At 70.6% G+C, this 57,671-nt stretch carries 45 protein-coding genes and 6 pseudogenes (1 of these 51 running past the window's edge); 25 read left to right on the plus strand and 26 right to left on the minus strand.

Annotation, left to right across the window (positions count from 1 at the left end):
* Nucleotides 1-85: 85 nt before the first annotated feature.
* A complete protein-coding gene (locus BT364_RS41390; RefSeq protein WP_177328069.1) occupies nt 86-421 on the plus strand; it encodes a transposase in 336 nt (111 codons plus the stop codon).
* 614 nt (nt 422-1,035) lie between these two features.
* Here BT364_RS41390 and BT364_RS44560 read toward each other — a convergent pair.
* Nucleotides 1,036-1,194: pseudogene (locus BT364_RS44560) on the minus strand (IS701 family transposase); the annotation flags it as partial.
* A gap of 629 nt (nt 1,195-1,823) precedes the next feature.
* On the opposite strand from BT364_RS44560, the pseudogene BT364_RS42640 reads away from it, so the two are divergent.
* Together BT364_RS42640 and BT364_RS08935 are read left to right on the plus strand one after the other, a co-directional pair.
* A pseudogene (locus BT364_RS42640) lies at nt 1,824-2,154 on the plus strand (hypothetical protein); the annotation flags it as partial.
* A gap of 182 nt (nt 2,155-2,336) precedes the next feature.
* Entirely contained in the window at nt 2,337-3,563 is a 1,227-nt protein-coding gene (locus BT364_RS08935) for an IS701 family transposase (protein WP_072484598.1), read from the plus strand.
* 537 nt (nt 3,564-4,100) lie between these two features.
* Here the strand turns inward: BT364_RS08935 and BT364_RS08940 are convergent.
* From BT364_RS08940 to BT364_RS08955, 4 genes and pseudogenes are all read right to left on the minus strand, one after another.
* On the minus strand, nt 4,101-5,177 hold the full coding sequence (locus BT364_RS08940; protein ID WP_072484599.1) for an ABC transporter ATP-binding protein: 1,077 nt from the start codon (nt 5,175-5,177) through the stop codon (nt 4,101-4,103).
* Nucleotides 5,178-5,208: 31 nt separating this feature from the next.
* On the minus strand, nt 5,209-6,069 hold the full coding sequence (gene modB, locus BT364_RS08945) for a molybdate ABC transporter permease subunit (RefSeq protein WP_072484600.1): 861 nt from the start codon (nt 6,067-6,069) through the stop codon (nt 5,209-5,211).
* Nucleotides 6,066-6,896, minus strand: a complete 831-nt coding sequence (gene modA / locus BT364_RS08950; RefSeq protein ID WP_072484601.1) for a molybdate ABC transporter substrate-binding protein — start codon at nt 6,894-6,896, stop codon at nt 6,066-6,068. The genes modB and modA overlap by 4 nt, the downstream gene beginning before the upstream one ends.
* Nucleotides 6,897-6,933: 37 nt before the next feature.
* Nucleotides 6,934-7,321, minus strand: a pseudogene (locus tag BT364_RS08955) (TOBE domain-containing protein).
* A 138-nt stretch (nt 7,322-7,459) separates the two neighbouring features.
* On the opposite strand from BT364_RS08955, the gene BT364_RS08960 reads away from it, so the two are divergent.
* Together BT364_RS08960 and BT364_RS08965 are read left to right on the plus strand one after the other, a co-directional pair.
* Nucleotides 7,460-7,930, plus strand: a complete 471-nt coding sequence (locus tag BT364_RS08960; RefSeq protein WP_072484602.1) for a molybdopterin-dependent oxidoreductase — start codon at nt 7,460-7,462, stop codon at nt 7,928-7,930.
* A gap of 114 nt (nt 7,931-8,044) precedes the next feature.
* A complete protein-coding gene (locus tag BT364_RS08965; protein ID WP_072484896.1) occupies nt 8,045-8,734 on the plus strand; it encodes a M24 family metallopeptidase in 690 nt (229 codons plus the stop codon).
* A 26-nt stretch (nt 8,735-8,760) separates the two neighbouring features.
* On the opposite strand, the gene BT364_RS08970 is transcribed toward BT364_RS08965, so the two are convergent.
* Complete coding sequence (locus tag BT364_RS08970) at nt 8,761-9,156, minus strand: TOBE domain-containing protein (RefSeq protein WP_072484603.1); 396 nt, start codon at nt 9,154-9,156, stop codon at nt 8,761-8,763.
* Nucleotides 9,157-9,266: 110 nt separating this feature from the next.
* On the opposite strand from BT364_RS08970, the gene BT364_RS08975 reads away from it, so the two are divergent.
* Nucleotides 9,267-10,049: an HAD hydrolase family protein gene (locus tag BT364_RS08975; RefSeq protein WP_107408200.1), complete on the plus strand. Its 783-nt coding sequence runs from the start codon at nt 9,267-9,269 to the stop codon at nt 10,047-10,049.
* Nucleotides 10,050-10,101: 52 nt separating this feature from the next.
* On the opposite strand, the pseudogene BT364_RS08980 reads toward BT364_RS08975, so the two are convergent.
* The 5 genes and pseudogenes from BT364_RS08980 to BT364_RS09000 all read right to left on the minus strand — a co-directional run.
* Nucleotides 10,102-10,431, minus strand: a pseudogene (locus BT364_RS08980) (substrate-binding domain-containing protein); the annotation flags it as partial.
* A 545-nt stretch (nt 10,432-10,976) separates the two neighbouring features.
* Nucleotides 10,977-11,141, minus strand: a pseudogene (locus BT364_RS42645) (NAD(P)-binding domain-containing protein); the annotation flags it as partial.
* 112 nt (nt 11,142-11,253) lie between these two features.
* Entirely contained in the window at nt 11,254-11,901 is a 648-nt protein-coding gene (locus BT364_RS08990; RefSeq protein WP_072484606.1) for a TetR/AcrR family transcriptional regulator, read from the minus strand.
* A 170-nt stretch (nt 11,902-12,071) separates the two neighbouring features.
* Nucleotides 12,072-12,539, minus strand: a pseudogene (locus tag BT364_RS08995) (hypothetical protein); the annotation flags it as partial.
* Nucleotides 12,540-12,587: 48 nt separating this feature from the next.
* Nucleotides 12,588-12,794, minus strand: coding sequence for a hypothetical protein (locus tag BT364_RS09000; RefSeq protein ID WP_143166465.1), 207 nt, complete (start codon nt 12,792-12,794; stop codon nt 12,588-12,590).
* A 1,086-nt stretch (nt 12,795-13,880) separates the two neighbouring features.
* Between BT364_RS09000 and BT364_RS09005 the strand changes: the two genes are divergently transcribed.
* Nucleotides 13,881-15,785 carry an ATP-binding SpoIIE family protein phosphatase gene (locus tag BT364_RS09005; protein WP_079179395.1) on the plus strand — a complete coding sequence of 635 codons (1,905 nt, stop codon included), beginning with the start codon at nt 13,881-13,883 and terminating at the stop codon, nt 15,783-15,785.
* A gap of 20 nt (nt 15,786-15,805) precedes the next feature.
* On the opposite strand, the gene BT364_RS09010 is transcribed toward BT364_RS09005, so the two are convergent.
* The 3 genes from BT364_RS09010 to BT364_RS09020 all read right to left on the minus strand — a co-directional run bounded on the left by BT364_RS09010 (nt 15,806) and on the right by BT364_RS09020 (nt 20,780).
* Nucleotides 15,806-17,143: an MFS transporter gene (locus BT364_RS09010; RefSeq protein WP_072484609.1), complete on the minus strand. Its 1,338-nt coding sequence runs from the start codon at nt 17,141-17,143 to the stop codon at nt 15,806-15,808.
* A gap of 117 nt (nt 17,144-17,260) precedes the next feature.
* The gene (locus tag BT364_RS09015; RefSeq protein ID WP_072484610.1) at nt 17,261-18,544 is read right to left on the minus strand and encodes a 2-oxo acid dehydrogenase subunit E2; all 1,284 of its coding nucleotides are present in this window, start codon (nt 18,542-18,544) and stop codon (nt 17,261-17,263) included.
* A gap of 37 nt (nt 18,545-18,581) precedes the next feature.
* Complete coding sequence (locus BT364_RS09020) at nt 18,582-20,780, minus strand: alpha-ketoacid dehydrogenase subunit alpha/beta (protein WP_072484611.1); 2,199 nt, start codon at nt 20,778-20,780, stop codon at nt 18,582-18,584.
* A 138-nt stretch (nt 20,781-20,918) separates the two neighbouring features.
* Here BT364_RS09020 and BT364_RS09025 point away from each other — a divergent pair, with 138 nt between their 5' ends.
* From BT364_RS09025 to htpG, 5 genes are all read left to right on the plus strand, one after another.
* Nucleotides 20,919-21,473, plus strand: a complete 555-nt coding sequence (locus BT364_RS09025; protein ID WP_072484612.1) for a VOC family protein — start codon at nt 20,919-20,921, stop codon at nt 21,471-21,473.
* A 32-nt stretch (nt 21,474-21,505) separates the two neighbouring features.
* Nucleotides 21,506-22,237 carry a GntR family transcriptional regulator gene (locus BT364_RS09030; RefSeq protein ID WP_072484613.1) on the plus strand — a complete coding sequence of 244 codons (732 nt, stop codon included), beginning with the start codon at nt 21,506-21,508 and terminating at the stop codon, nt 22,235-22,237.
* Entirely contained in the window at nt 22,212-22,976 is a 765-nt protein-coding gene (locus BT364_RS09035) for an SDR family NAD(P)-dependent oxidoreductase (protein ID WP_072484614.1), read from the plus strand. Before BT364_RS09030 ends, BT364_RS09035 begins: the two co-directional genes overlap by 26 nt.
* A gap of 57 nt (nt 22,977-23,033) precedes the next feature.
* On the plus strand, nt 23,034-23,837 hold the full coding sequence (locus tag BT364_RS09040) for an SDR family NAD(P)-dependent oxidoreductase (RefSeq protein WP_072484615.1): 804 nt from the start codon (nt 23,034-23,036) through the stop codon (nt 23,835-23,837).
* Nucleotides 23,838-23,931: 94 nt separating this feature from the next.
* Complete coding sequence (htpG, locus tag BT364_RS09045; RefSeq protein WP_072484616.1) at nt 23,932-25,863, plus strand: molecular chaperone HtpG; 1,932 nt, start codon at nt 23,932-23,934, stop codon at nt 25,861-25,863.
* 302 nt (nt 25,864-26,165) lie between these two features.
* Here the strand turns inward: htpG and BT364_RS09050 are convergent, their stop codons facing one another.
* Nucleotides 26,166-26,588 carry an arsenate reductase ArsC gene (locus tag BT364_RS09050; RefSeq protein WP_072484617.1) on the minus strand — a complete coding sequence of 141 codons (423 nt, stop codon included), beginning with the start codon at nt 26,586-26,588 and terminating at the stop codon, nt 26,166-26,168.
* A gap of 93 nt (nt 26,589-26,681) precedes the next feature.
* Between BT364_RS09050 and BT364_RS09055 the strand changes: the two genes are divergently transcribed.
* From BT364_RS09055 to BT364_RS09065, 3 genes are read left to right on the plus strand one after another with little or no spacing between them, the layout of a single operon-like run.
* Nucleotides 26,682-26,990, plus strand: coding sequence for an ArsR/SmtB family transcription factor (locus tag BT364_RS09055; protein WP_072484618.1), 309 nt, complete (start codon nt 26,682-26,684; stop codon nt 26,988-26,990).
* The gene (gene arsB / locus BT364_RS09060) at nt 26,987-28,108 is read left to right on the plus strand and encodes an ACR3 family arsenite efflux transporter (RefSeq protein WP_072484619.1); all 1,122 of its coding nucleotides are present in this window, start codon (nt 26,987-26,989) and stop codon (nt 28,106-28,108) included. Before BT364_RS09055 ends, arsB begins: the two co-directional genes overlap by 4 nt.
* Before the next feature lies 1 nt (nt 28,109).
* Nucleotides 28,110-28,418, plus strand: coding sequence for a hypothetical protein (locus BT364_RS09065; RefSeq protein WP_072484620.1), 309 nt, complete (start codon nt 28,110-28,112; stop codon nt 28,416-28,418).
* Between the two features lie 43 nt (nt 28,419-28,461).
* Here BT364_RS09065 and BT364_RS09070 read toward each other — a convergent pair whose 3' ends face one another.
* The 3 genes from BT364_RS09070 to BT364_RS09080 all read right to left on the minus strand — a co-directional run bounded on the left by BT364_RS09070 (nt 28,462) and on the right by BT364_RS09080 (nt 32,042).
* Nucleotides 28,462-28,995, minus strand: coding sequence for an Lrp/AsnC family transcriptional regulator (locus tag BT364_RS09070; protein ID WP_072484621.1), 534 nt, complete (start codon nt 28,993-28,995; stop codon nt 28,462-28,464).
* 81 nt (nt 28,996-29,076) lie between these two features.
* Nucleotides 29,077-30,492: an NAD(P)/FAD-dependent oxidoreductase gene (locus BT364_RS09075; protein ID WP_079179364.1), complete on the minus strand. Its 1,416-nt coding sequence runs from the start codon at nt 30,490-30,492 to the stop codon at nt 29,077-29,079.
* 101 nt (nt 30,493-30,593) lie between these two features.
* Nucleotides 30,594-32,042 carry an aldehyde dehydrogenase family protein gene (locus tag BT364_RS09080; RefSeq protein ID WP_072484622.1) on the minus strand — a complete coding sequence of 483 codons (1,449 nt, stop codon included), beginning with the start codon at nt 32,040-32,042 and terminating at the stop codon, nt 30,594-30,596.
* Between the two features lie 245 nt (nt 32,043-32,287).
* On the opposite strand from BT364_RS09080, the gene BT364_RS09085 reads away from it, so the two are divergent.
* From BT364_RS09085 to BT364_RS09095, 3 genes are all read left to right on the plus strand, one after another.
* On the plus strand, nt 32,288-33,691 hold the full coding sequence (locus BT364_RS09085; RefSeq protein ID WP_072484623.1) for an APC family permease: 1,404 nt from the start codon (nt 32,288-32,290) through the stop codon (nt 33,689-33,691).
* A gap of 91 nt (nt 33,692-33,782) precedes the next feature.
* On the plus strand, nt 33,783-34,928 hold the full coding sequence (locus BT364_RS09090) for a glycosyltransferase (protein ID WP_072484624.1): 1,146 nt from the start codon (nt 33,783-33,785) through the stop codon (nt 34,926-34,928).
* Nucleotides 34,929-35,025: 97 nt separating this feature from the next.
* On the plus strand, nt 35,026-36,231 hold the full coding sequence (locus BT364_RS09095) for an FUSC family protein (RefSeq protein WP_072484625.1): 1,206 nt from the start codon (nt 35,026-35,028) through the stop codon (nt 36,229-36,231).
* Nucleotides 36,232-36,275: 44 nt separating this feature from the next.
* Here the strand turns inward: BT364_RS09095 and BT364_RS09100 are convergent, their stop codons facing one another.
* Together BT364_RS09100 and BT364_RS09105 are read right to left on the minus strand one after the other, a co-directional pair.
* Nucleotides 36,276-37,415: a PP2C family protein-serine/threonine phosphatase gene (locus tag BT364_RS09100; protein ID WP_072484626.1), complete on the minus strand. Its 1,140-nt coding sequence runs from the start codon at nt 37,413-37,415 to the stop codon at nt 36,276-36,278.
* 161 nt (nt 37,416-37,576) lie between these two features.
* Nucleotides 37,577-39,388, minus strand: coding sequence for a hypothetical protein (locus BT364_RS09105; protein ID WP_072484627.1), 1,812 nt, complete (start codon nt 39,386-39,388; stop codon nt 37,577-37,579).
* A gap of 230 nt (nt 39,389-39,618) precedes the next feature.
* On the opposite strand from BT364_RS09105, the gene BT364_RS09110 reads away from it, so the two are divergent.
* The 7 genes from BT364_RS09110 (at nt 39,619) to BT364_RS09140 (ending at nt 48,551) form a co-directional block, all read left to right on the plus strand.
* Nucleotides 39,619-41,001 carry an extracellular solute-binding protein gene (locus BT364_RS09110; RefSeq protein WP_072484628.1) on the plus strand — a complete coding sequence of 461 codons (1,383 nt, stop codon included), beginning with the start codon at nt 39,619-39,621 and terminating at the stop codon, nt 40,999-41,001.
* A gap of 73 nt (nt 41,002-41,074) precedes the next feature.
* Complete coding sequence (locus tag BT364_RS09115) at nt 41,075-42,106, plus strand: carbohydrate ABC transporter permease (protein WP_072484629.1); 1,032 nt, start codon at nt 41,075-41,077, stop codon at nt 42,104-42,106.
* On the plus strand, nt 42,106-43,032 hold the full coding sequence (locus tag BT364_RS09120) for a carbohydrate ABC transporter permease (protein ID WP_072484630.1): 927 nt from the start codon (nt 42,106-42,108) through the stop codon (nt 43,030-43,032). The genes BT364_RS09115 and BT364_RS09120 overlap by 1 nt, the downstream gene beginning before the upstream one ends.
* Before the next feature lie 223 nt (nt 43,033-43,255).
* Entirely contained in the window at nt 43,256-45,997 is a 2,742-nt protein-coding gene (locus BT364_RS09125) for a hypothetical protein (RefSeq protein WP_072484631.1), read from the plus strand.
* Between the two features lie 115 nt (nt 45,998-46,112).
* A complete protein-coding gene (locus BT364_RS09130; RefSeq protein WP_072484632.1) occupies nt 46,113-47,087 on the plus strand; it encodes an acetylxylan esterase in 975 nt (324 codons plus the stop codon).
* Nucleotides 47,088-47,202: 115 nt separating this feature from the next.
* Nucleotides 47,203-47,913 carry a hypothetical protein gene (locus BT364_RS09135; protein WP_143166466.1) on the plus strand — a complete coding sequence of 237 codons (711 nt, stop codon included), beginning with the start codon at nt 47,203-47,205 and terminating at the stop codon, nt 47,911-47,913.
* A complete protein-coding gene (locus tag BT364_RS09140; protein ID WP_079179367.1) occupies nt 47,910-48,551 on the plus strand; it encodes a hypothetical protein in 642 nt (213 codons plus the stop codon). The genes BT364_RS09135 and BT364_RS09140 overlap by 4 nt, the downstream gene beginning before the upstream one ends.
* A 34-nt stretch (nt 48,552-48,585) precedes the next feature.
* On the opposite strand, the gene BT364_RS09145 is transcribed toward BT364_RS09140, so the two are convergent.
* From BT364_RS09145 to BT364_RS09170, 6 genes are all read right to left on the minus strand, one after another.
* On the minus strand, nt 48,586-50,292 hold the full coding sequence (locus tag BT364_RS09145) for a serine/threonine-protein kinase (protein WP_177328070.1): 1,707 nt from the start codon (nt 50,290-50,292) through the stop codon (nt 48,586-48,588).
* Nucleotides 50,293-50,553: 261 nt separating this feature from the next.
* Nucleotides 50,554-53,565, minus strand: a complete 3,012-nt coding sequence (locus BT364_RS09150; RefSeq protein ID WP_072484633.1) for an alpha-mannosidase — start codon at nt 53,563-53,565, stop codon at nt 50,554-50,556.
* A 46-nt stretch (nt 53,566-53,611) separates the two neighbouring features.
* Entirely contained in the window at nt 53,612-54,361 is a 750-nt protein-coding gene (locus tag BT364_RS09155) for a polysaccharide deacetylase family protein (protein ID WP_072484634.1), read from the minus strand.
* Entirely contained in the window at nt 54,358-55,461 is a 1,104-nt protein-coding gene (locus BT364_RS09160) for a Gfo/Idh/MocA family protein (RefSeq protein ID WP_371268441.1), read from the minus strand. The genes BT364_RS09155 and BT364_RS09160 overlap by 4 nt, the downstream gene beginning before the upstream one ends.
* A 106-nt stretch (nt 55,462-55,567) precedes the next feature.
* Nucleotides 55,568-57,202, minus strand: a complete 1,635-nt coding sequence (locus BT364_RS09165) for an FAD-dependent oxidoreductase (protein ID WP_072484636.1) — start codon at nt 57,200-57,202, stop codon at nt 55,568-55,570.
* 14 nt (nt 57,203-57,216) lie between these two features.
* Nucleotides 57,217-57,671 carry the final stretch of a LacI family DNA-binding transcriptional regulator gene (locus BT364_RS09170; protein ID WP_072484637.1) on the minus strand. 718 nt of this gene lie beyond the right edge of the window, so the window shows 455 of its 1,173 coding nt (coding positions 719-1,173); its start codon lies off the right edge, out of view; the stop codon is at nt 57,217-57,219.

Consider the following 57,671-nt stretch of genomic DNA (forward strand, 5'->3'; position numbering starts at 1 on the left):
CGGGGTGGACGGCGATGGTGAACCTTCCCCTTGATCGTGGACACCTGGAGACTGGGACGTGAGAGCCCAGAGGAAGCAGTGCCAGGTGGGAAGCAAGTACACGAAGCGGTACTCGGAGGAGTACAAGCGGGACGCGATCGAACTCGTGCGGTCGTCGGGACGGACGGTGACCGAGGTTGCCCGGGAGCTCGGGGTCAGTTCGGAGTCACTGCGGGGCTGGGTGAAGAAGGCCCGCGCTGCCCAGGACACCGGATCGGGACCTGGTTCCGTGCGAGCGGGGCGGGCCGCCGGCGATCGGGACGAGGAGCTGAAGCGGCTGCGGAAGCTGACCGCCGAGCAGGCGAAGACGATCGAGATCCTGAGAAAAGCGACTGCCTTCGTGCGTCCTGAACGGAAAGGGGCTGCCGGTGTAGGTCGGTAGCAACTGGATGATGCTGTACAGATGGTGAGGGTTTTGGCCCCTCGTTGTGTCCTGAACGTCAAAGGCAACTTTGTGCAGGCAGAGCTGCTAATGCGGTGCTGTGTGAGAGATGAAGGCGTGGCCCTTCGAAGTCGCCCTGCGGGGGGAGGCTTCAAACCGCCTCATGCTGCGTTGGGTTGAAGACCGTCGTGGTGAGCGATGAGGAAAAGGCGTCGTGAGAGGCGTCAGGTGGGGATCAGAGAGACGAGCGCAAGCGAATCGTTGCTGAAGTGTCGTTACAAATCAAACCGACATCGAAACCGAAGTACCGAAGGATCTTCGGGATGAGCCTGGCGGGTGCCCGTTTATTGGCCAGGTGGTGTCCGGCATGCAGACGACGTGAATCTGATCTGCTGCTTTCACATGGAACAGGAGAAGGCGTGCCCCGACACGGTCTGCCCAGTCGGGTTGGACAAGAGGGAGCGTCCCAAGTGACTGAAACCACAAGGGACTGAGTACCGGCGCGGGGCGCGCTGGCGGACCGGTTCGTAGTAGTGACGAAGCCCTTGTAATGGGGGTGGAACGAAGGGGCCGGGCCATTCGTGACTGTGTGCATTTGATCAACCGGACGTTCTCCAGCAGTTCTTGCGCGGGAGGTCCGATAGGAGTCCGAGCACCAACCGCTTAACTCGCCGCCGGGGTTCCACGCGCGCGAAACGACCCGCGATCCGGTGCATCAGGCCCTCGAATGCGTCCTGCCATCGGGCCGGGTCTACGCTGTGACCTGCGGCCACCGCTTGATCGTTCGTTGTCTTCACAAACCACGAGGATCACCGGTGGCCGTAACCATCTCGTCCCCGGTTCGCATGGCGGGACCGCGCGAGCCGCTGCTGCCGGGAGGAGAGGCTGCGGCTCCGATACCGGCGGCGCTGTCAGCGCCATCTGAGCTTGGCCGGTCTGGAGCCGAATCTCCGGGGTGGTGGGCTTGAGTCAGTCTGTATCCTCATCTCAGTTTGGGGGGAGGCGTACGGGTTGAGCGGGAACTCTGACAGAAGCCGCAGATGGCGAAAGCCACACCTCTGGCTGTTGCTTTCGGTTGCATCGTGCGTCGGGGGGTTCGTCATCTGGTGCTGGGGAGTGTTCTCTGGCGGCCTGGACGCACAAGAGACCTGCGAGATTTTGCGCGGCCAGGTCTACGACGACGGCTACAGGGAAGAGCACTGGCGCGAGCCTTCCCGCGTTTTCCCTCTGCATAACAAGTGCAATGCCTCATACGACCTCGTTGCAGCTTGGATCAACCCCACGCTCGTCTGCCTTGCAGTCACGGCCGTAGGTTGTCTGATCGCGGCTGCTGTGCTGGCTGCCGCGCGTTTCAGGTTGCGAAAGCGGAACACAATGACCTGAGTTGTCGGTGGGTGATCAGGCAGCACTTCCTCAGCGAGAGGTGCGAGTAGGTCTCACAGCAGGGCCCTCAGTTGTCGTCCACTACCCCTCCTGGACCCGCTGGGTCACCCTCGCGATGCTCGCCCACGCCTTCCTCGCAGTGGTCCGCGCCGACGAACACGCCCGCCATCCTGCGCGGGCCGACATGGTTTCCGCTGTCCTGTAACGAGATCCAGCGCCTGTTCATCACTGTCGCCGTCCAGCCACTCCACGACACGGCCCACCGACTCCGATGGTCCGACTGGCTACGCCGCCATCAGAAGCGATCACGCACCAGCCATTACCGGCGACAAGCCGCATCCCAGACATGAAGATCACGATCTACAGCTGGAGTACTAATACTCCAGCCGGACTTCTTCATTAGCGCTGGTCAACGGCTTGGGCGTGGAGAGTGTAGCGGGCTGGGACGGGGGTGGGGCGGTCTTTGCGGGGTCGTCCCACGAACGTGTGGCCGCGTTGCTTGTAGTGGCAACGTTCCGGGCAGCCCGCTCGCATGAGTGATACACCAACGGACCTGTGGGAAAAGGGACTTGCTGAGCTGCTCTTGCGGATCGGGGGCCGTTTCGCCCGGGTGGAGTCCCGGCGCCGGATGCGGGACTACGTCCGTGGGCTCCTTGGTCCGGTGGGCCGCAAGAACGGCTGGCAGCTCGCCGAATACGCAGGCCACGCCACCCCCGACGGGCTGCAGCACCTCCTGTCCCGGAGCCGATGGGAGGCCGACGAGGTCCGCGACGACCTCCACGCCTACGTCGCCGAGCACCTCGGCGCGGACAACGGCGTGCTGATCATCGACGACACAGGCTTCGTGAAGAAGGGCACCACCTCCGCCGGTGTCCAGCGCCAGTATTCCGGCACCGCAGGCCGCACCGAGAATTGCCAGATCGGGGTCTTCGCTGCCTACGCCACCTTCCGCGGCCACACCCTGGTCGACCGCGAGCTCTACCTGCCCAAGTCCTGGACCGAGGACCGCGAACGCTGCCGGGCCGCCCGCGTCCCCGACGACCGGGTCTTCGCCACCAAGGGCGAACTGGCGCGGGCCATCATCCTGCGGGCCCTCGCCTCGCCCCTGCCCATCGGCTGGGTCACCGCGGACTCCGCCTACGGCCAGGACTCCCACTTCCGCCGCTTCCTCGAAGACCACCAGCTCTCCTACGTCGTGGCCGTCCCGAAGTCCCAGCAGGTCCACGGCCCGCGCATCGACCACCTCATCGGCCAGGCCCCGCCCGAAGCCTGGCAGCGGCTGTCAGCAGGAAGCGGCGCGAAGGGCGAGCGTTTCTACGACTGGGCCGCAGCCCGCCTGCCCGCCGTGTGGGAGTTCGACGGCGACGAACCCACCCGGCAACGCTGGATGCTGGCCCGCCGCAGCATCGCCAAGCCCGACGAGATCGCCTACTACCTTGCCAGCGCACCCCTGGAAGCCACCGTCGCCGACCTCGCACGCATCGCCGGCTGCCGCTGGAAGGTCGAGGAATGCTTCCAGAGCGCGAAGAACGAATGCGGCCTGGACCAGTACGAAGTCCGCCGTTACGTGGGTTGGTACCGGCACATCACACTTGCCATGCTCGCGCACGCTTTCCTCGCCGTGCTGGCCGGCCAGGAACGGGAAAAGGGGGAACCGAGCGGGACACACCCGACCTCGTGGACCTCACACCGGCCGAGATTCGACGTCTGCTGGCAGTTGGACCCCGCCGCCGTGCTCCGGACCGCGACCACGCGATGACGTGGTCCCACTGGCGTCGCCGCCACCAAGCACGCGCCCGCCAATGCCACTACAAGCAGCGCGGCCACACGTTCGTGGGACGGCCCGGCAATGACCGCTCCACCCCCGTTCCAGCCCGCTACACTCTCCACGCCCAAGCCGTTGACCAGCGCTAATGAAGAAGTCCGGCTGGAGTACTAAGGCGACCCCGAGTGTGTCCTTGTCGGCGACCGCGCGACCCAGATCCACGGCGTCGCAACCTTCCGTGTCGCCACACCGTAGGAAGGGGCAGGTCAGGGGCGTATGTGGTGGGACACCATAGTTCTCGGGCCGGGTGTGCGCGGAGCCACCATCCCGGGCGTGCCGAGATTGCGCCGAGGACCGCCGAAGAGGGGGCACGTCGATTCCGGGGATCGAGCCGGACGTGTGGACCTCTCCGGTCGCCTGGGACCACCTGGTGGACGAGACCGGGCAGTTCGTGGCCGGGGCGTGGCAGGCCACACCCCAAGTGGCGGCGGACCGCAGTGACCGGGTGGGTGCCGGCGCGAAATGGTCATCTCAGACGGGGTAAGCGTGGGTCTGTGTCGCCTTCACCGTGGCCCAGACCTCCGCGCCCGGGTGCAGGTCCAGCTCGGCGGCGGCGACCGTGGTGAGGTCGGCGGCGAGGGGGAGGTCGCCGGTGAGGGCGGCGCGGATCTGGTCGCCGTGGGTCTCCAGGCCGGCGACCTCGCAACGCCAGACGTTGCGGGCGCTGGAACCGGTGGGGCGGCCGCGGTGGAGGGTGATGGCGCTCGGGGGGAACGCCACGAAGACCGGTCCGGACAGTACCTCCGCGGTGGTGATGGCGGGGCCGGTTTCCAGGCGGACCGTGTGCCCGTCCGCGTGGCCTCGGTGGAGGTTGAGGCCGACGAGCTGCGCGATGTAGTCCGTACGGGGGTGGCGGGCGATGTCGGACGGGCTGCCCTCCTGGACGACTTCGCCGTGCTCGACGACGACCAGACGGTCGGCGAGGACCATCGCGTCGAGCGGGTCGTGCGTGACGAGTACGGCGACTGCCTCGAACTCGGCCAGGTGGCGCCGGAGTTGGGTACGTACCTCCAGGCGGGTCCGGGCGTCGAGTGCGGCGAGGGGTTCGTCGAGGAGGAGCAGCCGCGGGCGGGTGGCGAGGGCGCGGGCGAGCGCGACGCGCTGTGCCTGGCCGCCGGAGAGCCGCCGGGGCTTGGCGCCGGTGTGATCCGCGAGACCCAGGCGGTCGAGCCACTGGGCGGCCTGCGCCCGCGCCTCCGTCTTGCTCGCCCCCTGACAGCGCGGTCCGAACGCCACGTTGTCCAGGGCGGTCAGGTGGGGGAAGAGGAGGTAGTCCTGGAAGACGACGCCGACCGGGCGGGACTCCGGCGGCGTACGCTCCAGTGTCGCGCCGTCCAGCCGCAGGTGGCCGCCGGTGAGCGGGGTCAGGCCGGCCAGTGCGCGCAGGGCGGTGGTCTTGCCGGCGCCGTTCGGACCGAGCAGGGCGACCACCTCGCCGGGTGCGACGGTCAGCGCCACGTCGAGGTGGAAGGTGCCGCGGTCCACCACGAGCCGGGCGTCGAGCCCGTCGGGGCCGGTGCCGGCACCAAGGCCGTGGGTCTCGGTCATGCGGCGATCGTCCAACGGTCGTGGGTCCCGGTCATCCGGCGGTCATCCAACGGTCGCGCAGCCCGGCCAGTACCGCGATGGACACGGCAAGCAGCACCAGGCTGAGGGCGATCGCCGCCTCCGGGTCGCTCTGCAGGGCGAGGTAGACGGCGAGGGGCATGGTCTGCGTACGGCCGGGGAAGTTGCCGGCGAAGGTGATGGTCGCGCCGAACTCGCCGAGCGCGCGGGCCCACGCCAGCACCGCACCGGCCGCGATGCCCGGAGCGATCAGCGGGAGCGTGACCCGGCGGAACGCGGTGAAGCGGGACGCGCCCAGGGTGGTCGCCGCCTCCTCGTACCGCGGGTCGGCGGCCCGCAGAGTGCCCTCGACACTGATGACGAGGAACGGCATCGCCACGAAGGCCTCCGCGACCACGACCCCCGCCGTGGTGAACGGCAGGGTGACGCCGAACCAGGAGTCCAGCCACTTCCCGACGATGCCGTTGCGGCCGAGCGACGTCAGCAGCGCCACGCCGCCCACGACCGGCGGCAGGACCAGCGGGAGCGTGACGAGAGCGCGCACGAGGCCGCGACCGCGGAACTCGACCCGGGCCAGCAGCCAGGCCAGCGGCACCCCGATGACCAGGCTCACGGCGGTGGCGGCGGTGGCACAGATCAGGGACAGCCGGAGCGCCTGCCACACCTCGGCGCTGGTCAGCTGCTCGGGCATGCTGCGCCACGGGGCCCGTACGAGCAGGGCGACCAGCGGCACCACCAGGAAGGCCAGGCCGATCAGCGCGGGCACGAGCAGAGGCAGCGGTGCGCCGCGGCCGCCACCCGCCCGGACACGCCGACGCCGCGGCCCACCCCGGAGGGTGCCGGTCGCGGCGTCGGGCTTCGCGGTCGAGGTCACGGCTTCAGGAACCCGGCCCCGGTCAGGACCTTCTGACCCTCGGCGGACCGCACCAGCGCGATGAACGCCTTGGAAGCGTCCGCGTTGGGGGCGTCCTTGAGCAGGGCGATCGGGTAGTCGTTGACGGCATCGGCCGATTCGGGGAACTCCACGCCCTCCACCTTGTCACCGGCCGCCTTCACATCGGTCTTGTACACGACCGCTGCGTCGGCCTCCTTCAGCTCGACCTTGGTCAGGGCGCTCTTGACGTCCTGCTCGTACGAGACCGGGGTGAGCTCGAGACCGCTGGCGTCCAGGGCCTTCTGGGCAGCGGTGCCGCACGGCACCTCCTTGTCGCAGAGCACGACCTTCAGGCCCGATCCGGTGAGGTCCTTGAGGGAGGAGATCTTGTCGGGGTTGCCCGGCAGCGTGACGATCTCCAACTGGTTGCGAACGAAGGTGGCGGGCGTGCCGGAGGCGTCGCCCGCATCGGTGACGATCTTCATCGTCTTGGGGCTGGCCGCGGCGAACACATCGGCCGGTGCGCCGCCGGTGATGCTCGCGGCGAGGGAGTCGCTGCCGCCGAAGCTGAAGGTCACCTCCGTACCCGGGTGTTGCTTCTCGAACTCCTTGCCCAGAGCCGTGAAGCTCTCCTTCAGCGAGGCCGCGGCGAACACGGTCACCGTGCCGGACAGCTTGTCCGACGAGGAGGACGGGGCGGAGGAGTCCGACTTCACCGACGAGGAGTCGTCGGAGGAGGAGCAGGCGCCCAGGGCCAGCAGCGCGGCGGTGCCTGCACCGGCCACCTGCAAGGTCCGGCGGGTCCGGCGCGCGGTACGGGTTGTCACGGGTCCACTCCCTCTGGTCCTGACGGACACATCACATCTACGGTCTGGCGACGACCACGTTGGTCGACTTGACCACGGCAACCGCCGGAACACCGGGCTCCAGCTTCAGTTCCTCAGCCGACTCGCGGCTGACCATCGCCACCACCCGGAACGGCCCGGCCCGGATCTCGACCTGCGCCGACACATCTCCGAGGATCACGTCGGTGACGATGCCGGAGAGGCGGTTGCGGGCCGAGGATCCGGTGGATTCCCGCTCCGTGCGGTGCACCTGCCGGGCGTAGGCCGCGAGGGCCGGCCCGGGGATGATCCGGCGGCCGGCCCCCGTCGCGTACGGCGGTGATTTTCCCGCCGTCGACCAGACGCCTCACGGTGTCGGCGCTGACGCCGAGCAAGGCGGCCGCGTCCCCGATCCGGTAGGTGTGCATGCGCTGATGATACTGCCGCAGATGCGAGGAGAAAGTCATCTGTTGCTTCGCATGAGCCGGACCATTGATCTTCATGGGTTGCATGTGCGTTTGTACAGGATGGATATCCGGGTATGGGCTTCGGGGAGGTGGTAGCCCGTGAGCCGGTCCCCCGAAGCGGCGGACGAGGTGGCGGAACTCGCCCTCGCCGGCGATCTGTCCCGTCCGCTCCGTCTGACCGTGCCCGACCTGCTCGCCTGGCCGCAGCACGAGGCCGACGTCAGCTTCGAGTGCGCCACCAGCGGCATCCAGCACCACCGCTTCACCGGGCCGCTCCTGCACGACGTCCTTGCGGCAGCCGGTCCCGTCTTCGATCCCACCCGCCGCAAGGACCGTCTGCGATTCCTGATCGCGGTGTCCGGCGCGGACGGCCACCACGCCCTGCTGTCCTGGGCGGAGATCGACCCCGACTTCGGCCGCGCGCCCGTACTGCTCGCCGCCACCGTCGACGGCACGCCGCTCGACCGCGCCGGCGCCCAGCTCGTCCTGCCCCAGGACCGTTGCGGGGCCCGGCACATCAGCGGCATCAACGCGATTCGCGTGGACGGCCGCTACGCCTCCTGGGCGTGACGACCCCGGCCGCGCCCGCCGGCTCCCGCCCCGCGTCGTCCCATCCGTAGGTCCGGGCCCTGCCACACCGGAATCCCGTTGCCGGAGGCGATGGGGATGGTTACGGTCGGCCTCATGGCGGATGACGAATCCACGCGCGCTGCCCGGCTGTTGGACGCCCAGGCGAAGGCCGCACGACTCTTCGCGGAGATCGAGGAGCGCGGGCTGGTCGCACCGGGCGAGGGAGAACGCGACGTCAGCGACCGGATCCGGGACCTGGCGAACGAACTGTTCGGCACGACCCGGCACTGGCACAAGCGCATCGTGCGCTCCGGGCCGAACACACTGATGCCGTACCGGGAGAATCCACCGGACCGGGTGATCGGGGCGGACGACATCGTGTTCGCCGACTTCGGGCCGATCTTCGAGGAGTACGAGGCCGACTTCGGGCGGACCTTCGTCCTCGGCGACGACCGCGTCAAGCACCGGCTGCACCAGGACCTGCCGAAGGTCTTCGCGGCGGGCCGCCGCTTCTTCGAGGCCGACCCGGAGATCACGGGCGCGCGGCTGTACGCCGAGGTCGAGCGGCTGGCGGTGCTGGCCGGCTGGGAGCTGGGCGGCTGGCATGCCGGCCACCTGGTCGGGGAGTTTCCGCACGAGTGGATCGACGGCGCGGACACGGAGTCGTACGTCGCGCCCGCCAACGACACCCCGATGCGCCGCACCGACAAGGCCGGACGTCGCTGCCACTGGATCCTGGAGATCCATCTCGTCGACCGGGAGCGGGAGTTCGGCGGCTTCTACGAGGAACTGCTCACGCTCTGACCCGACGGCGCCGGCCCGCGCAGCGGTCAGACGCGGTCGATGTGCACATTCGTCGACTTGACCCGGGCCGTGGCCTCCATCCCGACCTCCAGCCCCAGTTCCTCCACGGCCTCCCGCGTCAGCAGCGAAACCAGCCGGTGCGGGCCGGCCTGGATCTCCACCTGGGCGGCGACGTCGCCGAGCTTCACCGCGGTGACGATCCCGGGGAAGGCATTGCGGACAGAGGTGTACGAGGTGTCCTCCTCGCCGCCACCGCCCTTGGCCAGCTCCACGGAGAACTCGGCGAGATCCCCGCCCTCGATGAGCCGCCGCCCGCCCTCGTCCCGATGGGTGGCCACCCGGCCGGCGTCGGCCCAGCGACGTGCGGTGTCGGGGCTCACACCGAGGAGCCGGGCGGCCTGGCCGATTGTGTAGAACTGCATACCAGCCAAGATAGGCCCCTCCACGGATGTCCGGGCCCACCGCACCACCGGCACCGTCGGCACCACGGGCATCACCGCACCGCCGTCGGTCGACCGGATAGAATCCGATGATGTTCACACTTCGCGCCCGCACACTGGTTTTTGACATCGACGGCACGCTCTGCTTCGACGGACGAACGATCGATGACCGGATTCTTGCCGCGATCGGCGAGTGCGAGCGCGTCGGCCATCATGTGGTCTTCGCCTCCGCCCGGCCTGTCCGCGACCTGCTGCCCGTCCTCGACGGAGCCTTCCCGGCCGCCACACTGATCGGCGGGAACGGGAGTCTCGTCTCGGCCGACGGCCGGGTTCGGGCCCGGGCCGCGTTCGATCCTGCCGGACTCGGCGCACTCATGGAGACGGTCGGCCAGTACGAAGCGACCTATCTCGCCGACGGACTCTGGGACTACGCGTACACCGGACCTGCGGACCATCCGATCCGGGGCCGCGTCGACCAGGGGAACCTGGCGAAAATGGTGGACATCGCCGAGCTTCCCGAGGTTGTGAAGTTCCTTGTCGTCGGTGCGTCGGACATGGCGGCACTCGCCGACGCCGGCCGTCGGCTGGGGCTGACGGTCAACCATCACCTCGACGAGGCGATCGTCGACTTCGCGCCGGGCTCTACGACGAAGTGGGAAGCCCTGAGCTCGACGGGGATCGGCGAGTACGTCGCGTTCGGGAACGACATCAACGACTTCGATCTCCTGCGGAACGCGGAGCGGGCGGTGCGCGTCGGCTCGCACCCGGGTCTCGACGACGTCGCGCAGGTCACGGTCGCCGCCGACCCGGAGGCAGTCGCGGCCGAGATCTCACTGCTGGCCGAGGCGGCCCGGGCCGTCGTCCGGGCGGTGTGAGGCACGACCGCCGGTCGCCGAGCCGAGCAGATGGCCGTCGAGAGCACGGGCGTCAGCCGGGTCCCGGCGCCGTGCTGTCCCGTACCACGAGTCGCGTCGGCACCAGCGTCGTTCCCCGCTCGGCCTCGCCCTGCCGCACCTGGCGCAGGGCGCTCTCCACGCAGCGGCGGCCGACTTCGGCGAGGTCCTGGTGGACCGTGGTCAGCGGCGGAAGGAACGAGCCCGACTCCGGGATGCCGTCGAAGCCGACGACCGAGACGTTCTCGGGGACCCTGCGGCCGCGCTCGTGGAGGGCGTGCTGCAGTCCGAGCGCCATTTGGTCGTTGGCGGCGAACACCGCGGTGCAGCCGGGCTGTTCGGCCAGGCGGAGGCCGACCCGGTATCGCCCGCTCGTGACTGTGCGAGGTCTGCGAGGAGCGCGTCGAGTGCCTTGGTCAGGGCCTCGGAGTTGGCCGTGCCGAACCACGTGGTGCGGATGCGCTCGTTGAGTCCGTTCGGCGTCTCGTGGTGGCCCACGAGCTGCCCCAGGGACTGCTTGTCGTCGCCCAACGAGCGCCCGACGCCCTGGAAGAGGCTGCGGACGTAGCGGTCCGCGGCCTCGGCGGGCACGCCTTGCCGGGCGGCCCACGCGGTGAGCGTGGCCAGATACCCGTAATGGGTGGTCAGTGTGGCCGTCAGGGCGGAGAGGACATTGAAGGCGGATTCGTCCGCGAGGGGCAGCGCCCCGCCGAGGCCGTCGTCCGCGACCGGGTGGGAGGGGCACGTCACGGTGACGGACCGGAGCTCGCGCACGGTGGGCAGCGGAATCGCGCGCACGACGGGGGCGCCGGTGCCGAGCGTCTCGCGCAGCTCGCCGATGCCGACGCCGGTCATCAGGCTGATCACGACACCGTCGTCGCCGACCCGGAGCCCGGCGAGGGCCTCGGCGCGGTCCTGGGGGCGGACGGCGAGGACGACCACCTCGGAGCGGTTCGCCACGTCCTGGTTGTCGGCGCAGACCCGGACGTTCGGATACCGCTGGGACAGTTCGGCGGCCGTACGGGCTCCTCGCGGCGAGAGGTGGTCCGCGGCGGATTGTCGACGCCGTCGCACAGACCGTCCACGATGGCCCGGCCGATCTCGCCCACGCCTATGATCCCGATGCGGTCCGTGGTTTCTCCCTGTCGTCGCGTTCGTCGGACATACCGGCGCTGTCCGTGACCGCTCACCGGGTTCCGCCCCGGGCCGCCCGGTCCTGGACGCGGCCGAGCACGGTGCCGAGGATCCGGTCGAACTCCGCCACGGACCCGTAGCCGGCCTGGAGGGGCGCGAGGGCGGCCATGGTCGGATACGTGTCGGCGTCGATCGCGGGGGTGCCGGTGTCCTCGCCGCTCTCGCCGCTGAGGACCGCCAGGAGGTATCCGTTGAGGAAGCCGAACAGCGTCATCGGCGCGTCCGCGACCACCTGTTCGGGCAGGCCGGCCTCACGCATCGCGGTGACCAGCCGCTCCAGCGCGATGAGGGCCACCGGCGAGGTCTGGGCGCGCGTCGCCAGCAGCGGGAACACCCGGGGGTGCCGGTAGGCCATCTCCCGGTAGCCGTGCGCCGTTCGGCGGGCGATCTCCTCCCAGTCGCGCGACGTGTCGTCCGTCGCGGCGGCCACTTCGGCGAGCACGGCCTCGGAGACCGCGTCCAGCAGCGCCGCCTTGCCCTTGATGTGGTGGTAGATCGACATCGGGTCGACCCCGAGCTCGTCCGCGAGGCGCCGTACCCCGAAGCGCTCCAGGCCGTCGCGGTCGACGAGCGCGACGGCGGCGTCGGCGATGCGCTCGCGGCTGAGCCCCGCCGCGGTGCCCTGTGCTCGTCTGGCCACGTCTGCTCCCTGTACCCCGTATGTCCCCGTCCTTTGCTGAACCTACACCGTAGATTACGTGGTGTGGGAAGAACTCCGCGGTGCGGGGATCGAGAAGGGGACCGTCACGGCACACCGGTCCGACCGGGGCCGGGGCGCTCACGGGCGCCCCGGCCGTCGGACGTCCGCCGTCAGGACACGGGCAGCTCCGCTCGTACCGTGCGGGCCGCGGAGACCAGGTTCTCCGGGGAAGCCCTGGTCTCGGGCCAGCCACGGGTCTTCAGACCGCAGTCGGGGTCGACCCACAGCCGTTCGGCGGGAATCGCCTTCAGGCCCTTGCGGAGCAGGGCGGCAGCCTCGTCCGCACCGGGCACGCGCGGGCAGCCCTCCAGGTCGTTGACTTCGTCGCGCAGGGCGAGGGCGACCTGCCGGGCGGTGTCGCCGAGCGGTTGGTCGTCGCGGACGTAGGACCAGGCCGGCATGGTGACGACCTCGCCGATCTCGGCCCTGATCCGCTCCTCGTATCCGGCCGTGTCGATCCGGCCCGCGCGCAGACCGGCGCGGGCCGCGCGCAGCTCGTCGGTCTGCGGGAAGGGCCCGATGGCGGTCGTGGGCAGCAACGGCAGCTTGAGGTGGGCGCGTTGGGTGGCGGCGCGCTCCGTGTCGACTGGTCGGTGCGGGCGTACCGGCGCAAAGGAACGCTTCACCTACTTCAGCGCGGTCGCCACCACCGCGACGACCGCGCTGATGACGGTCAGGGCCGTCGCGAACGCCTTGCCCGACCTCGCGACGGCCTCGGGCGCCGGAGCGCCGCCCCAGCGGGCGACGGCGAACGCGATCCCCGCCACGAGGCACGCGGAGATCACGGCCAGCGCGACTGCCATGAGCAGCATCGCCGTATGGGTGGGGCTCACAACAACTCCTCCTTCGAGGCCTTCGAGCTCATCTGCTGTGTGCGGCGCGCACTCACGCGCGGCACGAAACAACCATCCACCTGCACGCGGGGCGGTAGTGCGGGTTGGATGTTGTCCACGCGACAACATGGGGTTGTCCGTGGAACAACTTGCCCTGAGAGAGATGACGTGGGGACTTTGAAGCGGCCCGGCCGGCCTTGGGCGCCCGCACGTGGGACATGCACGGAGATCAACGATCTCGTTCACGCCCTGCGGACCTGGCTCGACACCTCCAACGTGTCGGTGACCCAGCTGCACACACGACTGACCGCCGAGCACTTCCGTTCCGGTGCGGTGCCCGATCTGCGCAAGCTGCGTGAGCAACTCTCCGGGGTCGCCCTGACATGGGACCTCGTCGAAGCCGTCGCCGATGTCTGCTTCCCCGACGAGACCGGACCGCGGACCGCCGAGCGGCTCAAGAAGCTGCAACCGCTGTGGAGCGCCGCTCGCACCGCTCCCACGCCCGTCACCACCGACGGAAAGCCGGCCGTCCCGGCGCACGAGCTCGTCGAGGCCCAACAGCGCACGATCGCCGCGCTGGAGGATCTCAACCGTGTCCGGCAGGCTTTCGAGGTCAGTGAGCAGGCCAGGCAGCAGGCTCTCCAGGTGGCCACCGTGCTCTTCGCGCTGCTCGGCCAGACGCAGGCGCAAGTCGCCCAGCTCACCCGGCGGTTGGATGCATTGCGCGGTGCGGACGAGTCATTCCTCGTCGATGTGGAGTTGGCCGAACACCGCCTCGAACGCGCCGTACGGCAGTCGGAGGACCTTCGCTCGCAGCTCGGCCGGGCCGAGGCCGAACGGGACACGGCGCAGCGCGTGGCCGATCACGCCGCCCGCCGTATCAAGGTGCTGGAGGACGAACTCCGTGAACTCAGGAGCGGCTCGGCACCCGGCGGTCAGCTCCGGTCAGGAACCGCCCTGCGGATTCCCGGCCCGCTGACCGGCACCGCCGACGACGCCGCGCTCGACCAGGTGGACGACACGCTGCGCAAAGCCCGTGACGTGCTCGACCGGGAACACGAGGCCGTGCAGGAAGCGGCCGAGGACATGGGATGGAGCGAAACCCGGAACGCCGAGAAGGAGCACACCGGCGTCGTCATTCCCGGGCAGGCTGTCCGCAGCGCAACCCGTCACGACGCCCGGTCCGCGCACAGCGGCAACGGATTGTTCCGCACAACCCCGGACAACCCTGCGACCAGCACGGACGGGCCGGGCAGCGAGGTCGCACTGCGGCGGGCGGACGACTCGATGCGGTTCGTGGGAGCCGCGACCCGGCGGATTGCCCGCGGCATGGATCTTGACGAGATCGTGCTCGGGCTGTGCCGGGCGACCGTTCCGTCGTTCTCCGACGAGACCCTCGTCTTTCTGCGCGACCCGCTCCCCGTGGGTGACGAGCGACCGGCCTCTCCGTTCGTGCTGCGGCTGCGCCGTACCGACCGGCTGCGCCCGGCGGACGAGCACGACGGACTCTTCGCACCGGATGCCGATCGTGCCGTGCTGCGCCCGGTTCCTCGGGGCAGCGCGCTCGCCGAGGTGTTACGCGGGGTGCGCCCGGTCCTCGGCGGCTCGGCCGCCGGCCGGGACGCACTGCCGTGGCTGCTCGGCCCCGACCACTCGCTGCCCGACGATGACCGGGCGATTCTCGCCCCGCTGCGCGGCCGTCGTTGGGTCATCGGGGTCGCGGTCTTCCTGCGCTGGGACGAGCGGCCGGGTTTCGACCAGAACGACCTGCTGGTCGCGGCCCAGCTGGTCACGCACACGGCGCTCTCCCTGGACAAGGCCGTACTGTACGGGCGCGAGGCGTACATCGCGGGTGAGTTGCAACGAGCGATGCTGCCGCGCTCCCTTCCGCAGCCGCCCGGCGTGAAGCTCGCCGCCCGCTACCTGCCGGCCGCTGAGACGGCCCGGATCGGCGGCGACTGGTACGACGCGATCCCGCTGCCCGGGAGCAGGGTCGCCCTGGTCGTCGGCGACGTCATGGGCCACTCCATGACCTCCGCGGCGATCATGGGACAGCTGCACACCACCGCGCAGACCCTCGCCGGGCTCGACCTGCCGCCGCAGGAGGTACTGCGACGGCTCGACGAGCAGGCACGGCGTCTGGGCGACGACCGGATGGCGACCTGTCAGTGCGCGGTGTACGACCCGGTCGCGCGCACGATCACCATCGCCAACGCCGGCCACCCGCCGCCCGTACTGCTGCATCCGGGCGGCCGGACGGAGGTGCTGAGGGTGCCGCCGGGCGCCCCGATCGGGGTGGGCGGTGTCGAGTTCGAGGCTGTGGAGTTGGCCGCACCCACGGGCGCGACGCTGGTTCTCTACACGGACGGGCTGGTCGAGTCGCGGTCGCGGGATGTGTGGACGGGCATCGAGCAGCTCAGGGAACGGGCGGCCGCCACGGCGCGACTGACCGGGCCGGACCGCGGGCCCTCTCTGGAGGCGCTCTGCGACGATGTGCTGGACGTGCTCGGCCCGGGGGACCGGGACGACGACATCGTGATTCTCGCGACGCGGTTCGAGGGTATCGCGCCGAGCGACGTGGCCCACTGGTTCCTGGAGCCGACGTACGAGGCCCCGGGGCGGGCCCGGAGGCTCGTACGGCGGACGCTCGCCGGCTGGAGCCTGGAAGAACTCGCGGACGTGGCCGAGCTCCTGGTGAGCGAGATCGTGACGAACGCCGTGCGGTACGCGGAACGGCCCATGAGCCTGAGGTTGTTGCGGACCGGTGTGCTGCGCTGCGAGGTCGGCGACGACTCGACGCGGCTGCCCCGGCGGCACAGGGTACGGCCCATGGACGAAACCGGCCGCGGGCTGCACGTCGTCAACGCACTGGCGCAGCGGTGGGGCGCGGCCGATGTCTCCGGAGGCAAGGTGGTCTGGTTCGAACTGGACCTGCCCCGGGGCGCGGGCGCCCGCGGGACCGCCCCCGCCGCTGGGGACGTCCCGGGCTGACCCACGCCCCGGAGCGCGCTTCAGGACTTGGGTGAGAAGCGCAGTCGCGTGGCCGCCAGCGCGCCGAGGGCCAGCAGGACGACGGAGACCCACAGGCCGGACAGGTGATTGCCGGTGGCGTCCTCGGCGTAGCCCATGATGTACGGGCCGACGAAGCCGCCGGTGATGCCGATGGTGTTGAGCAGTGCCAGGCCACCGGCGAGGGTCTTGCCCGAGAGCCGGGTGGCGGGGAAGTTGAACAGCAGGGGCTGGACGACGAAGAACGCCAGGCCGGTGAAGCAGAAGCCGAGCAGAGCGATCACGGGACCCGCGACGGCGGCGACGATGAGGCCGGTGAACATCATCAGCAGGCCGACCACCACGAAGTTGCGGGAGCGCCGGGGCGTGGTCGCGCGCGGTGGCACCAGTACGGCACCGACGGCCGCGGTGAGCCAGGGCAGTCCGGTGAGCAGGCCGATGGTGAACGGCGAGAGATCGCCCCAGCCGCCGATGATGCCGGGCAGGAAGTAGACGACGGAGTACAGGGCGACCTGGTGGGTCCAGTTGGCGAAGATGGCCAGCAGCATCTGCTTGTCGCGCAGCACCGTCAGCAGGGAGCCGGACCCGGAGCCGTTGCCCGCCGCCTCGGAGCCCTCGGTCTGTTCGCGGGTGACCGCGTCCTGGACCAACCGGGCCTCCTCCGCCGTCAGCCAGGGCGCCTTGGCCGGGCCGTCGGGCAGGAAGCGGTAGATGACGAACGCCAGGAAGAGACAGGGGACCCCCTCGATGACGAACATCCACTGCCAGCCGTGCCAGCCGCCGAGCCCGTCCATCTCCATGAGCAGCCCGCCGAGCGGGTTTCCGACGACGCTGGCGATGGAGGCGCCGAGCAGGAGCAGGCCGATGGCCCTGCCGCGGGTCTCGGAGCGGAACCAGTACGTGAAGTAGAGCAGGATGCCCGGCAGCAGCCCGGCCTCGGCGGCACCGAGCAGCAGCCGCATGGCGTAGAAGGACTTCTCACCCTGGACGAAGGCCATGCAGGCGGAGATGACGCCCCAGGTCAGCATGATCCGGGTGATCCACCAGCGCGCGCCCACACGGTACATGATCAGGTTGCTGGGCACCTCGGAGATCGCGTAGGTGAGGAAGAACAGCCCCGCGCCCAGCCCGTAGGCCGCGGCGGAGATGCCGAGGTCGACCTCCAGCCGTTCCTTGGCCAGGCCGATGTTGGTCCGGTCCAGGAACGACATGATGTAGGCGGCCAGCAGCAGCGGCATCAGCCGCCGCAGATTGCGCTGGTCCAGCTCGCCGAGCGCATCGCGCGGGGTTTCGTTCGTTGTGGCCGCACCGGGCGTGCGGGAAGCGCGGATCAAAGACATCGGTGTCCTTTTGGAGTGCTCTGGCAGCCGCCGGACGCGGACTGCGGCCCAGGGGTGGGCGGCGGCGGGCGGACCGCGACGTTGACGCCGCGGGCCGCCCGGCCCGCCGGGGTGGGGTCAGACGACGAGCCGGACCGGGTTCTCCACGGCCTCGGTGAAGGCCGCGAGCCAGCGCGCCGCCACGGCGCCGTCCACCGGACGGTGGTCCACGGACAGGACCACGCCGAGTACCTTGGCCGCGGTGACCGCACCGTCGCGGACCACCGCCTCGTCGCGTGCGGCGCCGATGGCCAGGATCGCGGCCTGCGGCGGGTTGATGATGGCGGCGAACTCCTCGACCCCGTACATGCCGAGGTTCGAGACGGTGATCGAACCGCCTTCGAGGTCGGCTGGGTGCAGCGCCCCGGAGCGCGCCTGCTCCGCGCAAGCGCGGGTCCGCGTGGCGATCGCCGACACCGAAAGGTTCTCGATCCCGCGCAGTACCGGGGTCACCAGGCCGGTGTCGGTGGCGATGGCGACCGAGACGTCGACGGTACGGAACCGGCGTACGGACTCCGGCTGCCACACCGCGTTCATCTCCGGCACCTGGGTGTGTGCCGTGGCGACGGCCTTGATCAGCAGGTCGTTGACCGAGATCCTGACCGGGCTGACGGCGTTGATCCGCTGCCGCAGGGCGAGCAGCTCGTCCACGGCGCAGGTCGCCCGCAGATAGAAGTGCGGGGTGTGCTGCTTGCTCTCCGTCAGGCGCCTGGCGATGGCCCGGCGCATGCGGGTGTGCGGGATGTCCTCGTGGTCGCCGGTGCCGGCGGGGGCCGCCGGGGGAGCCGGAGCCGGAGACACGGACGGGGCCGGGGCGGGGGTCGGGTCCTTCGCCGGTGTGTGCAGGGTCGCGACCGCGGCATCGACGTCACGCCTGACGATGCGGCCGCCGGGCCCGGTGCCGGTGAGGGCCTCGATGTCGAGGCCCGCCTCCCGGGCCAGCCTGCGGGCCAGCGGACTGCTGAACACGCGCCCGCCGCGACCCGGCCCACCGGAAGCCGGGGCGGCCGCAGGCGGTGCCACCGGCTCCTCCGGTACGTCCCGGCGCACCGCCTGCGGGGCCGCGCCGGGCGCGCTGACGCCGAGCCCGGCCAGCAGCGCGTCGAGGTCACCTGGCTGCTCGCCGACGGCGCCGAGCACCGCGATCGGGTCGCCGACCTCGATCTCGACGCCGGCCTCGTACAACGCCTTGAGCAGGACGCCGTCCTGCTCGGCGGCGACGTCCACCTCCGCCTTGTCGGTCTCGATGGAGACCAGTGCGTCGTCCTTGGTGAACGACGCCCCCTCCGCCACCTGCCAGGCGGACAGCACGGCCGTCGCCGCGTCGGCGGCCACGGCGGGCATTCGGAACAGTTCTGCCATGATCAACCCTCCTGGGTGTTCTCTCGTACGGGGAGGGTCAGTTCCCGGTGACCCGCTGGAGCGCGGCCACGACCTCTTCGGTCCTTGCGATGGCCGCCCGCTCCAGCACCTTGCTGATGCTGGGCGAGGACTCGCCGGCCTGGACGCGCTCCACCGGCTGGTCCAGCCAGTCGAAGTAGCGGCGCTGGATCTCGTCGGACAGCCAGCCGCCGTAGGAGGTGCCGATGGGGCCCTGCTCGGCGATGAGCACGTTGTTGGTCTTGCGGATGCTCTCGCCGAGGGTGTCCCAGTCGAGACTGGCGCGGTCCAGCCAGCGCAGGTCGATGACCTCGGCGTCCAGGCCCAGCTGTTCGACGGCCTCCAGTACGTAGTTGGTCATCGCGAGGTACGTCACGACGGTGAGCCGGGATCCGCTGCGGCGCACGGCCGCCCTTCCCACGGGCAGGCAGTAGTCGAAGTCGTCCACCGGGCCCGGACCGACCGAGCCGTACAGGTCGGTGTGTTCCAGTACGACGACCGGGTCCTTGCAGGTCAGCGCGGAGTTCATCAGACCGACGTAGTCGAAGGGCGTGGACGGGGCGACGATCCGCCAGCCGGGGGCCGTGGCGAGGATTCCCGCCGGGTCCATGGAGTGCTGGGAGCCGTAGCCGGTGCCCATGGCGACCTTGCTGCGCAGGACGAGCGGGACGCCGGTGCCCTGTCCGTCGCCGCCGAACATGTGCCGGGCCTTGCCGATCTGGTTGAAGATCTGGTCGGCCGCGACCCACATGAAGTCGGCGTACATGAACTCCACCACCGGCTTGTACCGGCCGTCGAGCGCGATGCCGCCGGCGAGCCCGGCGAAGGCGTTCTCGCTGATCGGTGTGCCCAGGACACGGTCCGGGTGGGCCTCGGCCAGCCCCTTGGTCGCGCCGTTGGTGCCGCCCTTGAGCCGGTGCACGTCCTCGCCCATGACGACGACCGACGAGTCCTCGGCCATGCGCCGGCTCATCACCTCCGCCACGACGTCGATGAACTTCCGCTGTTCCAGGCGCCCTTGGAAGCCGTCATTGCCGGTGCCGGTGCCGGCGAGGCGTACGCCCTCGAACTCGCTGAGGTCGCCCCGTACGCCGATGTCGCGGAAGGACGGATCGGGCCATTCGGAGGGCCTGATGCGACGGGTGCCCGGCTTGCCGTCGGGGTCGGGCTCCAGCAGTTCGTCGCCGATGGCGGCCATGACCGCCTTGGCCCGTGCGGTGCACTCCTCGATCTCATCGGCGCTCAGGACGCCGTTCTCGACGAGCTGACGCGAGACGAGGGCCAGCGGGTCGCGGGCCCGCCACTCCTTCTCCTCGTCCTTGGTGCGGTAGCCGAACGCGCTGCCCGGGAACGGGCCGTTCTGGTGGAAGTAGCGGTAGACCTCGGCCTCGACGATGGTCGGGCCGTGGCCCGCGCGCATGTGGTCCACGGCCTCGCTCATGGCGAGGTACACGGAGAGCGGATCCATGCCGTCCACACGCCAGCTGGGGATGTTGAAGCCCAGACCACGCGCCGAGAGCCGGGGCTCGGCCGTCGCCTCGTCCACGTGGGTGGAGACGGCGTACTTGTTGTTCTCGATGAAGAAGCAGACCGGCAGCTTCCAGGCGGCGGCGAGGTTCATCGTCTCCAGCACGGAGCCGATGTTGACCGCGCCGTCCCCGAAGTAGCTCACCGAGACGGCATCGGTGCCGGCCTGCCGCGCCGACCAGGCGAACCCCGCGGCCTGCGGCACGCCGCCGCCGACGATCGCGTTGGTGCCCATGGCCCCGGCCTCGCGCCACTGCAGATGCATGGATCCTCCCCGGCCCCGGCAGAAGCCCCTGGCCAGACCGCAGATCTCGGCCAGGCTGCGCTGCAGGACGGTCCGCACACCCTCGTCGACGGGGCGGCGCAGGTCGATCCCGCCGGGCGCGACGTATCCCAGTGCCTTGGCCAGGAACTGGTGGTGCCCCCGGTGCGAGCCGCCGACGAAGTCGGCACCGGTCAGCGGCAGCACGGAGCCGACGGCGCCGCCCTCCTGGCCGATGCTGGAGTGCGCCGGCCCATGGACCAGCCCCTGACCCGCCAGGTCGAGGACGTACTCCTCGAAGGTCCTGATCAGCAGGGTCTGGGTGAACATCGAGGTCAGCAGCCGCGGGTCAGCGCCGAGCCAGTCCTTCTTGGTCGCCGTCACCTCGGTCCAGGGTGAGGCGGGGGCCAGTTTCCGGTGTGTGGGCATGAGCACTCTCCTGTGTGATTCGGAGAGCACTGTCGCAGCGAATGGATCCATAGCCAATACCTCGTTACCGGAACGTTACGTTCAGATTTCAGGTATGTCCATTGACTACGGCACCTACGGCGGCGCAATGTGAGACGCATGGCGGAGAAATGGATCCATTCCACAAGTGACCGGGGGCAGGGACTTCCCGGGCTGGCCGGTGTCGAGCACATCGGCTTCACCGTTCCCGACCTCGAGGAGGCGACCCGCTTCTTCGTGGAGGTGATCGGCTGCGAGCACGTCTACTCGCTCGGCCCGTTCCGCTCCGGCGGCACCTGGATGAGCGACCACCTCGGCGTCCACCCGCGCGCCGTGATGCGCGAGCTGCGCTTCTTCCGCTGCGCCGGCGGTCCGAACTTCGAGATCTTCGAGTACGAGGCCCCCGGACAGGAGAAGCGACCGCCGCGCAACAGCGATGTCGGCGGCCACCACCTCGCCTTCTACGTCACCGACCTCGACGCCGCCGTGGCGCACCTGCGGCAGCACGGCGTACGGATCCTGGGCGAACCCACGGCCAGCTCGGGCCCGAGCGCGGGGCAGCGCTGGGTCTACTTCCTCACGCCCTGGGGGATGCAGCTGGAGCTGGTCTCCTACCCGGGAGGCAAGCAGTACGAAGCCGACTCACCGGTACGGCTGTGGCAGCCTTCCGTCTGAACACGCTGCCGCGCACCGCACCAGGGAGAGCCATGTCACGCAAGCCGACCACCGGATCCGAACCGTCCGGATCCAGTACGTCCGGGTCCAGTGCAGCCGTCGCCAGCCAGCGCGTCGCGGACCATCTGCGTGCCGCCATCCTGAGCGGTGAGCTGCGCCCCGGCGCACGGATCATGCAGGAGCAGGTCGCCGCCCAGCTCGGCGCCAGCCGGCTGCCCGTACGCGAGGCCCTGCGGATACTGGCGGCCGAGGGTCTGACCGTCGTGAAGTCCAACAGCGGCGCCTGGGTCTCCAGGATGGACATGGCGGAGTGCGAGGGCGTCTACAAGATCCGCGAACGCCTGGAGCCGCTCGCCCTCAGCGAGAGCGTTCCGAACCTGACCCCCGAGCAGGTCGCCGAACTGGAGACGATCGCCCGGCAGATCGAACTCACCGCCGACGTGGACCGCTTCCTTGCCCTGGACCGCCGTCTGCACCTGCTCACCTACGCCGGCTGCCGCGTCGCCCAGATCACCACCATGGTCGACCGGTTCTGGAACACCACCCAGCACTACCGCCGTGCCTTCGCCCGGCTCGCGGGCGACAGCGGCTGGGAGCTGATCCACGCCGAACACCGCCTGATCATCGAGGCGATCAAGCGGGCCGACACCGTCGACGCCGAACGCTTTCTCACCGGCCACATCCGCCGTACGCGGCTGGAACTGGCCCAGCATCCCGAACTGTTCACAGAGGACGACCATGACAGTGACCACGCAGCAGACTGACGCACGCCCCTTCGAGGGCCGGACCCTCCTCCTGTCCGGCGCGGGCGGCGGCATCGCCCGCGAAGTGGCCCGCCAGTTCCACGCGGCCGGCGCCGACCTGGTGCTCGGCGACCTGAACGCCGGGGCACTGGAGGAGTTCGCCGCGACGCTCGACCCCACGGGCGCGACCGTGATCACCCGCACCCTGGACGCCGCCTCGCCGGAGAGCAACAACGCGTTCGTCGCCGCCGCGGTCGAGACGTACGGCTCCGTCGACTTCCTCGTACCGGCCGCCGGGATCTATCCGGAGCAGGCCGTAGCCGACATGACCGACGAGCAGTGGAACGCCGTCATCTCGGTCAACCTCAACGGCGTCTTCTATCTCACCCGCGCCGTGCTGCCCCACCTCAACGAGGGCGGCAGCATCGTCAACCTGACCTCCATGGCCGGTCACCGCGGCAGCGTCCGGCACGCGCACTACGCGGCGACCAAGGGCGCACTGCTCGCCTTCTCCCGCAGCCTCGCCTGGGAACTCGGCTCCAGGGCACGGATCAACATGGTCTCGCCCGGCATCATCGAGACCTCCATGACCCGCGACTACGTCGCCGCCCGCGGCGACACCGCTCTCGCCACCACCCCCCTCGGCCGCCTGGGCAGGCCGGACGAAGTGGCCTCCGTCGTCACCTTCCTGTGCTCGCCCGCGGCAAGCTTCGTGCAGGGCGAGGTCATCCATGTGAACGGCGGAATGCACATGATCTGAGCAGGACCGAGAACACCGGTGGGAGGAGCGGCAGTGCGAGCGGGAACGGAGCGGAACATGACGACGGAAGCGGCGATCTACCCCGACCTCAGCGGCAGGTCCGTATGCGTCACCGGCGCCGCGCGAGGCCTGGGTCTGGCGATGGCCGGCGCGTACGTACGCGCCGGCTGCCATGTGCTGCTGCTCGACATCGACGGTGACGAACTGGACCGGGTACGGCCCGCACTGGCCGCCGGCCGCCCCGGCCAGGTGATCGCGACGGCCACCGCCCCGGTGAGCGACCAGGACGCGGTGACGGCGGCACTCACCTCGTTCACCGCCCGGACGGGAGAGCTGTCCGTCATGGTCGCCAACGCCGGCGTGTCCGCCAACGCGCCCTCCCTCGATCTCGAACTGGACCGCTGGAACACCGCGTTGGACGTCAACCTCACCGGAGTCTTCGTCTGCGCACGCGCCGCCGCCCACATCATGCGTGAGGGCGACGGAGGCGTCGTCCTCACCACCTCGTCGATGTACGGGGTGACCGCCGGGCCCGAACGCGCCGCGTACTGCGCGACCAAGGCCGCCGTCGCCGCCCTCACCAAGGTCCTGGCCGTCGAGTGGGCCCCCTTCGGTATCCGGGTCAACGCGCTCGCGCCCGGGTACGTCGAGACCGACCTGCTGACCCGGCTCTCCGACGCCGGGCGGCTCGACACACAGGCGCTGCGCCGCCGGACCCCGCGCGGCCGCCTGGGCACCGCGCAGGACATCGCGCATCTCGCCCTCTTCCTGTCCTCCGGGGTGTCCGCGAACATCACCGGCCAGGTGATGGTCAGCGACGGCGGCTGGACCGCCGACGGATACGCGGTGGCACCGAGCTGACCGGAGGCGGGGCCGCGCCACGCCGACGGGGCCGGCTGATCTAAAGTGCTCAGGCCAATTCCCGGACCGCGAACCTGAGAAGGAATCACGGATTATGCCCACTGAGACGTTCGAGTTTCAGGTGGAAGCGCGACAGCTTCTGCAGATGATGATCCACTCGATCTACTCGAACAAGGACGTGTTCCTGCGTGAACTCGTCTCCAACGCCTCCGACGCGCTCGACAAACTGCGGCTCGAAGCACTGCGCGACGACTCGCTCGACGCGGACGTGTCAGACCTCCACATCGCCATCGAGACCGACCGGCAGGCCCGCACACTGACCGTGCGGGACAACGGCATCGGAATGTCTCACGACGAAGTGGTCCAGCTCATCGGGACCATCGCGAACTCGGGCACCGCGAAGTTCCTGCGGGACTTCAAGGAGGCCGAGTCGACCGCCGCGGCCGAAGGGCTGATCGGTCAGTTCGGCGTCGGGTTCTACTCCAGCTTCATGGTGGCCGACGAGGTCACACTGCTGACCCGGCGCGCGGGTGAGAGCCAGGGCACCCGGTGGACGTCGACCGGTGAGGGCACGTACACGATCGAAACCGTCGACAGCGCCCCCCAGGGGACCGCCGTCACACTCCGGCTCAAGCCGGAGGACACCGACGACCAGCTCCACGACTACGTCTCCCCGTGGAAGATCAGGGAGATCGTCAAGCGGTACTCGGACTTCATCACCTGGCCCGTCCGGATGGCCCCCGAGGCGGCCGACGGCGCGGACGGTGCGGAAGGGGCCGATGACGCCCCGCGCGAGCCCGAGACGCTCAACTCGATGAAGGCCCTGTGGGCGCGCTCGCGCGACGAGGTCACCGACGACGAGTACCACGAGCTGTACAAGCACATCAGCCACGACTGGAGCGCTCCGCTGGAGACCATCCGTCTCCAGGCGGAAGGCACCTTCGAGTACCAGGCGCTGCTCTTCATCCCGTCGCACGCACCCCAGGACCTGTTCATGCAGGGGTACCAGCGCGGCATCCAGCTCTATGTGAAGCGCGTCTTCATCATGGACGACTGCGAAGCGCTGATGCCGCCGTACCTGCGCTTCGTCAAGGGTGTGGTCGACGCGCAGGACCTGTCGCTCAACGTGTCGCGCGAGATCCTCCAGCAGGACCGCCAGATCCAGTTGATGCACCGGCGGCTGGCGAAGAAGGTGCTGTCGACCGTCAAGGACATGATGTCCGCCGAGCCGGAGCGGTACGCCACGTTCTGGCGGGAGTTCGGCCGGGTCCTCAAGGAAGGGCTGCTGAGCGACTTCGAGAACCGCGAGGCGATCCTCGGTGTCTCGTCCTTCGCCACGACCCACGACAAGGACGAGCCGACCACGCTGCGGCAGTACGTGGAGCGGATGAAGGACGGCCAGGAGCACATCTTCTACCTGACGGGCGAGTCCCGGCAGGCCATCGAGAACTCCCCGCACATGGAGGCCTTCCGCGCCAAGGGCGTCGAGGTGCTGCTGCTCACCGACCCCGTCGATGAGGTGTGGGTCCAGGCGGAGCCCGCCTTCGACGGCAAGCAACTGCGGTCCGTCGCCAAGGGCGAGGTCGACCTCGGCACCGAGGAGGAGAAGAAGGAGGCCGCGACCGAGCGCGAGGGCCGGCAGCAGGAGTACTCGGATCTGCTCGGCTGGATGACCGACCGGCTGAGCGGGACCGTCAAGGAGGTGCGGCTCTCCTCGCGCCTCACCGTCTCGCCCGCCTGCATCGTCTCCGACATGCACGACGTGACGCCGGCCCTGGAGAACATGTACCGCGCCATGGGCCAGGACGTTCCCCAGGTCAAGCGCATCCTCGAACTCAACCCGGGGCACCCGCTGGTCAGCGGCCTCAACCGGGCGCACGCCGAACGCGGTGAGGGGGACGGCACCGGTCTCCAGGAGACGGCCGAGCTCCTCCACGATCTGGCGCTGCTGGCCGAGGGCGGCGAACTGGGCGACCCCTCGCGCTTCGTCAGGCTGATGGCCGACCGCCTCGAACGCACCCTGTGAACGCGACCGCTCCCGCACGCCCGGGAGCGGTGCACAGGAGCTGACGGCCCCGGCCGCTGTCGGTGCGTCGGCACCGGCAGCGGCCGGCCGTCGCGCGTGCCGCCGGGACCGCTCCGCCGGTGGCGGCGAGGTGATCCGGATGCGAACCGCGCGGTCCGGAGCGAGGATCGAGGTACGGGCAGTGGCCCGGCTGCGCCCCGACTCCCAGAGGGTCGGCTCCCTTCCCCGGCGCTCCGGTCCGCTCCCCGGCCGCCGTCGCGTCCGGCGCCCGCGCGCCCTTCCGGCTCGGGCGCCTCTTCCGCTCAGGGCCCGGTACGCGGTGCGATCTCGGCGATCAGGCCCTCGACCAGGACCTTGATCGCGTCGCGGACGGGGCGGACGGCCTCGACGCCCTGTCCGGCCGGATCGTCGAGCTTCCAGTCCAGGTAGCGCTTGCCGGGGAAGACCGGGCAGGTGTCGCCGCAGCCCATGGTGATGCACACGTCGGACTCACGGACGGCGTCGATCGTGAGGATCTTCGGAGTTTCGGCGGAGATGTCGATGCCGACCTCGGCCATCGCCTCGACGGCCGCCGGGTTCACGGCGTCGCCGGGGGCGGAGCCGGCGGAGCGGACCTCGACGCGGTCCCCGGCCAGGTGGGTCAGCCAGGCGGCGGCCATCTGGGAGCGGCCGGCGTTGTGGACGCAGACGAACAGGACGGACGGCTTGCCGGAGGACTCGGCCATGTTGATCGTTTCTCTCGTCGCGGGGCGGGAACGGCCACCATTGATATCAGTCCCTGCTGGTACCAGCGGGTGGTGATGTGAAAGTATCAGTGCATGATGACTTCAGTCGATCCTGATCTGATCCGGGTGCTGGGCGATCCGCTCCGCCTCCGGATCGTGACCCTGCTGGCCCGCGAGACGCTCTGCACGACGCATCTGGTCGAGGAGACCGGGGCGAAGCAGACCAACCTCTCCAACCACCTGAAGGTGCTGCGCGAGGCCGGCGTGGTGGAAACCGAACCGTGCGGCCGCTTCACCTACTACCGACTGCGCCCCGAGGTACTGGCCGGTCTCTCCGAGCAGTTCGCCGCGCTGGCCGAGTCCGCCCGCAGCGCCGCCGGGAAGAAGCGGGCCTGCCCGTGACCTCCACCGAACCCACCACCACCGCCCCGGCGGGCGGCGACGACTCGATCGTCGGAAAGCTCTCCACCCTCGACCGCTACCTCGCGGTGTGGATCCTGCTCGCCATGGCCATCGGCCTGAGTCTGGGGCGGCTGATCCCCGGGATGAACGACGCGCTGGCGAGGATCGAGGTCGGCGGGGTCTCCCTGCCGATCGCGCTCGGCCTGCTCGTCATGATGTACCCGGTCCTTGCCAAGGTCCGCTACGACAGACTCGACACCGTGACCGGCGACCGCCGACTGATGGTGTCCTCGCTGGTCATCAACTGGATCGTCGGACCGGCGGTCATGTTCGCCCTGGCGTGGATCTTCCTGCCCGACCTGCCCGAATACCGCACCGGCCTGATCATCGTCGGCCTCGCGCGCTGCATCGCCATGGTCATCATCTGGAACGACCTCGCCTGCGGCGACCGCGAAGCAGCCGCCGTACTCGTCGCGCTCAACTCCGTCTTCCAGGTCTTCGCCTTCGGCCTGCTCGGCTGGTTCTACCTCGACCTGCTGCCCAGGTGGCTGGGCCTGGGCGACGGTCAGGGGCTGGACGTACCGGTGTGGCACATCGCCCTCAACGTCGTCGTGTTCCTCGGCATCCCGCTGCTGGCCGGCTTCCTCACCCGCCGCATCGGCGAGCGGAAGGCGGGCCGCGAAGGTTACGAGCAGCGGTTCCTGCCGAGGATCGGCCCCTGGGCCCTGTACGGGCTGCTCTTCACGATCGTCGTCCTGTTCGCGCTCCAGGGGAGGACGATCACCTCGCAGCCCCTGGACGTGGTCCGGATCGCGCTGCCGCTGCTCGTCTACTTCGCGGTCATGTTCTTCGGCACCTTCCTGCTCGGCAAGGCCCTCGGGCTGGCTTACGACCGCACGGCGACACTGGCGTTCACCGCGGCGGGCAACAACTTCGAACTCGCCATCGCCGTCGCCATCGCGACCTTCGGCGTCACCTCCGGCCAGGCCCTGTCAGGCGTCGTCGGCCCGCTCATCGAGGTGCCCGTCCTGATCGGCCTCGTGTACGTGTCCCTGGCCTGGCGCAAGAGGTTCACGACGCGGAAAGACGAGTGGCACACGGACACGCGGTCCGCATAGCTTGGGCGCCCGTGACACCGCCGCGTCGGCGATGGTCGTCGCGGCGGTCGGCATGGGCCTGCTCGTCCCTTCCCTCACCGTGCTGTCCCTCGCCCACGCCCCGACCGGCCGGCAGGGCTATGCCAGCAGCGCGATACAGACCAACCAGAATCTGGGCCAGATCCTGGTTCTCGGCGTCGCCTCCGCTGTGTTCAACGCGTTCCTCGGCGCCGGCTCGGACGACCACGTCGGCTACGCCGCCGCCTTCGGGCTGCTGCTGGTGCCGGGCACCTGGCCGCCGCGCTCGCCACCCGGGCCCGCGGGGCGTTGAGACCGGACGGACGGGATTCGCGGACCGATGCCCGCGGCGCGGCTCAGGGCCGCTGGTCGAGACCCGCGCCGAGCGGCGGCTGCGGGGCGTCGAGCAGCGAGGTGTCCACCTCGCCGACGCCCCAGCCGTACGCCAGCTTGTGCACCTCCAGCACGAAGAACGAGTCGGTGGAGACGATCCCGTCGATCAGGTGCAGCCTGCGGTTCATCAGGTCGGTGAAGTGGTCGGTGTCCCGGCAGATCACCTCCGCCATCACATCGTAGTTGCCCGCCGTCATGATGACGTAGGAGGTCTCGGGCAGCTCCCGCAGCCGTCGGCAGACCTCCGGGGCGGTGCCCGGCGCGACCCGGATGCCGACCATGGCGAACCTGTCGAAGCCGATGGTCAGCGGGTTCGCGATGCCGACGATCTGGAGGGTGCCGTTCTCCTCCATGCGCTGTACGCGGTAGCGCACGGAGGAGGCCGGAATGTCCAGTTCCTCGGCGATCTGGCTGTACGGGCGGCGGCCGTCCGCCTGGAGTGCGGCGATGATCTGGCGATCGGTGTCGTCCAGCGGGCTGCCACCCAGCGTGCTCATGCTGTTGCTCCGGCTCTCATGTACGGCCCGCCACGGTGTGCGGGCCTGGATCTTCGGTCGTACGCCCCTATCCTGCCCGGCTCAGGAATCGAAGCCGAGGCCGAGCCGGTCCAGGGTGCGCAGCCACAGGTTGCGGTGGCCGTGGGTGTCCTCGCGTGCCATGGACCACCGGGTGGCCTCGACGCCCAGATAGCGGACCGGCTCCGGGGGGAAGGGAACCGGCGGGCGACGGATCATCGCGGGCCGCAGCCGCTCGGTCTGCCGGCCGGACAGCAGGTCCAGCATGACCTGGGCGCCGAAGCGGGTGGCGCCGACACCGAGTCCGGTGAAGCCGAGGGCGTACGAGATCCGCCCGCGTGCGGCGGTGCCGGCGAACATGCAGAAGCGGGTGGTGGAGTCGATGACACCGCCCCAGGAGTGCGAGAAGCGGACGTCGGCGAGGGAGGGAAAGGCTTCGGCGAACTGGGCGGCGAGGGTGTCGAAGGTGGCCGGGCGCTGGGTGAGGTGCTCGTCGACCCGGTTGCCGTAGTGGTAGATGGCGTCGTAGCCGCCGAAGAGGATGCGGTCGTCGTCGGTCTTGCGGAGATAGTGGAACTGGTTGCCCGCGTCGGTGATGCCGTGGTCGCCGCTCCAGCCGATGGCGGCCAGCTGGTCGGAGTTCAGGGGCTCGGTGGTCAGGGCGTAGTCGTAGACGGGGATCATGCTGAGCGAGAGGCGCTTGAGCAGGGGCCGGTAGATGTTGGTGGCCAGGCCGACCTGCCGGGCGCCGACCGCCGCGTACGGGGTCGCGAGCTGGATCCGGCCCGCATGACGGGTGGACAGCGCGGTGACCTCGGTGTGTTCGGCGATACGGACTCCGAGGTCCAGGCAGGCGGCGCGCAGTCCCCAGACGAGCCTGGCGGGGTCGAGGAGCGCGTAGTCGGGGGACCAGAGACCGGCGGTCCAGATCGGGGAGTCGACGTAGGACCGCAGCTCCTCGCGGTCCAGCAGCCTGGTCTGTTCGCCGTACTGGTGGGCGAGGGTGTGGGCGTTGCCGAGCCCTGCCGCCTGCCAGGGGGTGGCGGCCACGGTGACCTTGCCGCTGCGGACGAATCCGCAGTCGATGCCGTGGGTGTCCAGGTCGCGTTCGAAGGCGTCGAAGTTCTCCATGCCCAGGCGGTGCAGCAACCGGGCCTCGGCGGGCCAGCGTTCGCCGCCGTTGACGAGGCCGTGGGTGATGCTGGGCGAGCAGAAGCCGCCGTTGCGGCCGCTGGCCGCGTGGCCGCAGGTGTTCTGTTCGAGAACGAGGACATCGCGTTCGGGGTGGGCGCGCTTGGCGAGCAGCGCGGTCCACAGCCCGGTGTAGCCGCCGCCGACGACGGCGAGGTCGCAGGTGGTGTCGGAGGTCAGTCGGGGCAGCGGTGCGGGGTGCTCGGGCCGGTCGAGCCAGTAGGGGGCGGCCTTCGTGTCGCGCAGGCGGCTGCGGTGGTCGGTGGGGCGCGGGGCGGCGGTGTTCATGTGATGGGGTACCTCGTTGCCGGCGGGGTGGGGCGGCGCGGGCCGGGGCCCCGACGCCGGTCGGAGCCCCGGCCCGCGGACGGTGGTCGGGCGCGGGGCGGTCAGAGACTGATGACGCCGGTGCGGGTGTCGGTCATGTCCATGAGCGTCCACTTGCCGCCGATCCGGCCCCAGCCGGTGGAGCGGTTGCCGGCGCCGCCGAAGGGCATGTTGATGTCCCACCAGTTGTTGCTCTCGTTCACGATGACCTGGCCGACGGCCATTTCCTCGATGAAGCGGAAGGCGGAGGTCATGCTCCGGGTGAAGACGGCGCCCTGGAGGCCGAGCTTGTCGTCGTTGGCGATGCGCAGCAGATCGTCCTCGTCCCGGCCCGTGATGATCGGCACGACCGGTCCGAAGGACTCCTCCCGGGACAGCAGGCTGTCCTCCGGTACCCCGTCCACCACGGTGAACTCGTAGTAGAGGTCGGTGGGGTGGCCGGAGGCGCGCTTCCCGCCGAGCAGGATGCGCGCGCCGCGCTCGCGGGCGTCGGCCATGTGACGGTCCATCTTGGCCGCGACGCCCTCGTTGTTGAGCGGGCCGAGGACGGTCTTGGGGTCGAACGGGTCGCCGAGCGTGATGCGCTGGGCCTCGCGCAGCACGGCCTCGACGAACTCGTCGTGGATGTCGGCGTGCACGATGACACGTTCGGTGGCGCAGCAGACCTGTCCGGCGCACGGGTAGGCGCCGTCGACGGCGGCCTTGGCGGCGGCCTCGATGTCGGCGTCGGCGAGGACGACGAGCGGGCCGTTGCCGGAGCACTCCATGATGGAACGCTTGAGTCCGGCGGCGGACTGGATCTTCGCCCCGGTCGCGGTGGAGCCGATGAAGCCGATCGCGTGGATGCCCTCGTGACGTACCAGGGCGTCGCCCGTGTCGCCCTCGCCGGGCACGATGTTGACGAGGCCGTCCGGCAGCCCGGCGGCGACGAACGCCTCCATCGCCTTGAGGACGGTGAGCGGGGTGTTGGCCGGCGGCTTGACCACATGGGCGTTGCCGGTGGCCAGGCCGGGGGCGACGAACTCGGCCAGCATCAGCAGCGGGAAGTTCCACGGCGTGATGATGCCCCAGGTGCCGACCGGGCGGTGGAAGGTGAACATCCGCTTGGTGTTGTCGGTGGAGGGCAGCGTTTCGCCGTGCAGTCGTACGGCGTCCTCGGCGTGCAGGTGGAAGAGCTTGGCCGCTTCCTCGATGTCGGCTACGGACTCCGCGAGCGGCTTGCCCTGTTCCAGGGACTGGAGGCGGGCGAGTTCGTCCACGCGCTCGCTCAGCTCCGTACCGATGCGGTGACAGAGCTCGGCGCGGGTCCACACATTGGTCGCTGCCCAGGCCGGCTGGGCCTCGTTCGCGGCACGCACCGCGGCGTCGACATCGGCGGGCGCGGGCAGCGGGAAGGTGCCGACGAGTTCGCCCGTGGCGGGGCTGACGACCTCGTGGGTGGTCCCTGAGGTGCCGTCGGTGAAGGCGCCGTTGATGAAGAGCTGGTGCCGGTCGGCGGTCGGGGTGGTCATGCGTTGGCCTCTCTGTCCTGTCCTGACCGGGAAGAGGCGTGCCGGCTCGAAGCCGCGCCTGCCCGGGTCCGGTGCGAAGCGATGAATGGAGACTCGCTGAGCAACTAGGAACTGTCAAGACTGCTGGATCGGCGAATTTCAAAGTCAAACATTGCTGATTCGTGAGTATTGACAGGCGTTTTTCGCTTCATCTATAACCAGGACCCATCGACTCTCCTGCCTGCGCCCACCCTGAGGGGAACGCCATGTCATCCGAGCCACAGACCCCGGCACTGCCCAAGAAAATGAGCTGGTTCGACGGATTCGCGATGTCGCTGACCATGCCGGCGGCGCTCATCGCCTCACTCGGTGCCTCCATCGGCGGCCTCGGCGCCTGGGGCGCGATCGCCCTGTGGGCAGCCTCGATGGTGCTGGCCACCGCCACCAACTGGATCTACACCGAACTGGCCGCGATGTTCCCCGACTCCTCCGGCGGGATCGCGCACTACGCGACCGAGGGCTGGAAGAAGCGGGCGCCCGTGGTGGGCCCGATCGCGAGCATCGGCTACTGGTTCCCCTGGACGACCGCGCTCGCCGTCTACTCCGGACTCATCGGCTCCTTCGTCCAGGCCCAGTGGTTCCCCGGCCAGGACTGGAGCGCGGAATTCGGACCGGTGAAGGTGGACTTCCCGATAGCCGTCGGCCTGGTCGTGATGCTGCTGCTGTTCGGCGCCGCGATGATCGGCCTGCACGTCGCCATGTGGGTCGTCTACGTCACCGGCGGAGCGCTGCTCGTACCGCTCGCCGTCTTCATCGTCATGCCGCTGTTCTCCGGTGACTGGAGCGCACAGGGCCTGCACTGGAACCTGCACGGCGCCTCGGGACTGCGCGAGGCGCTGGTGTGGCTGTACGTCATGGCGTGGACCTCGTTCGGGGTGGAGGTGTGCGCGACCTTCGCCCCCGAGTACAAGGACACCGTGCGCGACACCACCCGGGCGTTGCGCGCCGGTGTGCTGTTCTCCCTCGGTGTCTTCGTCCTGCTTCCGCTGACCCTGTCCGGATACGTCGGTGAGAAGACCATCGGCGCGGAACCCACCACCTTCTTCGTCGGCGCCTTCCAGGACCTGGTGGGCGGCGCCGCCGACCTCATGGTGGTCTTCCTCATCGCGTCGCTGCTGCTCATCATGATCACCGGTCTCGCCGATGGCTCCCGGGTGCTGTACGAGATGGGCAAGTCGGGGCTCACCATCAAGCAGGTGGGGGTGCTGAACAGGCGCGGCGTACCGGCACGGGCTCTGCTGGTGGCCCTGGTGCTCAACGTCTTCGTGCTGACGGTGCTTCAGACCCCGCTGGCCATCATCGTCACCGGCAACCTCGGCTACATCCTCACGCACGTCCTGGCGGTCTCCGGCTTCGCGCTGCTGCGCAAGGACCGGCCCGACGCCGTGCGGCCCATCCGGCTGCCCGGGTTCTTCGTACCACTGGCCTGGGCGCTCGCCGGGTGCCTCACCGTGGTGCTGGTGGTGGGCGCGACCGGCTTCTCCATCACCGGCTACGGCGGCTACACCGAACTGGGCGTCGCGCTCGCCGTCCTGGTGGCGGCCGTACTCCTGTGGCTGTACCGGATCAAGGTGCAGGACCGGCGCGCCACCGAAGACCGTCGGGCCTGACGGCCATCGGCGTACGAACAGCGGAAGCGCGCCGAAATCAGGCGGAAAGCCGTCCTGTGGGCGGGGCACGGACATCCCTAGGCTCGGCCCCATGCGTGTACTTTTCGCCTCGACCCGCGGATCGGGCCACTTCCACCCACTCATCCCCTTCATCGACGCGTGCACGGCACGGGGCGACGACGTCCTCGTCGTCGCCCCACCGGCACTCGAAGCGTTACTGGCGTCCCGGAAACAGCCGTACCGCATCGGCGGGGAGCCGCCCCAGGAGGAACTCGCGCGGGTCATGGAGCGCGCACTGGCACTGTCACCTGAGGACGGCGTCGCCGTGATGGTCGGGGAGGTGTTCGGCCGGCTCGGCACCGCCGCGATGCTTCCCGCGCTGGAGGAGGCCTGCCGCGACTGGCGGCCCGACCTCGTCCTGCACGAGACGTTCGAGTTCGCTTCGGTGATCGCCGCCGAGCGCCACGGAATCCCGCATGCCCGGGTCGCGGTCTCCGCCGCGCGGTTCACCGGGTCCACCGACCATCTGCTGGGCCCCATGCTCGACCCGTACGGCCCCGGCATCGCCGAGCGGCTCCTCGCCGCCCCGTATCTGTCCCGCCTGCCCGCTTCCCTGGACCCCTCGCCGTACGCCGCGACCCGCCGCTACCACGAAGACCTCCGGCAGGAGACGCTGCCGGACTGGTGGGACGGGGCGGCGGAGCCGCTGGTCCATGTCACCCTCGGCACCGAGGCGGGCGCCCTGCCGACCGCGACCGGCCTGTACCGCGCGGTTGTGGAGGCGGTGAGCGTACTGCCGGTGCGCGTACTGCTCACGACCGGGCACCGCATCGACCCGGCGGACCTCGGACCGCTGCCGCCCCGTGTCCACGCGGAGCCGTGGGTGCCACAGGCGGACGTCCTGCGCAGCGCCTCCCTCGTGGTCTGCCACGGCGGCTCGGGGACGGTCTACGGAGCCCTCGCGGCCGGCGTCCCCGTGGTCTGCGTCCCCCTCTTCGCGGACCAGCCGGAGAACGCCCGGCTGGTGACCGAGGCAGGGGCGGGGGCGGCCGTCACCCCGACCGGCGGCCCGGTGAACGAGCCGCCGGTGCTGGGCCCCGACGACGTACGGAGCATCCGCGCGGCCGTCGAACGCGTCCTCGGCGAACCCGCATACCGTGCGCGGGCCCAGTCCCTGGCCGACGAGGTGCGGACCACCGCCACGGCCGCGGAACTGCTCGCCGCCCTCGAACCGTGACCCCGGGCCACCACCGGGCCGCCGGCCCGCACGCCCGTACGGTGGGTGTCGCCGCCCCGTGGTGCTGCCGCGGCGCACGGGCGGGCATGGGAAGGAGATGGCCCGAGTATCCGCACCCGTGATCGAGCTCGTCCGGCGTACGACCGAGCCCGTCGGGGCGCAGACCCTGCGTTCCACGGCGGCTGCGGTCATCGCCTACGTCGTGGCGGTGTGGGCCCTGCCGCATCCCGCACCGCTCACGGCCCCGCTCACCGCGCTCCTCGTCGTGCAGGTCACTCTCTACTCGACCCTCACCACGGGCATCCGCCGGGTGAACTCGGTCGTGGTCGGGGTGCTCATCGCCACCGCGCTCAGCGCGCTGGTGGGCCTGAACTGGTGGAGCCTCGGGCTGACGATCTTCGCCTCGCTGATCATCGGGCGGCTGGTGCGCGTCGGCGAGTTCGTACCCGAGGTGGCGATCAGCGCGATGCTCGTGCTGGGAGTCTCGCAGGTCGCGTCCACCGCCTGGGACCGGGTGCTGGAGACCCTGATCGGCGCCGGAGTGGGGCTGCTGTTCAACCTGCTCCTCGCACCTCCCGTGTGGGTGCAGCCCGCCGGCGCCTCCATCGACGGCCTGGCCCACGAGATGGGGCGGATGCTCCGCGCGATGGGCCAGGACGTGAGCGGGCACATCACCGTCGAACGGGCGGCCGACCGGCTCCACGCCGCCCGCCGCCTGGACCACGACATCGTGGAGGTCGACGCCTTGCTGCGGCAGGCCGAGGACAGCCTCACACTCAATCCGCGCGTCCGGCAGGGACTGCTGTACCGGGTCGTGCTGCGCACCGGTCTGGACACCCTGGAGATCTGCGCCGTGGTGCTGCGGGTGCTCTCGCGCACCCTCACCGACCTGGCCAAGGCCCGTACCGACGAGACACTGTTCCCCGCCGATGTGGCCGAGTCGCTGACAGAGCTGTTCGGCCGGATGGCCGGTGCCGTCGAGAGCTTCTCGGAGCTGATCACCACTCCGCTCGCGGAGAACGCCGAGGAGGCGGAGGACCGGCTGGCACAGGCACTCGCCGTCAGCCGTGCGACCAGGGACCGGGTGGCCGATCTGCTCCTCGAAGACGTCCAGGAACACCCCAGGCAGTGGCAGTTGCACGGCGCGCTGCTCGCCGAGGTCGACCGGATCCTGGACGAGCTCGACATCGACAAGCGCACGGAACGCCTCGGCAAGGAGCTGGACCGGCGCTCCGCGCAGCTCCACGAACGCCATCCCTGGCTGCGCGCCGTGTCACGCCGACTGGGAGCCGGGCAGAGCTGACGGCGGGACCTGCGGCGGGCCCGAGGACGGTGCCGGCGCGGGCGTCATCCGGAGGCCGGCAGGCGCTCGACGGCGACCAGCGCGGCATCGTCCCCCAGGCGACCGCCCGCATGGCGCGACAGGTCGGCGCACAGCGACTCCAGCAGGGCGTCGGGACCCGCGCCGCACCACGAGGCGGCCCGTTCCCGCAGCGGATAGAAGTTCCCCGCCCGGTCCCGGGACTCGATGACACCGTCGGTGTACAGGAGCAGGGTGTCACCGGCCTCGAAGCCGAACGTCTCCGCGGTGTGTTCCGTGATCACCAGACGCGCCAGACCGAGCGGCGGGGCCGGCGCCCGCACCGCGAGCGGGATCACCTCGCCCGCGCGCAGCAGCAGCGGCGGCGGATGACCGCAGCTGACCAGGTGGAGCTCGGCGGCGTCGTCGGGGATGTCGAGGACGGCCGCGGTGACGAAGGACTCCGCGAGGTCCGGATCACCTCCGGCGTTCTCGTCCCCGTTGTCGTGCGCGGGGTCCTCCGGGTCCGGGGCGATGCTCGTCTCCAGATGGGCCACCAGTTCGGGCAGGAGCCACCGCTGGCGGGAAAGAGCGTGGAACGCGCCCAGGACGCTGGCCGCCTCACCGATCGCGGCGAGCCCCTTGCCGCGCACATCGCCGATGATCAGACGGGTGCCTCCCATGGTGCGGGCGGCGGCGTAAAGATCGCCGCCGATCTGCGCCTCCGCCTCCGCCGCCAGATAGACCGAGGAGATGCGCAGCGGGCCGCTCCGTCCGGGCAGCGGCCGAAGCACCACGCGCTGCGCCGCCTCGGCCACCGAACGCAGCTGGGTCACGGCCCGCTCGTTGCGGACTCTCAGGTGGGCGAAGAAGGTGACGCAGACGGAGATGAGGACGAGCGCGATGATCTGGTAGGTGTGGTTGAGGTCGTTGAGACTGGTGCGCACGGTGGCCACCAGTGCCTGTGCCAGCACGGCGACCACGCCGACGAAGGCGGTCATGCGGGGCCCGGTGAACGAGGCGGCAATCGCGGGCGCCGCCACCAGGAACGGGCCGAGATGGACATCCGGCGGTGCGTTGACATCGACCACCGTGACGGCGGCGATCAGCGCGAACGGAATCGCCAGGAGCGCGTTCCTGTGCCTTCGGGACTCACGGATCGACTCCAGGAAGCGCGGGGAAGCCATGCTTCCGGGATACCTCACCCGGTCCGTCTGCGCTCCTCGTACGGCTGCCGAGCGGCCGGGCGGGCCGGCGCGGGCGCAGCCGGCCGCGGGTTTCCCGTGCGGCCGGCTGCGATCGATGCGGAACGGAGGCCCGGGTCGGAGATTCCCGGGGGCCGGGGTGCCTATGGAACCAGCAGGGAGTCCGACAGGCGGGGCGACGGCGGCGCGGCGCCGTCGAGCGCCGCGGAGTGCAGCGCGGCGTGCTCCTCGCGGGAGACGACCGACCGGCCGCCGCAGACCGTGAGCCGGTTCCCCCGCGGGGTCGTCCACCGCACCTCGGCGCGGTCACCGGCCACGCCCAGCTGCGGATCCGGCGCGGGCCGCGCATCCTGCTCCGCACCGGACGGCACGAGGGACAGGGTCCCCGCGGCGAAGGTGTCGCCGAGCTCCGCCCAGTCCAGCTCGGCCGGGGTCGTGCTCTCGAACAGGACCACTTCGATCCGCACCCCGTCGGCGTGCGGGACCAGCCGGGCCGTGGGCGTACGGCCGCCGAAGGCGCCCCCGGCGAGCCGGAAGTCCAGCCGCGCCGTCCCCAGGTCGACTTCGATGCCGCCGTCGATCGCGGATTCCTCCGCCACGGGCGGCGCACCGACCAGGTCCACCACCAGACGCAGCGACCGCGCCCGGAACCGGTCGCCCGGCTGGATCATGTCGAGGTGGTGGTGCCGGTCGCCGGCCGGGCAGGCGAAGCCGGCGAGCCAGGCCACGTGCGGGCCGCTCTGCACGGCGGAGAGCACCCCCGAGGCGAAGTCGAAGTCCTCCGCGCCGTCGTCCTTCATCAGATGGAAGTGCAGATGTCCGGATGTCCCGTCCGGGCGCACCCAGTGGCCGAACAGCGGCCGGCGCTGGAGCCAGGTGTCCTGGTGGTTCACGCTGCCCAGGGTGGTGACCGGATCCAGCCAGGTGGTGCCGGTCTCCGGGGCCGGGCTCTCGGCGAACAGCTCCCGGTGCTCGTGCGCGCTCTCCAGCTCCAGCAGCCGGGGCCGGACCCAGTCGGGCATCCGGTAGTCCACGCAGGAGTCCAGCCCGGTCGACATCTCGCCCCGGACCGGGCGGGGCTCCGGCGCGCCGAGCAACCCCCCGACCGCCTTCGCCAGGAACGGCGGCACACCCAGGTCGTTGCTGTAGCAGCGGGCCATCGGGCCGGAGAGCTGGCGGGTCGGCGGGTGCCAGCGGGCCAGGAAATGCAGCCAGAGACGGTCGTGCAGCCGGTCGTTGAGCTCCAGCACCTCCTCGTCGGTGACGTGATCCCTGATCAGGGTCAGGGTCTGGAGCACGACGCCCCAGTACGACGGGCTGTTGAACTCGGTGAAGCTGCCGGTGCCGTCGATGGCCTGCGAGAGCCGCACCATGCGGTCCTTGCCGTACGCGAACAGCTCCTCGTCGTCGAGGACCTTCCCGGCGGCGAGCGTCACGAACGTACCCATGACGGCGACGTTCGTGTACGTCAGGTGCACATTCCTGCGGACGATCGACGCGGCCGCGTGCCGCAGCGACTCGCGCAGTTCGTGCCGCACCTCGGCCGGCAGGGCATCGCCGTGGCGGGCGTGCACCAGCAGCAGGGCTATGCCGAGGAAGTCCGCCCAGTTCCAGTCGGCCGGAACCATCTCCGCCGCCGGTTCCTCGGCGTAGTAGCCCCAGATTCCGTAGGTGGCGTTCTCCGGTGACCGGTCCTGGAGCCCGGCGATCCGCAGGATCACGGAGTGGGCGCGCTCGGCGTCGCCCTCGGCGCCCCGTTCCAGCAACAGGAGGGCGTAGTGCAGGGAGTTGCGGGTGGGGTGCGCGGGGCCGCCCTTGATGTTGGTGTGGATGGGGTTGTACGGGGCTTCGACCTGCAGCAGGTTCGCCTCGGCGTCCCAGCAGCGATCGCCCTCGGCGAGGGCCGCTCGCAGCAGGGTTCGGTCGTACGCGGCGGCCGACCAGGCAGGGTGCACGGGATGTCCTCCAGCTCGCGATCGTCGGACCGACGATCTCCGTCAACGCTTGGGAAACGTTTTCCAGAGGCTAAGCCGACGTCAACGCTCCGGCAAGGGGCATGCGGTGGACTCCCGCCCAGAAGCCCGTACCTGACCCATTGACGCGGAGATATCGGGCGGTGCAAGGTGACCCCGGCTGGAAAACGCTTTCCAGCCGGTTTCCGGTCTGCCCTTGAATGGAGTCCCCGATGAGACCCTCCCTGCGCATCGCCCTGACGGGCGTCACCGCGGGTGCGCTCGTCAGCGTGCTTGCCTCGTGTTCCGGTTCCGGCAGCGACGCGGCCGGCGACGGCACGGTGACGATCACCGTCTCCGGGCGCCCGCCCGCCACCAACGCGGCCGCGCTCAAGACGTTCGACGCGCGGGTGGCGGAGTTCCAGAAGGCGAACCCCAAGATCAAGATCAAGACGAACGAGTACCAGTACGACCAGCAGAGCTTCCAGACCAAGGTGGGCGGCGGCACTCTGGAGACGATCGTACGGGTACCGCTGACCGAGATGTCGGGTCTGATCAAGCGCAGGCAGATCGCCGATCTCACCGCGGATTTCAAGACGCTGAAGCACAGCGAGGACTTCAACGACGTCGCGCTCGGGCCCGCGAAGGGCGTGGACGGCAAGCTCTACGGCATCCCCACCGAGGAGTACGCCCTCGGTCTGGTCTACAACCGGGACCTGTTCGAGAAGGCCGGACTCGACCCGGACAAGCCGCCGGCCAGCTGGTCCGAGGTCCGTACGGCGGCCAAGGCGATCTCCGAGAAGACCGACGCCACCGGATACGCGCAGATGACCAAGGAGAACACCGGCGGCTGGATGCTCACCGCGATGGCGTACTCCTTCGGCGACAGCATGCAGGAACAGTCCGGCGGCAAGTGGGCCAACACCTTCGAGCGTCCCGGCAGCGGCGCGGAGAAGGCGCTGAAGGCGCTGAAGGACATGCGCTGGACGGACGACTCGATGGGCAAGAACCAGCTGCGCAACATCACCGACATGGAGAAGGACTTCTCCGCCGGGAAGATCGGCATGACGATCGCCGGACCGAGCATGGTCGGCCACTACATCCAGCAGTACAAGGGCGACCCGAAGACCATCGGCCTCGGCGCCATGCCCGTCGACGGCACCAGCAAGCGGACCCTGGCCGGCGGCACCATCGCGGTGATCAGCCCGAGGGCCACTGAGCAACAGCGCGAGGCCGCGGCGAAGTTCATCGACTTCTACTACCTGTCCACCAAGTACGACGTCGGGCTCGCAGAGAAGGACGCGGTGGTCAAGAAGAAGGACGGTGCCGCCATCGGCGTGCCGACCGTGCCGTTCTACAAGCCGGCCATCGCCGATCCGGTCCAGGCCGCGGTCGACAAGCAGGCCAATGTGCCGATCGGGAACTTCGCCCCGTACAGCAGCACGCTCGGCGACTACGAACTGGCCATCGAGCCGCCCGTCGAGGCACAGAACGTCTACAAGGCCCTCGACAGCGCCGTACAGGCCGTACTGACCCGCCAGGACGCCGACCCGGCGGAGCAGCTGAAGAAGGCCGCGGCGCAGGTCAAGTCCCAGGTGGAGCGGGCGCAGAACTAGCGCCCCTCCCGGCAGCGGAGCGTCCGGTACATCAGGCAGTGAGCACAGCACGAGGAGAGGCGAGGAGACGTCAATGAGCAGGTCGCAAGCGCCTGCGGCGCCCGCCGGGAACCGCACCCAGAAGGACCGGACGAGGAAACAGCGTTCCGCCGACCCGTCCGCGGCCCGGCCACGGACCCCCGACGGGCCGCCGCGCACCGCCTCCCCGCATCGCGGCGGCCCGGTGGAACGCTTCGTCCGCTGGGTCAGGCAAGGAGGCGTCACCACCATCCTGTTCGGCCTGCCGATGGTGCTGTGCTTCGCCTACTTCTCGTGGTGGCCGATCGTCCAGAGCGTGCAGCTCAGCTTCCAGCAGACCAATCTGGTCGACCCCGCCACCTGGGTGGGGCTGGACAACTTCCGCCATGTGCTGGACGACCCGCTGCTGTGGAAGGCCGTCAAGAACACCGCGCTGTTCGCCGCGCTCGCCCTGGTGATCGGCTTCCCGGTGCCGCTCTTCCTCGCGGTGCTCATCGCCGAACTGCGGCGCGGCGGCACACTGTTCCGCGTCCTCGCCTACCTTCCGGTGGCGATCCCGCCGGTCGTGTCCGTCCTGTTGTGGAAGGTGTTCTACGACCCGGACGCCGGCCTGTTCAACCAACTGCTGGCCCATGTGGGCCTCGGCCCGTACCCCTGGCTGCAGTCGACCGACACCGCGATGCTGTCGATCGTCCTGGAAGCCACCTGGGCGGGCTTCGGCTCCACGGTGATCATCTACCTGGCGGCGCTCGGCTCCGTACCGGGCGAGCTGTACGAGGCCGCCGAGATCGACGCGGCGGGCATCTGGCGCCGGGTCTGGCACATCACCCTGCCGTCGCTGCGCGGGGTCATCCTGATCATGCTGCTGCTCCAGATCATCGGCACCCTGCAGATCTTCACCGAACCCTTCGTGATGACGGATGGCGGCCCGGAGGACTCCACACTCACCATCCTGATGCTGATCTACAACTACGCCTTCCAGAACGGCGACTTCGGAGCCGCGACCGCACTCAGCGTCATGCTGGCCCTCGTGCTCGGCGTGCTCTCGGCGATCTATCTGCGGGCGACGAGGAGCTGGAGCAACTGATGGCCGTACAGATCCCCCTTCGCACCCGCCGCAGGATCCGCCCCGAGGAGAGCGGACGCGGGCTCATATCCAGCGCCGACCGGCGGCGCACCTCCGTACGCCTCTCGCTCCGCTCCGTGCAGACCCTCTCGCTCCTGCTGCTGCTCGCCTTCGGGGCGGCGCCCCTCTACTGGACGTTCAAGGGCGCCGTCTCACCGACCCAGGAGCTGTTGCGCGACCCGCTGGCGCTCTGGCCCGGCCACCCGCAGTGGGACAACCTCTCCCGCGCCTGGGACGAACTCCAGGTCGGCCAGTACCTCTGGAACACCGTGGTCCTGGTCACCGGCTCGGTCGTCGCCCACCTCGTGGTCGCCACCACCGGCGGCTACGTCCTGTCCGTGCTGCGCCCCAAGTGGGCCGCGCCCGTACGGTGGATGGTGCTCGCCACCCTCTTCATCCCCGGCTCCATCTCCCTGGTGGCGCTCTACCTCACCGTGCTCGATCTGCCGGGCCTCGGCATCTCGCTCGCCAACAGTCCGTGGGGCGTCTGGCTGCCGCACGCGGCCAGCGCCTTCACCGTACTGATCGTGATGAAGTTCTTCGACGGCATCCCGCGCGAACTCTTCGAGGCCGCCAAGGTCGACGGCGCGGGTCCGTTCGTCATCTTCCGCCGGATCGTGCTGCCCATGTCGCGGCCGATCCTCGCGGTGGTGACCCTGCTGACGGTCATGAACTCCTGGAAGGACTTCCTCTGGCCACTGATCGTCATCCCGGACACCGAGAAGCAGCCCATCTCCGCCGCACTGCCGCGCCTCGCGGAAACGGCGGAGCAGTCGCTGCTCATCGCCGGGATGCTGCTCGCCATCCTGCCCCCGGTCGTGCTGTTCCTGATCTTCCAGCGGCAGATCGTGCGCGGCGGGGGAGGCTTCACCGGCCTCAAGGGATGAGCACCACCCGGGCACCGGCGCGGAACGCCTGTCCGCGTCGGCCGACGGCGGCAGCGGTGCACGCCGACGGCACACGGGCCGGTGTGCTCCGCCGGGGTACAGCCGACGGAGCACACCCCCACCCGGGAACCACCGAAACGCACCGCGCCGATCCGATCGAGAGGAAGCCTCGATGGAACAGAACGGCACGATCCGGCCAGGTCCTCTGGTTCCAGCCAGAGTAATGGGTCGCCCGAGACGGTCCGCGGCATGGGGCGGCGCGGCCGCCCTGCTCGGCTGCCTGCTGGTGGCGGCGCCGCTGCCCGGCACGGCCCCGGCCGCCCACGCGGTCGGCCCCCTCACCGTCACCTCGCCCGACCTGATCTTCGTCAAGGGCCAGGCGAAGATCACCCTCACCTCCGACCAGGCCTCAGTGGCCTGGAAGGCCACCGACGACCAGGGCCTGACCGTCGCATCGGGCACCGCCCCGGTCTCGGGCGGCACGGCCACCGTCGACGTCACCGAGCTCGGCAGCGGCTACTACACGCTCACGGCGACCGCCGGCACCACCACCCGTACCGCCAACTTCGGCGTACTGACCGCGCTGACCGGCAAGGAACAGCAGGACACGCGCTTCGGCACCGGCATCCACTACGGGTGGAACGCCGGCGACGACCAGAAGCTGCTGCGCTCGGTCAAGCTGATGGGCATGCACGGGATCCGCTCCGACATCAACTGGGGCGCCATCGAGAAGACCCCCGGCACGTACTCCTGGAGCAACTACTCCACCGACCAGCACATCCCGTACGCCAAGTCGCAGGGACTGACCGCCCTGCCCATCTCCGGCTACCGGAACCCCAATTACGACGGCAACCGGACCCCGGCCTCCGACGAGGCGCTTGAGGCCTACGGGAAGTTCACCGCTGCCGCGGTGGAGAAGTACCAGCAGTCCTCGAAGGAAATCGAGATCTACAACGAGTACAACTCCACCGGCTTCAACAACGGCACCTGCGGCATCACCGCCGACTGCTATGTCAAACTGCTCAAGGCGAGCTACGGCAAGGTGCACGCCAAGGTCCCGGACGCCACCGTCGTCGGCGGCGGGCTGGCCGGTCTCCAGACCGACTGGCTGAAGCGGCTGTACGCGGTCGGTGGCCTGAACTACATGAACGCGCTCAGCGTTCACCACTACGGCTACCCGAACCCGCCCGAGACCGCGCTGGAGAAGCTGCCGCAGGTACGCGCCGACCTGGACGCGGCGGGCGGCAAGAACTTCCCGCTCTGGATCACCGAGAACGGCTACCCGACCCACAGCGATGGCGTCACCCCCGCCCAGCAGGCCGCGTACGTGCCGCGCGCCCAGATCTTCTCCTTCGCCTCGGGCGTCAACCGCTACTACTGGTACGACCTCACCAACGACGGCACCGACGCCACCAACAAGGAACACAACTTCGGCGCCTTCAAGCGGCCCACCGCCGAGGTCAAGGCCTGGCAGCCCAAGCCGTCCGTGGTCACCGAGGGCGTCCTGATCCGGCAGCTCGCGGGCCGCGCCTACGCGGGCCGCGACGACGCCGGGTCCGCCGACGTCCGCTCGTACCGCTTCGGCACCGGAACCGACACCGTCCGGGCCCTCTACACCACGGCCGCGACACCGGGAACGGCGGAGCTGACCGCCAGTGGCCCGGTCACTGTCACCGACCAGATGGGCCACGAGAAGACGTACCTCCCGGTCGGCGGCAAGGTGCAGCTCGGCATCGACGGCACGGTGCTGTACGTCAAGGGCGCGGTCAGCGCGGTCAAGGCCGTGAGCGGCCCCGTGTTCTCCCTCCGGCTGCCGCAGCACTCCAACACCGAGGAGACCGTCGACGCGGTGCTACAGGTGGACGGCACCAAGGGCCGGACGCTGCCGCTGCGCTACGACTTCCGGATCGCCGGGGAGAAGCACCGGGTGACCGCCGAGCCCGGCAAGGTCGTCCGCCAGAACGTCCAGCTGCCCACCTCGGCCCTCACCGGCCCGCGCACGGTCAGCGGCACGGTCGGGCTCGGGCCGGTGAACCTCGCCCGCCTCACCTCCGACACCGAGGTGCTGCCGCCGACCCAGGTCACCTTCGACCCGGTGGTGAAGCAGGCGGCCCCGTTCGCCGCCGCGCTCAAGGTAACCGTCACCAACAACCGCGTCCGCAGCCCGCTCGAACTCACCAAGCTGGACTGGCAGGTGAACTCGGGCGACACCTACCTGGACCGGGGCACCATCGACGGACCGATCAAGGTCGGTACCGAGTCCAGCGCCTCGTACACCGTGGACGCGCGCAACATCAAGCAGTGGAAGCGCTACTGGACGGCCGCCTACATCAACACCCCCGACGGAGCCAGGACCGCCGTGGGCGCCTGGAACGGCTGGGGTTCCGTCCAGCCGGCCGGCACCGACACCACCACCCCCATCGACGTGATCGCCGACGGCTCCGTGAGCTACAAGGGCGGATACAACGGCGCGGCCGACCTGTCCGGCGCCGTCCGGCCCCAGTACACCGACGCCGGACTCGTGCTCAAGGGCGCGATCACGGACAACACCCTGGCCCAGCCCGCCACCACCGCCGAGAACATGTGGCAGGGCGACAGCATCCAGTTCGCCGTCACCCCCCAGGTGCCGGGACGCAGCAAGCAGTACGTCGAGTTCGGCGCCTCGCTCGTGGGCGGCAAGCCGCAGGTCTACACCTGGCGGGCGCCGTCCGGCCAGTCCGCAGGTCCGACCCCCGGCGCCACCGCCCAGATCACCCGTGACGGCACCACCACCCGCTACACGGTGACGGTGCCGTGGGCATCACTCGGCCTCGCCGGGAAGCCCACCGCGTCCATCGGGCTCGGCTTCGTGGTCAACGACAGCGACAACGACGGCCGGGCGCGCGGCTGGTCGGAGTGGGGCGGCTCCATCGCCAACAACTCCAAGAGCGCCGCCGGCCTGCGGGCCGTCCAGCTGACCGACTGAACCACCCCATGACGGGCGGGGCCGGGTGCACCTGACAGCACCCGGCCCCGCCGCTCCATGCCGTACCACCGCACGGCAGACTTGTCCGGAATCCCACCGTGAGGAGACCAGCTTCATGGCCCTGTTCGACATGCCGCTGCCCGAACTCCGCGCCTACCGGCCGCAGATCGACGAGCCGGACGACTTCGACGCCTTCTGGGCGAAGACCCTCGCCGAGACGCGCGCCCACGACCCCGCGGTCTCCTTCGAACCCGTCGAGACCGGACTGACCGGCCTGCGCACCTGGGACGTCACCTTCGCCGGCTTCGGCGGCCACCCGATCAAGGGCTGGTTCAGCGCCCCCGCCGACGCCGAGGGTCCGCTCCCGCTCGTCGTCCAGTTCCACGGCTACAACGGCGGCCGCAGCCTCCCGCACTGCTGGGGCATGTGGCCGCTGGCCGGCTTCGCCCACTTCATCATGGACGTACGCGGCCAGGGCAGCGGCGGCAACGTCGGCGACACCCCCGACCCGGTCGGCTCCGGCCCCTCCCACGCGGGCTTCATGACCCGGGGCATCGCGGACCCGGAGAGCTACTACTACCGCCGGGTCTACGCCGACGCCGTACGTGCCGTCGAAGCCGCCCGGTCCCATCCGCTCGCCGACCCCGCCCGCACCGTCGCCCTCGGCGGCAGCCAGGGCGGCGGCATCACCCTCGCGGTCGGCGCACTCGTCCCCGACCTGGCCGCCATCGCCGCCGACGTCCCGTTCCTCTGCCACTTCGGACGGGCCGTCACGCTCACCGACTCCAACCCGTACGCGGAGATAGCCCGCTACCTCAAGATGCACCGCGGCAAGGAGGAGACCGTTCTGCGCACCCTCTCGTACTTCGACGGGGTGTCCTTCGCCGCCCGGGGCAGCGCCCCCGCGCTCTTCTCCGTCGCGCTGATGGACCAGGTCTGCCCGCCGTCCACGGTCTTCGCCGCCCACAACGCGTACCCGGGCGAGAAGGAGATCGAGGTCTACCCGTTCAACGGGCACGAGGGCGGTGCCATGTTCCAGGAGGCCGCCCAGCTCCGCTGGGTACCGAAGGCGCTGAACAGGGCGGTCTGAACCCCGCCGTACCCCGGCCGGCGTGGTGTGTATCACGGACAGAGTGTGGACAGCACGTATATCGTCCACCGGGGCACGTCAATGCCCCGTGATGTGGCGAGGACAAGGGCGGACAGTGGGGAAGACAGCCTATGCACAGGCGTTGCGTGTCGTCGCCTGTGCGCTGATGGTGTGGCAGGTTTGGATGATGTGGTACATCTCCAGCCACGAGGCGGTGGGGGTGAAATGGTCCTGCGACCTGGCCGGGGGCTGTGCCAGTGACCAGCTCGCGTCGATGTCCCCGATGCTCGGAATCGCCTTCGCCGTCGTCCTCGGCCTGCTCTGTGCCCGGTACCTGCACCGGGCGGCACCGGGCGCGGTGATCGCACTCTCCGCCGTCGCGGCCGCGGCAGGCTGGTACGACGCGCTGGCGGAGGGCCAGGTCGAGCGGAACACCGTCACCAGCTTCCACATCCTCCTTCCGCTCGGCGACTTCTCCGTCTCCCAGTGGCTCACCTTCCTGTGGTCCGTCGCAGGCGTGGGCTGCCTCGCCGCCTGGTGGGGCGCGGCGGTCAGCCTGCGGCGCACCGGGGGGTTGCGCCGGCTCACCCGCCGCTACACCACGGCCGACGCGGTGATCGAGGGCTGGCGGGCGGTGGGCCGCAAGTACGGCGAGGTCACCGTGGTGTTCGACGACGCGGCCGGGGTGCGCCACGAGGTCCCGGCCGTCGTGGAACGCGTCGCCCTCAGACGGGACGTCCTCGCCCTCTACGACGCCGACCGTCCCGACGACCCGGCACACACCAGGGTCGTCGTCCCCCGCCGGAAGGTGCTGCGCCTCTCATGACCACCTCGACCTCCACCGCGTCCTCCCTGCGCGGCTTCTTCAGGCTGATCACCGTGGTGTCCGCGATCGGCACCGGTCTCGCGCTGGCCGCGCTCGTCCAGGGCGCCGTGGACGGCCCCCGCTGGCTGCTGATCCTCGCACTCCCCGTGACGGCCCTGGCCCTGACGGCGTACGGGAAGGCGGCCGAGGACATGCAGTCGGGCGTCGCCGCCTCCGGGCTGCGCTCCCGCGGCCCGCGCGCCTTCGCGCCCGCCGTGGTCAACGGAGTGAAGGCGGTGAACAAGGAGAACGGCCGGACGGCCGTCGACGGGCAGGCCCTGAACTCCGTGTTCGCCTTCGACCTGACCGTGGTGTCCGACGAGCTGCCCCCGTACCGGATCGAGGTGCGTCACCCCCTCGACCTGCAGGGGCTGCTGCACAAGTCCAGGGCGGTCGTCGAGTACGACCCCGAGCAACCCTGGCGGGTCGTCATCCCCAACAACCCGCCGCGCGAATGGCTGGCCCGCGCGGAGAGCCTCATCCCGCCACCAGGCACGGTGAAGCGGCGGGCCGGCGGTGCTCCGGCAGGCTTCCGCGCTCTGCTGTCGGGCGCGGTGATCGCGGCCGTACTGCTGGTGCTTGTACGGGTATTGGGCTGAGAGGCCGTCGGGCGACCTCCCGGCCGCCGCGGGCTCAGCCGTTGCGCGGGTACTTCTTGAGCACCTTGCCGTTGATGTCTGCCCGCAGATAGGCGCCGCCGTACTCGTCAGAGACGTAGACGCTGAGCGTCGGCTGGTAGTCGTCGAACGGGGAGGCCGGGTCGATGTCCACGTAATGGCTGGTGGGCTCGTCGACACCGAGCTCCTTGTCCGCCCGGCGGATCAGCCCCGGCAGGGCGTCCCAGTTGAACTTCTCCAGATCCACGGACTTGGCGCCCGACATGAGGGTGCCGCCCGCCCGTTCCCGGGTGGCCTTGCCGTCCCGGTAGGTGAAGACGTCGTACAGGGCCTTGTTCTTCGCGACCGGGGCCTCGGCGCTCGCGTGCACGTCGAACAGCGAGAACGACGTGACCCTGGTGCCGCCCATCACCGGCTTGAGCTCCGCGATGACGGACCGTGCGGCGGAGGGCGTCAGCAGGTTCTTGGCCGGCGCGGTGGCCTTCTGCCGGCCCTCCTTCTCCTCGGCGGGTGAGGGCCCGCCCGAAGCCCGGTCCGGGGCCCGGTCCGAGGCGGACGGGGCGCTGCCGGCCGCCCCCGTGTCCGAGTCGGGCATCAGCGACCACACCAGGACGCCGGTCAGGGCGGTTCCGGCGAGCGCGGTGGTGAACGCGACAGCGCGGCCCCGCCGGACCCGGCGACGGATCTCCTGGGTGCCCAGCGTCGCGGGCCGGGGGCGCGGGGGAGCGGTGACGGGCGGACGTCGCACGGGGGCGGTGGGCAGGACGGTGGTCGGGCCGGCCTGGGCGTAGCCGGGCGGCGCCGCGTCCTGCCGGGTGGGCGGGTCCTGGCGGGGCGGCACGGCATCCTGCGGCGCCGCACGGCCCGGTCCGGGCGCCGGCGCCGGCTCGCTCACCGACGCCAGCATCCGGTCGAGCTCCTCGGGACCGGGCCGCGCGGCCGTGTCCCGGGTCAGCAGCGCGTCCAGCACCGGAGTCAGCGGACCGGCCTGCCGGGGCGGCGGGATCTCCTCGTCCAGCACGGCCGCCAGCGTCGCCAGTGTGGTGGCCTTGCGCAGCGGGTGCCGGCCCTCCACGGCGACGTACAGCATCATGCCGAGCGACCACAGGTCCGACGAGGGGTCGCCCTCCGCGCCGCGGATGCGCTCGGGCGCCATGTAGTCGGGGGAACCGATGATGGAGCCGGTCGCCGTCAGACTGGTGGACTCGCGGATCGCCGCGATGCCGAAGTCGGTGAGCACCGGGCTCCCGTCGGCCCGCAGCAGTACGTTGGCGGGCTTCACGTCGCGGTGCAGGATTCCGGCGGCATGGGCGGCACGCAGCGCGGACAGCACCCCGCGGCCCAGCCCGGCGGCCTCGACCGGGGTGAGCGTGCCCTCGGCCAGGCGCTCCGCGAGCGAGGCGCCGGGCACCAGCTCCATCACGATCCACGGGTACGTACCGTCGCCGCCGTCCACGATGTGATGGACCGTGACGACACCCGGGTGGTCGAGCCGGGCCAGCGCACGGGCCTCGCGCAGCACCCGCTCGCGCAGCAGCCTGGCCGACTCCGGGTCGTTCTCGGCGAGCGCCGGGTCCGGGGGCCGCACCTCCTTGAGCGCCACATCGCGGTGCAGGGCCAGGTCGTGGGCCCGCCACACCATGCCCATTCCGCCACTGCCGAGCCTGTTCACCAGCTCGAAACGGTCGTCGATCACACGGCGCACAGGCCCCCCAGCGGTCATGGAAAAAGAGTACGGGGCGGGTCCGCAGCCGTGCGCACCCGCCCCGTACGCCTCAGAGGCTGCCGGGTGACCCCCGACCGGGCGGCCACGCCCCGGCACGCGCGCTTCCCGCGTTGTCGTCGGTCGCCGACGCTCCTTCCCCAAGCTCTCGGCTCCGCTCGAGCAGGGGAGACCCCATCCGACTCCCTCCTCCGCCTTGGGATCGCACGCACCGGACCGCGTCCGCTTTCCGACCAGAGGTCACCCTCACCCGACCGCCTCTCACACTTCGTCGTTCGGTGTGAGCCTGAGCGTCACGATCTGGAAGGGCCGCAGCACCAGCCGAACCGCATCGCCCTCCACCTCGGCGGTCTCGTCGGCGAGCGGACGCTCCAGCAGATCGGTCACGCGCGCCCCGGCCAGCGCGAAGCCCGCAGTCAGACGCGCCGAGGCCCGCCCGCCGTGCGCCTCGTGGAGCCGGACCACCACATCCCCGCTGCCGTCGTCGGCGAGCTTCACGGCGGTCACCACCACCGCGTCGTCGTCCACCGAGACCAGCGGCGCCACCGCGGCACTGCCCGGCACCCGGCGCTCGGGAAGGCTGAAGCGCCAGCCCTCGCGCACCGCGTCACCGATCGTCGCCCCCGGCAGCAGCGCGTACCGCAGCCGGTGCACCCCCTGGTCGGTCGCCGGGTCGGGATAGCGGGGCGCCCGCAGCAGCGACAGCCGCACCGTGGTCGTGGTCGCACCGTCCTCGCGGACCGTACGGGTCACGTCGTGCCCGTACGTCGAATCGTTGACCAGCGCCGCACCCCAGCCCGGCTCGCCGACATGCAGGAAGCGGTGGGCGCAGATCTCGAACTTGGCCGCCTCCCAGCTGGTGTTGGTGTGCGTCGGCCGCTGGACGTGCCCGAACTGCGTCTCCGCCGTGGAGTGATCGGCGCGCACATCGATCGGGAACGCCGCCTTGAGGAACTTCTCCTGCTCGTGCCAGTCGACCTCGGTGTCGATGTCCAGGCGCCGGGCACCGGGCCGCAGCGTCAGCAACTGGGTGACGCGGGACGAACCGAAGGTACGCACCACCTCGACGCCGTCACCGCTGCGGCGCACCACGTCCGCCTCGGTCAGATCGGTCACCGTGTTGCGGTAGAAGGCATCGACGTCCCACGCGTCCCAGCGGTTGGGCAGATCCGGGTGGACCTGGAGCAGATTCGCCGCGCAGCCGGGGGCGACCGTCTCGCGCCCCGCCACCAGGTCGAGGACCGAGACCACGAGCCCCCGCTCGTCCACGGTGACCCGCAGCAGCCCGTTGTCCAGCCGGAATCCGGAGCCGAGCTCCTCGACCTCCACCGCCGGCTCCGGGTCCTGCGACGCGAGCGCGGCGCCGCCCGCCGCGATGCCGGCCCGGTCGTGCGGAGCGGCGTTGAACACCACCGCGGAGCCACCCTCCGGTGCGCCGGCCAGCGCCCGCTGCGCCGCCCCGATCACCGCTTCGAGCTCCGCGGCGATCCGGGCGTACGTCGCCTCGGCCTCCTGGTGCACCCAGGCGATCGACGAACCCGGCAGGATGTCGTGGAACTGGTGCAGCAGCACGCTCTTCCAGATCCGGTTCAACTCCTCGTGCGGATAAGGGAATCCGGTCCGCACGGCGGCGGTCGCCGCCCACAGCTCCGCCTCCCGCAGCAGATGCTCGCTGCGCCGGTTGCCCTGCTTGGTCCGCGCCTGCGAGGTGTACGTACCGCGGTGCAGCTCCAGATACAGCTCGCCCAGCCACACCGGCGGCCGGTCGTACTCCGCCTCGGCGGCGGCGAAGAACTCCGCGGGCCTCTCGATCGTCACCCGGGGTGAACCCTCCAGATCCGCGAGCCGCTCGGCGCGCGCCAGCATCTCGCGGGTGGGGCCGCCACCGCCGTCGCCCCAGCCGAACGGCACCAGTGAGCGCGTGGCGTGGCCCTTGTCCCGGAAGTTCGCCTCGGCGTGCGCGAGCTCCTCGCCGGACAGCTCGGCCACATAGGTGTCCACCGGCGGGAAGTGGGTGAACACCCGGGTGCCGTCCAGCCCCTCCCACAGGAACGAATGGTGCGGGAACGGGTTCGTCGTGTTCCACGAGATCTTCTGGGTGAGGAACCAGCGCGAACCGGAGAGCTTCACCAGCTGCGGCAGCGCAGCCGAGTAGCCGAACGAGTCGGGCAGCCACACCTCCTCGGTCTCCACCCCGAACTCCTCCAGGAAGAACCGCTTGCCGTACACGAACTGCCGGGCCAGCGCCTCCGACCCGGGCATGTTGGTGTCCGACTCCACCCACATCCCGCCCACCGGCACGAACTGCCCGGCGGCGGCCTTCTCCTTCACCCGGGCGTACAGCGCGCTCTGGTGCTCCCGCAGCCAGTCCAGCTGCTGCGCCTGCGACATCGCGAAGACGAACTCCGGGCAGTCGTCCATCAGCGCCACGACGTTGGAGGTGGTGCGGGCGACCTTGCGCACCGTCTCCCGCAGCGGCCACAGCCACGCCGAGTCGATGTGCGCGTGACCCACCGCCGACAGCCGGTGGGCGGAGGCGTGCGCGGGGGAGGAGAGCACGGCGCGCAGCCGCTCCCGGGCGGCGGGCGCGCTCGCCCCCACGGCGTCCAGGTCCAGGGCGTCCAGGCAGCGTTCCACCGCGCGCAGGATCTCCCAGCGGCGTGCCGAGCCGAGCGGCAGCTGCCGCATCAGCTGGTCGAGCACCTCCAGGTCCTGGACCAGCTCCCACACCTGCCGGTCGAAGACCGCGAGGTCCATCCGTTCGACGCGGTACAGCGGCTCGCTGCCCGCCGTCTCACGGTCGCCCAGCGCACTGACGCCGTCCAGGATCTCCGGATTGGCGGCGGCTTCCAGGAGGTACGTGAACTCCTCGCCGCCCGCGACCGGTTCGCCCACCCTCAGCCAGGTGTTGCGCGGGTTGAGCGCCTTGACGACGCTGCCGTCCGGCCGGTGGGCCAGCGCCTCCGCGGAGAACCCGGGCCGGTCCTTGGCGAAGCCGAGGTCGATGACCGCTTCGACGGTCTCACCGGCCCACTGAGCCGGGACACGTCCGGTCACCCGGAACCAGCTGGTGCCCCAGGCCGGCCCCCAGTCGTCGCCGACGGCACCGGGCTTGAAAGGGGCGGCCACCGCTTCGGCGAAGGGCACCGGTTCGCCGGGGGCGTGCCAGACCTCGAACTCCAGGGGCGCCGTACGGGGATGGACGGCGGGGCGGATGCGCTCGCGCAGGGCGCGGTCGAGGCGTTCCTCGGTGAGTGTGCGGTCGTCATGCATGAGTGAAGGGCCCCTCTGAATGAAATGTGTGCGAAGCGGTAGTGGTTCACGGGAGTTCGTCGAAGCCCACGCAGGGCAGTGACATCCCGTCGGCCAGGGCCAGCAGCTTCTCCAGCCGGGCCGGGGTCACATGGTTGGCCTCGTGGTTGGCCTCGTGGGCGTAGGCGACCGAGTGGGCGTAGAGCGTGGTCGCACCACCGTGCTCGGCGGTCCGTCGCAGTGCCGCGTCGACGCCGGTCAGATCGTCCTCGTACGCGACGGTCCCGCGCCCGGAGTCCACCGAGCAGCCCAGCAGGACCCGCCGGGAGGAGATGTCCCCGGCCGGGACGTGGAGTTCGGCCGCGAGGGTCGGATCGGCACGGCGGTCGACGGGCACTCCGCCGCGCAGCCGCTCGAAGAGTGTGAGGAGCAGCCGGTCGGTGCTTTCGTCGCGGGCGCTGCACGGGTAGGCGAAGTTGCGCGACGGAAAGCCGAGGCGGCGCAGCCCGTCGAGGGCGGGCACCACCTCCTGGTCGAGATAGGCGCCCGCGCCGTGCGCGGCGACGAACTCGGGTGCGCGCTCGTGCCGCAGGCCGTGGCAGCCGATGGTGTGGCCGTCGTCCGCGAGCCGGCGCAGCAGCCGCACCTCGTCCCGGTCGAGCCGGTCCGGCTCGCAGATGAAGAACGTGACACGCGCGCCGTACGAGGTGAACAGCGGCGCGGCCGCCGCCCACTCGCGCACATGCCGGTCGTCGAAGGTGAGCAGCAGGGCACGGTCCGCACCGCTGTCCGGACGGGCCCCGGGGCGGTCGGTCATCGCCCGGACCCCTGCGGCGCCCAGCCGGGGACGGAGCCGTGCAGTGCCGTGTAGAACGGGTCGCCCGGGACGATCTCGCCGGCCGACACCGGGTGACCGGTGAGCGCCGCCTTGTACATGGCGGTGATCAGCTCCAGCGAGCGGCGGCCGTCCCCGGCGCTCGCCCTGGGCCGCCGGCCCGCCCGCATGTCGGCCAGCAGGGAGCGGAGCTGGGCGCTGTGCGAGCTCGGGACGTCCTCGGCCGGGGAGTTCCAGGCATCCGCCCGGCCGGGAGCGACACCGGGGGCCGGGGTGTAGGTCCAGTCGCCGTTCCCGTAGCCGTAGAGATGGTTCAGCTCGATGGTGGCGTCCCTCAGATCGATCCGCAGATGGCTCAGCTGGCGCGGCGAGAGGGCGCTGTTGACCACGGTGGCGAGCGCCCCCGAGGCGAAGCGCACGGTGGCGGTGGTGACGTCGTCGGTCTCGACGTCACGGGCCAGCCGGCCCGCCATGGCCCGGATCTCCGCCCAGTCGCCGAGCAGTTCGAGCAGCAGGTCGATCTGGTGGATGCCGAGCCCCATGGCGGGGCCCGCGCCCTCGGTCGCCCACTTCCCGCGCCAGGGAACCGCGTAGTAGGCGTCGTCGCGGTACCAGGTGGTCTGGCAGTGGGCTACCAGCGGCGCCCCCAGCTCCCCGGAGGCGATGAGCGCCCTGGCGTGCTCGGCCCCCGATCCGAACCGGTGCTGGAAGACGATCGGGGCGTACGGACCGTGCTCGCCCTCGGCGTCGGTCATGGCGTCGTACTCCGCCAGGCTGAGCGCGGGCGGCTTCTCGCACCACACCCAGGCCCCGGCCGCCAGCGCCGCGACGACCTGTTCCCGGTGGGCGACGGGCGGCGAGGCGATGACGACGAGATCGGGACGGACCTCGCCCAGTGAGGCGGCGAGATCGGTGGAGTGGTGGGGGAGCGCGAAGTCGGCGGCGAAGGAGCGGGCGGCCGCGGGATCGGCGTCGACGGCGCCCACCACCGCGAAGTCCGAGGGGAGTTCGAGGAACGCCGGCATATGGACGGCGCGGGCGATGTTGCCCGCGCCGACGAGCAGTACACGATAGGGAGTCACAGTCACAGGGGGCCGTCCAGGCTGAGGGCGTGATCCGCCGGGGCTGGTAAGCGTTTTCCAGTGGGTCGGGAAAGTGCCCTTCCCGAAGGAAGGGCAGTGGGTCGGGTCAGAGGGTGGCGTAGAGCGCCCCGGCACTGGTCACGGGTCCGGTGCGGAGCCGGTCCGGCCAGTCGAGGGCGAGGCCGAGCGAGGTGCTCAACCGGTCCTGGAAGGAGGCGAGCCGCTGCTTGCTCCCGCGGACCGCACGCGGTGGCAGCCGGTGCTCCAGGCAGTACGAGACCAGTGCGCCGACGGCCTCACCGATGCTCCACTGGCCCGCGTGCCCGCCGAGCGCGGGTGCGCTGAGATGCGTGGCGCCGATGTTCCGCCCGGCCGGGAGCAGATTCTCCACCCGTACGGGCAGCAGCGCGCCCAGCGGCAGCTGGAACGGCAGGCACTCCAGATCCAGCCCGGCACCGCCCCCCGTCCCCGGGTGCAGGGTGATCCGGGAGCGCAGGGTGCCCACACTGTCGGTGAAGGTCTCGGCACCCGGCGCCCCGGCCCGTGCCGCGACGGTCAGATGGTGCTCCAGCAGGGTGAACTCGGCCCGGATGCGCCGGGATTCGCGTACGTGCACGGCTTTGGCGAAGCCGTCGTCGGTGCCCGTGGCATCGGGGCGCAGCCGCAGTTCGGGATAGCCCTGGCCGCCGTCGTGCCGGGGCGCGCTCGTCTGCATCCAGTACAGGAACGACAGGGCCTGCTCGCGTGCCTCCCGCTCGGCCCTGGCCCGTACCTCCTCGCCGGAACCGGTGAGCGGCAGCCGTGCGTAGGCGGTCTGCTCCCAGTCGACCAGCGTGATGTCGCTGTCGAACGTGCCGGGCAGATACCGGCTCCGGGCGAGCGCCCGCAGCTGGTGCCAGCGGTCGTTGGGCGGTGCGGCCCAGTGCGGGACGTCGTCCGGCTCGTGCAGGAACAGCGGTACGGAGCGGGCCGGGCCGCCGCCCGGTTCCGCGGTGTCCCAGGAGAAGGCCTCGGACCACCGGTCGTAGCCGGCCGGCCGGTCGACGGTGTGGTCCTCGCCGGGGCGGTGGTCCAGGGCGAAGACCCAGGAGACCGGCTGCTGGTCCAGCGGGTCGGCGGCGGCGGGCGCGTGCGGCTCGCCGGTCTCCTCGCGGGACTCGGCGCCGGTGACGTGCTCGACGCCCGCGAGGCCGAGCAGCTCGCCCAGGTCCGTCGCGTCGACGACGTAGGGGGCGCTGACCGTCAGCGGTTCGCCGTCCGCCGTCTCCAGGGTGACCGCGGTGACCCGGTCCCCGTCGGTCAGGGCCGCGACCGGGCGGTGGCCGAGCAGCAGGGTGAGCCGGCCGGAGGCGAGGTGCGGGGTGAGGAGCTCCTGGACGACCGCGAGCGCGGCGCGGGGCTCGTGGCTGAGATGGCCGGTGGTACTCAGGCCGGGGTCGAGCAGTGGATCGGCGAACGGCTCGGGGCACAGCGGGTAGTTGCGCCGGTAGAAGTCGCGTATCCGCTCACGCAGATCGCGGTAGCCGGGGGAGACGGGGTCCAGTTCGATGCGGTGGCCGTCGGCGAGCGGCACGGCCTGCGCGGTGAACAGGCCACCGGGCCAGTCGGTCGCCTCGGTGAGCACGACGCGGTGTCCGAACCGGGCGGCGGTCAGCGCGGTGGCGAGACCACCGAGACCGGCACCGACCACCAGGACATCGGTCCCGAGTTCGCGGGTACGGGGGGTGGGGGCGGCGAACACAGGAGTCTCCTCCCTCAGGGCCGGCGGGCGGCGACGGTACGGAGCCGGACCGGAACGGACTCGCGCGTCCTGATCCGGACGGGAAGCACGATCTGCTCGGCGCTGCGGTACGGGTCCTCGCCCGCCGTGCGCTCCGCGATCCGGGTGACCAGCTGCTCGACCGCACGGCCGCCGATCTCCCTGGCGGGCAGCCGGGCGGCGAAGCTGGTGAGCGGCAGCAGATCGTAGGGGCCGGCGTCGTCCATGCCCGCCAGCACGATCTCGTCGGGTACGGCGATGCCGAGCGAGGCCAGATCGGCGGCGGCGGTGGCGACCGCGAAACCGTGGGCGCAGAGCAGGGCGGTCGGCGGCTCGGGCGAGCCGAGCAGCTCGGTCAGCAGCTGCTTGCGCTCGTCCTCGGGCAGTGCGGTGTACGAGCGGAGCGCGGTCAACTGGGGGAGCAGGGGCTGGTCATGGGCGCGCAGCGCCT

Source organism: Streptomyces atratus (assembly GCF_900119365.1).
In the GTDB taxonomy this organism is placed as follows: domain Bacteria; phylum Actinomycetota; class Actinomycetes; order Streptomycetales; family Streptomycetaceae; genus Streptomyces; species Streptomyces atratus_B.

What these genes read in the sequence shown, in the direction of transcription:
- BT364_RS08935 (WP_072484598.1), top strand. Translation starts at nt 2,337, where the DNA reads ATGAGTGATACACCAACGGACCTGTGGGAAAAGGGACTTGCTGAGCTG.
- BT364_RS08940 (WP_072484599.1), bottom strand. Translation starts at nt 5,177, where the DNA reads ATGACCGAGACCCACGGCCTTGGTGCCGGCACCGGCCCCGACGGGCTC.
- BT364_RS08965 (WP_072484896.1), top strand. Translation starts at nt 8,045, where the DNA reads ATGGCGGATGACGAATCCACGCGCGCTGCCCGGCTGTTGGACGCCCAG.
- BT364_RS08970 (WP_072484603.1), bottom strand. Translation starts at nt 9,156, where the DNA reads ATGCAGTTCTACACAATCGGCCAGGCCGCCCGGCTCCTCGGTGTGAGC.
- BT364_RS08975 (WP_107408200.1), top strand. Translation starts at nt 9,267, where the DNA reads ATGTTCACACTTCGCGCCCGCACACTGGTTTTTGACATCGACGGCACG.
- BT364_RS09005 (WP_079179395.1), top strand. Translation starts at nt 13,881, where the DNA reads ATGGGATGGAGCGAAACCCGGAACGCCGAGAAGGAGCACACCGGCGTC.
- BT364_RS09010 (WP_072484609.1), bottom strand. Translation starts at nt 17,143, where the DNA reads ATGTCTTTGATCCGCGCTTCCCGCACGCCCGGTGCGGCCACAACGAAC.
- BT364_RS09015 (WP_072484610.1), bottom strand. Translation starts at nt 18,544, where the DNA reads ATGGCAGAACTGTTCCGAATGCCCGCCGTGGCCGCCGACGCGGCGACG.
- BT364_RS09020 (WP_072484611.1), bottom strand. Translation starts at nt 20,780, where the DNA reads ATGCCCACACACCGGAAACTGGCCCCCGCCTCACCCTGGACCGAGGTG.
- BT364_RS09025 (WP_072484612.1), top strand. Translation starts at nt 20,919, where the DNA reads ATGGCGGAGAAATGGATCCATTCCACAAGTGACCGGGGGCAGGGACTT.
- BT364_RS09030 (WP_072484613.1), top strand. Translation starts at nt 21,506, where the DNA reads ATGTCACGCAAGCCGACCACCGGATCCGAACCGTCCGGATCCAGTACG.
- BT364_RS09035 (WP_072484614.1), top strand. Translation starts at nt 22,212, where the DNA reads ATGACAGTGACCACGCAGCAGACTGACGCACGCCCCTTCGAGGGCCGG.
- BT364_RS09040 (WP_072484615.1), top strand. Translation starts at nt 23,034, where the DNA reads ATGACGACGGAAGCGGCGATCTACCCCGACCTCAGCGGCAGGTCCGTA.
- htpG (WP_072484616.1), top strand. Translation starts at nt 23,932, where the DNA reads ATGCCCACTGAGACGTTCGAGTTTCAGGTGGAAGCGCGACAGCTTCTG.
- BT364_RS09050 (WP_072484617.1), bottom strand. Translation starts at nt 26,588, where the DNA reads ATGGCCGAGTCCTCCGGCAAGCCGTCCGTCCTGTTCGTCTGCGTCCAC.
- BT364_RS09055 (WP_072484618.1), top strand. Translation starts at nt 26,682, where the DNA reads ATGATGACTTCAGTCGATCCTGATCTGATCCGGGTGCTGGGCGATCCG.
- BT364_RS09070 (WP_072484621.1), bottom strand. Translation starts at nt 28,995, where the DNA reads ATGAGCACGCTGGGTGGCAGCCCGCTGGACGACACCGATCGCCAGATC.
- BT364_RS09075 (WP_079179364.1), bottom strand. Translation starts at nt 30,492, where the DNA reads ATGAACACCGCCGCCCCGCGCCCCACCGACCACCGCAGCCGCCTGCGC.
- BT364_RS09080 (WP_072484622.1), bottom strand. Translation starts at nt 32,042, where the DNA reads ATGACCACCCCGACCGCCGACCGGCACCAGCTCTTCATCAACGGCGCC.
- BT364_RS09085 (WP_072484623.1), top strand. Translation starts at nt 32,288, where the DNA reads ATGTCATCCGAGCCACAGACCCCGGCACTGCCCAAGAAAATGAGCTGG.
- BT364_RS09090 (WP_072484624.1), top strand. Translation starts at nt 33,783, where the DNA reads ATGCGTGTACTTTTCGCCTCGACCCGCGGATCGGGCCACTTCCACCCA.
- BT364_RS09095 (WP_072484625.1), top strand. Translation starts at nt 35,026, where the DNA reads ATGGCCCGAGTATCCGCACCCGTGATCGAGCTCGTCCGGCGTACGACC.
- BT364_RS09100 (WP_072484626.1), bottom strand. Translation starts at nt 37,415, where the DNA reads ATGGCTTCCCCGCGCTTCCTGGAGTCGATCCGTGAGTCCCGAAGGCAC.
- BT364_RS09110 (WP_072484628.1), top strand. Translation starts at nt 39,619, where the DNA reads ATGAGACCCTCCCTGCGCATCGCCCTGACGGGCGTCACCGCGGGTGCG.
- BT364_RS09115 (WP_072484629.1), top strand. Translation starts at nt 41,075, where the DNA reads ATGAGCAGGTCGCAAGCGCCTGCGGCGCCCGCCGGGAACCGCACCCAG.
- BT364_RS09120 (WP_072484630.1), top strand. Translation starts at nt 42,106, where the DNA reads ATGGCCGTACAGATCCCCCTTCGCACCCGCCGCAGGATCCGCCCCGAG.
- BT364_RS09125 (WP_072484631.1), top strand. Translation starts at nt 43,256, where the DNA reads ATGGGTCGCCCGAGACGGTCCGCGGCATGGGGCGGCGCGGCCGCCCTG.
- BT364_RS09130 (WP_072484632.1), top strand. Translation starts at nt 46,113, where the DNA reads ATGGCCCTGTTCGACATGCCGCTGCCCGAACTCCGCGCCTACCGGCCG.
- BT364_RS09140 (WP_079179367.1), top strand. Translation starts at nt 47,910, where the DNA reads ATGACCACCTCGACCTCCACCGCGTCCTCCCTGCGCGGCTTCTTCAGG.
- BT364_RS09145 (WP_177328070.1), bottom strand. Translation starts at nt 50,292, where the DNA reads ATGACCGCTGGGGGGCCTGTGCGCCGTGTGATCGACGACCGTTTCGAG.
- BT364_RS09150 (WP_072484633.1), bottom strand. Translation starts at nt 53,565, where the DNA reads ATGCATGACGACCGCACACTCACCGAGGAACGCCTCGACCGCGCCCTG.
- BT364_RS09155 (WP_072484634.1), bottom strand. Translation starts at nt 54,361, where the DNA reads ATGACCGACCGCCCCGGGGCCCGTCCGGACAGCGGTGCGGACCGTGCC.